The organism is Roseateles sp. P5_D6, assembly GCF_054049415.1.
The window spans coordinates 1-55,579 of the sequence record NZ_JBFUMK010000021.1 but is presented as its reverse complement, the minus strand read 5'-3'; the positions used below and the strand labels follow the sequence as shown (position 1 = coordinate 55,579).

54 protein-coding genes (1 of these 54 cut by a window edge) are annotated in these 55,579 nt (G+C 66.7%); 39 read left to right on the top strand and 15 right to left on the bottom strand.

The window, feature by feature from the left end; translation table 11 throughout:
• Positions 1–693, top strand: the 3' portion of a protein-coding gene (locus ACXJKM_RS23705) for an MraY family glycosyltransferase (protein WP_056204295.1). The gene continues 438 nt to the left of window position 1, outside the view; only the last 693 of its 1,131 coding nucleotides appear in the window; the start codon falls outside the window, past its left edge; the stop codon is at positions 691–693.
• A 39-nt stretch (positions 694–732) separates the two neighbouring features.
• Positions 733–2,208 carry a DEAD/DEAH box helicase gene (locus ACXJKM_RS23700; RefSeq protein WP_457355656.1) on the top strand — a complete coding sequence of 492 codons (1,476 nt, stop codon included), beginning with the start codon at positions 733–735 and terminating at the stop codon, positions 2,206–2,208.
• On the opposite strand, the gene ACXJKM_RS23695 is transcribed toward ACXJKM_RS23700, so the two are convergent.
• Both ACXJKM_RS23695 and ACXJKM_RS23690 read right to left on the bottom strand, forming a co-directional pair.
• Positions 2,205–2,966, bottom strand: a complete 762-nt coding sequence (locus ACXJKM_RS23695; RefSeq protein WP_457355654.1) for an SAM-dependent methyltransferase — start codon at positions 2,964–2,966, stop codon at positions 2,205–2,207. The genes ACXJKM_RS23700 and ACXJKM_RS23695 overlap by 4 nt on opposite strands.
• Positions 2,963–3,538: a Maf family protein gene (locus ACXJKM_RS23690; RefSeq protein ID WP_056204287.1), complete on the bottom strand. Its 576-nt coding sequence runs from the start codon at positions 3,536–3,538 to the stop codon at positions 2,963–2,965. Before ACXJKM_RS23690 ends, ACXJKM_RS23695 begins: the two co-directional genes overlap by 4 nt.
• Before the next feature lie 32 nt (positions 3,539–3,570).
• Between ACXJKM_RS23690 and ACXJKM_RS23685 the strand changes: the two genes are divergently transcribed.
• From ACXJKM_RS23685 to acpS, 22 genes are all read left to right on the top strand, one after another.
• Positions 3,571–4,125 (top strand): YceD family protein, encoded by a 555-nt coding sequence (locus ACXJKM_RS23685; protein ID WP_056204284.1) that lies wholly within the window; start codon positions 3,571–3,573, stop codon positions 4,123–4,125.
• 182 nt (positions 4,126–4,307) lie between these two features.
• A complete protein-coding gene (gene rpmF, locus ACXJKM_RS23680; RefSeq protein WP_056204281.1) occupies positions 4,308–4,493 on the top strand; it encodes a 50S ribosomal protein L32 in 186 nt (61 codons plus the stop codon).
• A gap of 111 nt (positions 4,494–4,604) precedes the next feature.
• On the top strand, positions 4,605–5,702 hold the full coding sequence (plsX, locus tag ACXJKM_RS23675; RefSeq protein WP_457326064.1) for a phosphate acyltransferase PlsX: 1,098 nt from the start codon (positions 4,605–4,607) through the stop codon (positions 5,700–5,702).
• Positions 5,699–6,697 carry a beta-ketoacyl-ACP synthase III gene (locus ACXJKM_RS23670; RefSeq protein ID WP_457355652.1) on the top strand — a complete coding sequence of 333 codons (999 nt, stop codon included), beginning with the start codon at positions 5,699–5,701 and terminating at the stop codon, positions 6,695–6,697. The genes plsX and ACXJKM_RS23670 overlap by 4 nt, the downstream gene beginning before the upstream one ends.
• 57 nt (positions 6,698–6,754) lie before the next feature.
• Positions 6,755–7,702 (top strand): ACP S-malonyltransferase, encoded by a 948-nt coding sequence (gene fabD / locus ACXJKM_RS23665; protein ID WP_056204272.1) that lies wholly within the window; start codon positions 6,755–6,757, stop codon positions 7,700–7,702.
• Position 7,703: 1 nt separating this feature from the next.
• Entirely contained in the window at positions 7,704–8,447 is a 744-nt protein-coding gene (gene fabG / locus ACXJKM_RS23660; RefSeq protein ID WP_056204269.1) for a 3-oxoacyl-ACP reductase FabG, read from the top strand.
• Between the two features lie 87 nt (positions 8,448–8,534).
• Positions 8,535–8,774 carry an acyl carrier protein gene (acpP, locus tag ACXJKM_RS23655; RefSeq protein ID WP_056204266.1) on the top strand — a complete coding sequence of 80 codons (240 nt, stop codon included), beginning with the start codon at positions 8,535–8,537 and terminating at the stop codon, positions 8,772–8,774.
• A gap of 36 nt (positions 8,775–8,810) precedes the next feature.
• Complete coding sequence (gene fabF / locus ACXJKM_RS23650) at positions 8,811–10,055, top strand: beta-ketoacyl-ACP synthase II (RefSeq protein WP_056204262.1); 1,245 nt, start codon at positions 8,811–8,813, stop codon at positions 10,053–10,055.
• Between the two features lie 15 nt (positions 10,056–10,070).
• Entirely contained in the window at positions 10,071–10,484 is a 414-nt protein-coding gene (locus tag ACXJKM_RS23645; RefSeq protein WP_056204259.1) for a hypothetical protein, read from the top strand.
• Entirely contained in the window at positions 10,481–11,074 is a 594-nt protein-coding gene (locus tag ACXJKM_RS23640; RefSeq protein ID WP_457355649.1) for a sigma-70 family RNA polymerase sigma factor, read from the top strand. The genes ACXJKM_RS23645 and ACXJKM_RS23640 overlap by 4 nt, the downstream gene beginning before the upstream one ends.
• The gene (locus ACXJKM_RS23635; RefSeq protein WP_056204253.1) at positions 11,068–11,616 is read left to right on the top strand and encodes an RseA family anti-sigma factor; all 549 of its coding nucleotides are present in this window, start codon (positions 11,068–11,070) and stop codon (positions 11,614–11,616) included. Before ACXJKM_RS23640 ends, ACXJKM_RS23635 begins: the two co-directional genes overlap by 7 nt.
• Before the next feature lie 55 nt (positions 11,617–11,671).
• Entirely contained in the window at positions 11,672–13,141 is a 1,470-nt protein-coding gene (locus ACXJKM_RS23630; protein WP_457355647.1) for a DegQ family serine endoprotease, read from the top strand.
• Positions 13,142–13,657: 516 nt separating this feature from the next.
• Entirely contained in the window at positions 13,658–15,466 is a 1,809-nt protein-coding gene (gene lepA, locus ACXJKM_RS23625; protein WP_056204249.1) for a translation elongation factor 4, read from the top strand.
• A 21-nt stretch (positions 15,467–15,487) separates the two neighbouring features.
• A complete protein-coding gene (gene lepB / locus ACXJKM_RS23620; protein ID WP_082533020.1) occupies positions 15,488–16,471 on the top strand; it encodes a signal peptidase I in 984 nt (327 codons plus the stop codon).
• Between the two features lie 7 nt (positions 16,472–16,478).
• Complete coding sequence (locus tag ACXJKM_RS23615) at positions 16,479–16,862, top strand: DUF4845 domain-containing protein (RefSeq protein ID WP_457355644.1); 384 nt, start codon at positions 16,479–16,481, stop codon at positions 16,860–16,862.
• 16 nt (positions 16,863–16,878) lie between these two features.
• The gene (gene rnc / locus ACXJKM_RS23610) at positions 16,879–17,571 is read left to right on the top strand and encodes a ribonuclease III (protein WP_056204240.1); all 693 of its coding nucleotides are present in this window, start codon (positions 16,879–16,881) and stop codon (positions 17,569–17,571) included.
• Positions 17,568–18,494, top strand: a complete 927-nt coding sequence (gene era, locus ACXJKM_RS23605) for a GTPase Era (protein ID WP_457355642.1) — start codon at positions 17,568–17,570, stop codon at positions 18,492–18,494. Before rnc ends, era begins: the two co-directional genes overlap by 4 nt.
• 102 nt (positions 18,495–18,596) lie before the next feature.
• On the top strand, positions 18,597–19,367 hold the full coding sequence (recO, locus tag ACXJKM_RS23600) for a DNA repair protein RecO (RefSeq protein WP_457355640.1): 771 nt from the start codon (positions 18,597–18,599) through the stop codon (positions 19,365–19,367).
• A 121-nt stretch (positions 19,368–19,488) separates the two neighbouring features.
• Entirely contained in the window at positions 19,489–20,934 is a 1,446-nt protein-coding gene (locus ACXJKM_RS23595) for a hypothetical protein (RefSeq protein ID WP_457355638.1), read from the top strand.
• Complete coding sequence (locus ACXJKM_RS23590; RefSeq protein WP_457355636.1) at positions 20,921–21,400, top strand: hypothetical protein; 480 nt, start codon at positions 20,921–20,923, stop codon at positions 21,398–21,400. The genes ACXJKM_RS23595 and ACXJKM_RS23590 overlap by 14 nt, the downstream gene beginning before the upstream one ends.
• A 36-nt stretch (positions 21,401–21,436) precedes the next feature.
• A complete protein-coding gene (locus ACXJKM_RS23585) occupies positions 21,437–22,204 on the top strand; it encodes a pyridoxine 5'-phosphate synthase (protein ID WP_457355634.1) in 768 nt (255 codons plus the stop codon).
• On the top strand, positions 22,201–22,599 hold the full coding sequence (gene acpS, locus ACXJKM_RS23580) for a holo-ACP synthase (protein WP_457355632.1): 399 nt from the start codon (positions 22,201–22,203) through the stop codon (positions 22,597–22,599). Before ACXJKM_RS23585 ends, acpS begins: the two co-directional genes overlap by 4 nt.
• A 22-nt stretch (positions 22,600–22,621) precedes the next feature.
• Here the strand turns inward: acpS and ACXJKM_RS23575 are convergent, their stop codons facing one another.
• The 4 genes from ACXJKM_RS23575 to ACXJKM_RS23560 all read right to left on the bottom strand — a co-directional run bounded on the left by ACXJKM_RS23575 (position 22,622) and on the right by ACXJKM_RS23560 (position 30,095).
• Complete coding sequence (locus ACXJKM_RS23575) at positions 22,622–23,638, bottom strand: hypothetical protein (protein WP_457355630.1); 1,017 nt, start codon at positions 23,636–23,638, stop codon at positions 22,622–22,624.
• A 123-nt stretch (positions 23,639–23,761) separates the two neighbouring features.
• The gene (locus tag ACXJKM_RS23570) at positions 23,762–25,465 is read right to left on the bottom strand and encodes a hypothetical protein (protein ID WP_457355628.1); all 1,704 of its coding nucleotides are present in this window, start codon (positions 25,463–25,465) and stop codon (positions 23,762–23,764) included.
• A 59-nt stretch (positions 25,466–25,524) separates the two neighbouring features.
• A complete protein-coding gene (locus ACXJKM_RS23565) occupies positions 25,525–27,081 on the bottom strand; it encodes a POT-type proton-dependent oligopeptide transporter (protein ID WP_457355626.1) in 1,557 nt (518 codons plus the stop codon).
• An 89-nt stretch (positions 27,082–27,170) separates the two neighbouring features.
• Positions 27,171–30,095 carry an Rne/Rng family ribonuclease gene (locus ACXJKM_RS23560; protein ID WP_457355624.1) on the bottom strand — a complete coding sequence of 975 codons (2,925 nt, stop codon included), beginning with the start codon at positions 30,093–30,095 and terminating at the stop codon, positions 27,171–27,173.
• 652 nt (positions 30,096–30,747) lie between these two features.
• On the opposite strand from ACXJKM_RS23560, the gene ACXJKM_RS23555 reads away from it, so the two are divergent.
• From ACXJKM_RS23555 to sppA, 5 genes are read left to right on the top strand one after another with little or no spacing between them, the layout of a single operon-like run.
• Positions 30,748–31,713, top strand: a complete 966-nt coding sequence (locus tag ACXJKM_RS23555; protein WP_457355622.1) for an RluA family pseudouridine synthase — start codon at positions 30,748–30,750, stop codon at positions 31,711–31,713.
• On the top strand, positions 31,710–33,023 hold the full coding sequence (locus ACXJKM_RS23550) for a hypothetical protein (RefSeq protein WP_457355620.1): 1,314 nt from the start codon (positions 31,710–31,712) through the stop codon (positions 33,021–33,023). The genes ACXJKM_RS23555 and ACXJKM_RS23550 overlap by 4 nt, the downstream gene beginning before the upstream one ends.
• A 37-nt stretch (positions 33,024–33,060) precedes the next feature.
• Positions 33,061–33,726 carry an HAD family hydrolase gene (locus tag ACXJKM_RS23545; protein ID WP_457355618.1) on the top strand — a complete coding sequence of 222 codons (666 nt, stop codon included), beginning with the start codon at positions 33,061–33,063 and terminating at the stop codon, positions 33,724–33,726.
• Positions 33,719–34,105, top strand: a complete 387-nt coding sequence (locus ACXJKM_RS23540) for a Rieske (2Fe-2S) protein (RefSeq protein ID WP_457323412.1) — start codon at positions 33,719–33,721, stop codon at positions 34,103–34,105. Before ACXJKM_RS23545 ends, ACXJKM_RS23540 begins: the two co-directional genes overlap by 8 nt.
• A gap of 1 nt (position 34,106) precedes the next feature.
• The gene (gene sppA, locus ACXJKM_RS23535; protein ID WP_457355616.1) at positions 34,107–35,099 is read left to right on the top strand and encodes a signal peptide peptidase SppA; all 993 of its coding nucleotides are present in this window, start codon (positions 34,107–34,109) and stop codon (positions 35,097–35,099) included.
• A gap of 61 nt (positions 35,100–35,160) precedes the next feature.
• Here the strand turns inward: sppA and ACXJKM_RS23530 are convergent, their stop codons facing one another.
• A complete protein-coding gene (locus tag ACXJKM_RS23530) occupies positions 35,161–35,445 on the bottom strand; it encodes a hypothetical protein (protein WP_082533018.1) in 285 nt (94 codons plus the stop codon).
• Positions 35,446–35,567: 122 nt separating this feature from the next.
• Here ACXJKM_RS23530 and ACXJKM_RS23525 point away from each other — a divergent pair, with 122 nt between their 5' ends.
• The 6 genes from ACXJKM_RS23525 (at position 35,568) to ACXJKM_RS23500 (ending at position 41,164) form a co-directional block, all read left to right on the top strand.
• Positions 35,568–37,181, top strand: a complete 1,614-nt coding sequence (locus ACXJKM_RS23525) for a gamma-glutamyltransferase family protein (RefSeq protein WP_457355614.1) — start codon at positions 35,568–35,570, stop codon at positions 37,179–37,181.
• Positions 37,159–37,551 (top strand): PPC domain-containing DNA-binding protein, encoded by a 393-nt coding sequence (locus ACXJKM_RS23520; protein WP_457355612.1) that lies wholly within the window; start codon positions 37,159–37,161, stop codon positions 37,549–37,551. The genes ACXJKM_RS23525 and ACXJKM_RS23520 overlap by 23 nt, the downstream gene beginning before the upstream one ends.
• A 143-nt stretch (positions 37,552–37,694) precedes the next feature.
• Positions 37,695–38,963, top strand: a complete 1,269-nt coding sequence (locus ACXJKM_RS23515; protein WP_457355610.1) for an MFS transporter — start codon at positions 37,695–37,697, stop codon at positions 38,961–38,963.
• 69 nt (positions 38,964–39,032) lie between these two features.
• Positions 39,033–39,608 (top strand): GNAT family N-acetyltransferase, encoded by a 576-nt coding sequence (locus ACXJKM_RS23510; protein ID WP_457355608.1) that lies wholly within the window; start codon positions 39,033–39,035, stop codon positions 39,606–39,608.
• Between the two features lie 352 nt (positions 39,609–39,960).
• A complete protein-coding gene (locus ACXJKM_RS23505; protein WP_457355606.1) occupies positions 39,961–40,506 on the top strand; it encodes a PEP-CTERM sorting domain-containing protein in 546 nt (181 codons plus the stop codon).
• Positions 40,507–40,720: 214 nt separating this feature from the next.
• Positions 40,721–41,164, top strand: a complete 444-nt coding sequence (locus tag ACXJKM_RS23500) for a hypothetical protein (protein WP_457355605.1) — start codon at positions 40,721–40,723, stop codon at positions 41,162–41,164.
• A 75-nt stretch (positions 41,165–41,239) separates the two neighbouring features.
• Here the strand turns inward: ACXJKM_RS23500 and ACXJKM_RS23495 are convergent, their stop codons facing one another.
• The 7 genes from ACXJKM_RS23495 to ugpB all read right to left on the bottom strand — a co-directional run bounded on the left by ACXJKM_RS23495 (position 41,240) and on the right by ugpB (position 47,952).
• On the bottom strand, positions 41,240–42,019 hold the full coding sequence (locus tag ACXJKM_RS23495; protein ID WP_457355604.1) for a PEP-CTERM sorting domain-containing protein: 780 nt from the start codon (positions 42,017–42,019) through the stop codon (positions 41,240–41,242).
• A gap of 187 nt (positions 42,020–42,206) precedes the next feature.
• Positions 42,207–43,043: a hypothetical protein gene (locus ACXJKM_RS23490; protein WP_457355602.1), complete on the bottom strand. Its 837-nt coding sequence runs from the start codon at positions 43,041–43,043 to the stop codon at positions 42,207–42,209.
• Positions 43,040–43,774 carry a glycerophosphodiester phosphodiesterase gene (gene ugpQ, locus ACXJKM_RS23485; RefSeq protein ID WP_457355600.1) on the bottom strand — a complete coding sequence of 245 codons (735 nt, stop codon included), beginning with the start codon at positions 43,772–43,774 and terminating at the stop codon, positions 43,040–43,042. The genes ACXJKM_RS23490 and ugpQ overlap by 4 nt, the downstream gene beginning before the upstream one ends.
• A complete protein-coding gene (locus ACXJKM_RS23480) occupies positions 43,771–44,826 on the bottom strand; it encodes a sn-glycerol-3-phosphate import ATP-binding protein UgpC (RefSeq protein ID WP_457355598.1) in 1,056 nt (351 codons plus the stop codon). The genes ugpQ and ACXJKM_RS23480 overlap by 4 nt, the downstream gene beginning before the upstream one ends.
• Positions 44,827–45,675 carry a sn-glycerol-3-phosphate ABC transporter permease UgpE gene (gene ugpE, locus ACXJKM_RS23475; protein ID WP_457355596.1) on the bottom strand — a complete coding sequence of 283 codons (849 nt, stop codon included), beginning with the start codon at positions 45,673–45,675 and terminating at the stop codon, positions 44,827–44,829.
• Positions 45,675–46,562 (bottom strand): sn-glycerol-3-phosphate ABC transporter permease UgpA, encoded by an 888-nt coding sequence (ugpA, locus tag ACXJKM_RS23470; RefSeq protein ID WP_457355594.1) that lies wholly within the window; start codon positions 46,560–46,562, stop codon positions 45,675–45,677. Before ugpA ends, ugpE begins: the two co-directional genes overlap by 1 nt.
• Positions 46,563–46,647: 85 nt before the next feature.
• Complete coding sequence (gene ugpB, locus ACXJKM_RS23465; RefSeq protein ID WP_457355592.1) at positions 46,648–47,952, bottom strand: sn-glycerol-3-phosphate ABC transporter substrate-binding protein UgpB; 1,305 nt, start codon at positions 47,950–47,952, stop codon at positions 46,648–46,650.
• Positions 47,953–48,187: 235 nt separating this feature from the next.
• On the opposite strand from ugpB, the gene ACXJKM_RS23460 reads away from it, so the two are divergent.
• Positions 48,188–52,051, top strand: a complete 3,864-nt coding sequence (locus tag ACXJKM_RS23460; RefSeq protein ID WP_457355590.1) for a DUF3683 domain-containing protein — start codon at positions 48,188–48,190, stop codon at positions 52,049–52,051.
• Complete coding sequence (locus tag ACXJKM_RS23455; RefSeq protein ID WP_457355588.1) at positions 52,048–52,497, top strand: HIT family protein; 450 nt, start codon at positions 52,048–52,050, stop codon at positions 52,495–52,497. The genes ACXJKM_RS23460 and ACXJKM_RS23455 overlap by 4 nt, the downstream gene beginning before the upstream one ends.
• On the opposite strand, the gene ACXJKM_RS23450 is transcribed toward ACXJKM_RS23455, so the two are convergent.
• Entirely contained in the window at positions 52,470–52,967 is a 498-nt protein-coding gene (locus ACXJKM_RS23450) for a hypothetical protein (protein ID WP_457355586.1), read from the bottom strand. The two genes, ACXJKM_RS23455 and ACXJKM_RS23450, sit on opposite strands and share 28 nt — an antisense overlap.
• A 437-nt stretch (positions 52,968–53,404) precedes the next feature.
• Between ACXJKM_RS23450 and ACXJKM_RS23445 the strand changes: the two genes are divergently transcribed.
• Together ACXJKM_RS23445 and ACXJKM_RS23440 are read left to right on the top strand one after the other, a co-directional pair.
• A complete protein-coding gene (locus ACXJKM_RS23445; RefSeq protein WP_457355584.1) occupies positions 53,405–55,222 on the top strand; it encodes a S8 family peptidase in 1,818 nt (605 codons plus the stop codon).
• 211 nt (positions 55,223–55,433) lie between these two features.
• On the top strand, positions 55,434–55,579 hold a 146-nt coding region (locus ACXJKM_RS23440; RefSeq protein ID WP_457355739.1), incomplete at its 3' end, for a helix-turn-helix domain-containing protein.

Below are 55,579 nucleotides of genomic sequence, written 5' to 3'. Positions count from 1 at the left end.
CTGGTTGTCAGTGGCGTGGCCCATTCGATCAACATCATCGACGGCATGAACGGTCTGGCGTCCATGTGCTCGGCCATCATGCTGGCGGGCCTGGCCTATGTCGCCCTGCAGGCCGGCGACCAGTTCGTCGCGGCAATGGCCATCGCGGTCATAGGCGCCGTGCTGGGCTTCTTCATGTGGAACTACCCGTTCGGCCTGATCTTCCTGGGCGACGGCGGGGCTTATTTCCTCGGTTTCATACTGTCGGAGCTGGCCATTCTGCTGCTGGTGCGCAACCCCGAGGTCTCGCCGATGTTCCCGCTGCTGTTGTGCGCCTATCCAGTCTGGGAGACGGTGTTCTCCATGTACCGGCGCAAGGTGGTGCGTGGCAGGCCGGTCGGCATGCCCGATGGCATCCACCTGCACAGCCTCATCTACCGCCGCCTGATGCGCTGGGCCATCGGCAGCCGGGACGCCGCCGTGCTGACGCGCCGCAATGCCCTGACCGCGCCCTATCTCTGGGTGCTGTGCAGCCTGTCCGTCGTGCCAGCGACGATCTGGTGGGACGACACCGTCATGCTGCAGGTCATCCTCGGGCTGTTCGTTGTCTTCTACGTGCTGCTGTATTGGCGCATCGTTCGCTTCCGCACGCCCCGCTGGATGGTGCTGAATACGCGAGCCGAATTACGGCCGCCGGTGACCCGGCCGGAGTAGGGCTGGCAGGCCTTTTCCCCTATCCGGGATAATCACCGGATGCAAGAAACCCCTGAGTCCGCAGTCGCGGTGCCCGCCGAGGCGCCCGCGCCTGCCCGTTTCGACACCCTGCCGCTGGACCCCAAGCTGCTGCGCGCGGTGGCTGATTCCGGTTATCTGACGATGACGCCCATCCAGGCCAAGGCGATTCCCATCGTCCTGGAAGGCCGCGACGTCATGGGCGCCGCCCAGACCGGCACGGGCAAGACGGCGGCATTCTCCATCCCCTTGCTGCAGCGCATGCTCAAGCACGAGAACCCCAGCGTCTCGCCGGCCCGTCACCCGGTGCGCGCCCTGGTGCTGGCGCCCACGCGCGAGCTCGCCGACCAGGTGGCCGAGAACGTCAAGAAATACGCCAAGCACACCCACCTGCGCTCGGTCGTCGTCTTCGGCGGCATCGACATGAAGCCGCAGACGGCCGCACTCAAGGCCGGCGTCGAGGTGCTGATCGCCACGCCAGGCCGGCTGTTGGACCACATCGAAGCGAAGAACTGCGTGCTCAACCAGGTCGAGTACGTCGTGCTCGACGAAGCCGACCGCATGCTGGACATCGGCTTCCTGCCCGACCTGCAGCGCATCCTCAGCTACCTGCCCAAGGCGCGCCAGACGCTGCTGTTCTCGGCCACCTTCTCGCCCGAGATCAAGCGCCTGGCCCAGAGCTATCTGCAGGACCCCATCCTGGTCGAGACGGCCCGCCCCAATCAGGCGGCCTCGACCGTCGAGCAGCGCTTCATCAGCGTCACCGATGACGACAAGCGTGCCGCAGTGAAGCAGATCCTGAAGGAGCGCTCCATCCGCCAGGCCATCGTCTTCGGCAACTCCAAGCTGGGTGTGGCCCGTCTGGCGCGCTCCTTCGAGCGCGACGGCCTGCGCACGGCCGCCCTGCATGGCGACAAATCGCAGGATGAGCGCCTGAAGTCGCTCGACGCCTTCAAGCGCGGCGAAGTGGACCTGCTCGTCGCCACGGACGTGGCTGCGCGCGGCCTGGACATTGCCGACCTGCCGGCGGTCTTCAATTTCGACGTGCCCTTCAATGCCGAGGACTACGTCCACCGCATCGGCCGCACGGGCCGCGCGGGGGCTTCGGGCCTGGCAGTCACGCTGGTCACCAAGTCTGACGCGCGCCTGGTGGCCGACATCGAGAAGCTGCTCAAGCGCAAGATCGACCTCGATCCCTTCGAGCTGCAGGACAGCCGCCCGCCGCGTTTCGAGCGCCCGCGCGAGGAGCGAGAAGCTTCTTTCGAGGCCCGTCCCGCCGTGCGGCCCACCTATCGCCCGCCTTCCCCGCCCAAGGATCCCTTCTTCGACAAGCCCTACGAGGCCAGCGCTGCCGGTGAGGCACCAGCCTGGGAAAAAACCAAGGCTGCAGCGGCGCCGGCTGGCGCAGGCAAGGGCCTGTCCAGCTACATCAAGCCCAAGAAGCAAGTGGCCGCGTTGTTTGGCGCCAAGCCTGCGCCGGCGCCGGTCGAGTCCTAAGCCAGGATTGAAAACACGGCCGGGATGCGGTCGGGCAGCTTGGTGCCGTTGGACCGCCAGTCCGCCACCGTGGCGGTCTGCGTCCAGCCGCCTGGCAGCGTCAGGCCGACGCTGATCGACAGCCGCGTGCCGGGCTTCAGCGCCGCCAGCAGCGCCTGGCGCAGCGCCTCGTTGCGGTAGGGCGTCTCGATCAGCAACTGGGTCTGCTGGGCCTTGGCCGACCAGGCCTCCAGTTCGCGGATGCGCGCCGTACGAGGTGCGGCGTCCACCGGCAGATAGCCGACAAACGCGAAGCTCTGGCCGTTGAGCCCGCTGGCGGCCAGGGCGAGCAGCAGCGAGCTCGGCCCGGAAAGCGCCACCACCTCGATGCCGGCCTCATGGGCCAGCGCGACCAGGCGGGCGCCCGGATCGGCCACGGCCGGCAGGCCGGCTTCCGAGATCAATCCGAGGTCGTACCCGGCCTGCACCGGGTCCAGCAGCGCCAGCCACGCGGCCACGTCATCGCCGCCGCCCCTGCCACCCTTGGGTGGGCGTGGCAATTCGACGATCTGCATGGCCTGCAGCGGCTGGACGAGCGGCGCAATGGTATCGACGCGCTTGAGCAGCGCTCGCGTGGTCTTGGCGCTCTCGGCAGCCCAGTGCGTCAGCCGCGCGGCCTGCTCAATGACCCGCTGGGGCAGCACCTCGCGCAGGTCCAGGGAATCGTCCACGCCGAAATCCAGCGTATTGGGCATCAGGATCAGGCGGCCCTTGTTCATGCGAGAGGCTCCAGGCCGGCGCGCCGCAGCAGGGCGCAGGTGCGGATCAGCGGCAGACCGATCAGCGCGGTCGGGTCGTCGGACTCGACGGCCTCCAGCAGCGCAATGCCCAGGCTCTCCACCTTGGCGCTGCCGGCGCAGTCATAGGGTTGGTCGGCGCGCAGATAGGCTTCGATGGCTGAGTCGCTGAGCTCACGCAAGCGCACACGAACTTCGGCGCGCTCAATGGCCGCCAGACCCGGTGCGACGACGGCGACGGCGGTCTGGAACACGACCTCGCGCCCGCTCATACGGCGCAGTTGCGCAGTGGCGGCCTCGTGGGAGCCGGGTTTGCCGATGGCCTCCCCGGCCAGGTCGGCAACCTGGTCGGAGCCGATGACGATGGCACCAGGAAACCGCGCCGCGACCACGCGTGCCTTGGTCAAGGCCAGCCGCTCGGCCAGGGCCGCCGGGGCCTCGCCGGGCAGGGCGGTTTCATCGACGTTGGGCGCAACCGCTTCGAACGGCAGGCGCAGCCGGGCCAGCAATTCCTGTCGGTAGCGGGAGGTCGAGGCAAGGATCAACTGGGGCATCGGGACATTCTCCCCCGCCTAAACTCTCGACCATGAAATCGCGCGCCTTTGTTCCCGAGAAGCTCGATGTCGCGGCTCTCGCTCATGATGACGCCAGCCTGTCTGGCGAATGGCCGGCGACGTTGCTGGAGCGGCTGGCCGACTCGGCCGCTCCCGAAGCGCCGGCCAGTGACTGGCCAGCGCTGCAGTGGAGCCTGCACGGCGAGATCCGCCAGCCCAAGGGCAGCAAGGCCCAGACTTGGCTGCACCTGACCGCCTCCGGTCAGGTCGCGCTGACCTGCCAGCGCTGCCTGCAGCCGGTCCACGAAGACATTGATATCGACCGCTGGATCCGCTTCGTCGACACTGAGGTCGAGGCGGCCGCGCTCGACGCGGACAGTGACGATGATGTGCTGGCCCTGCCGCGCCACCTCGACGCGCGCGAATTGATCGAAGACGAACTGCTGCTGGCCCTGCCGCTGGTGCCGCGCCACGAGATCTGCCCCGAGCCCCTGGCCCATGTGGACGAAGTGATTGAGCCAGGAGAGGAGGAGCGTCCCAACCCTTTCGCCAAGCTCGCAACCCTGAAGCGGGGCGGCAGCGCCTGAAGCCATGGCTTCAGGCGCTTGGCTCTCGCTGTCGACAGTGGCAGCTTGGCGGGTTTCTCATCCGGTGCTACACTCGTGGGCTTTTCTGCGGTCTGGAGTTCGAGCTTTGATCTCACTCCCCGGGGTTGTGACCACAAGGCCCCACAGTCCGCCCCCAAATCCCGCAGAGTCTGGAGAATTTCATGGCTGTTCAGCAAAACAAGAAGTCGCCTTCCAAGCGCGGTATGCACCGTTCGCACAATGCCCTGGTCACCCCGGGTACCGGCATCGAGCCGACGACCGGCGAAGTGCATCTGCGTCACCACATCAGCCCCACCGGTTTCTACCGTGGTCGCAAGGTGCTGAAGAGCAAGGCCGACGCGGCCTGATGGTGCCCGGTGCCGCCAGGCGCGGCGCCAAACTATCGATGAATCTGCCGACCCGGCCTGCGTACCGCGCAGCGCCGGGTTTGGTCTTTGTGGCTCACGAAAACCACTGACATGACCGCAGTACCCCCGCCTGAACCGATCCGCCTGGCTGTTGACTGCATGGGCGGCGATCACGGCCCCTCGGTCACGCTGCCGGCCTGCCGCGCCTTTCTGGACAAGCATCCGGGCGCCGAGCTCATCCTTGTGGGCAAGCCCGAGGAACTGACGGCCGCTGCGGCCTGGCCGCGTTGCCGTGTCGTCGCGGCCAGCGAAGTCGTCACGATGGACGACCCCATCGAGGTCGCGCTGCGCCGCAAGCGCGACTCGTCCATGCGCGTCGCCATCCAGCAGCTCAAGGCCGACCGCGATGGCAACCCGGCTGTGGCCCATGCCTGCGTGTCCGCCGGCAACACCGGCGCGCTGATGGCCGTGGCCCGCTACCTGCTGAAGACGCTGGACGGCATCGACCGCCCGGCCATCGCCACCGTCATGCCCAACCAGCGCGGTCGCTTCACGACCGTGCTGGACCTGGGCGCCAACGTCGACTGCACGGCCGAACACCTGCTGCAGTTCGCCGTCATGGGCAGCGCGCTGGTGTCGGCCGTGGAGGGCAACGAGGAACCCAGCGTCGGCCTGCTCAACATCGGCGAGGAAGCCATCAAGGGCAGCGAGACCATCAAACATGCCGGCGAACTGCTGCGTGCCGCTGGTACGGCCGGCCAGTTGAATTTTTTCGGCAATGTCGAGGGCAACGACATCTACAAAGGCACGACAGACATCGTCGTCTGCGACGGCTTTGTCGGCAATGTCATGCTGAAGACGTCGGAAGGCCTGGCGACCATGATGGGCGGCTTCATCAAGGAAGAGTTCAATCGCAATTGGCTGACCAAGTTGGCCGGCTTGATCGCCATGCCGGTGCTGAATGCCTTCAAGCACCGTGTCGACCACCGCCGTTTCAACGGCGCGGCCCTGCTGGGCCTGCGCGGCCTGGTGTTCAAGAGCCATGGCTCTGCCGACGCCTTTGCCTTCGAGCAGGCCTTGGCCCGCGCTTATGATGCCGCCCGCAACCGGCTGCTTGACCGGGTCCACGACCGCATCGTCGCCACGCTTCAGGCCAAGGCGAATGATGCTGGAGACAACGCGGCGAACTCCGTCGCGCAGGCTGCATGAGCCCCATCGCCACCTCTACCTCCCGCTATTCCCGCATTCTCGGCACCGGCAGTTTCCTGCCCGCCGACCGCGTGACCAACCAGGCGCTGGCCGATCGCCTCGCGGCCGACGGCGTCGAGACCTCGGACGATTGGATCGTCGAGCGCACGGGCATCCGCGCGCGCCATTTCGCGGCGCCTGACCAGACTGCCAGCGACCTCGCCTTGCCGGCCGCGCAGGCGGCGCTTGAAGCCGCCGGCATCGCTGCCGAAGAGATCGACCTCATCATCGTCGCGACGTCCACGCCTGACATGGTCTTCCCGTCCACGGCCTGCCTGCTGCAGAAAAAGCTGGGCGTGCATGGCTGCGCGGCCTTCGATGTGCAGGCTGTCTGCTCGGGTTTCGTCTATGCGCTGAGCGTGGCCGACTCGATGATCAAGAGCGGCGCTGCCAACAAGGCTCTGATCGTCGGCGCCGAAGTGTTTTCGCGCATCCTCGATTTCAAGGACCGCACGACCTGCGTGCTGTTCGGCGACGGCGCGGGCGCCGTCGTGCTGGGTGCGAGCTCCGAGCCCGGCATCCTTGCGACAGAGTTGCACGCCGATTCGCGCCATGTCGACGTGCTATGCACGCCCGGCACAGTCGCCGGTGGCCAGGTGTTGGGCAGCCCCTTCCTCAAGATGGACGGCCAGGCCGTTTTCAAGCTCGCTGTCGGCGTGCTGGAGAAGGTGGCCCGCTCGGTGCTCGAGAAGGCCGGCCTGACCGAGGCCGACCTCGACTGGCTGATCCCGCACCAGGCCAATATCCGCATCATGCAGGGCACGGCCAAGAAGCTGAAGCTGGACCTGAACAAGCTCATCGCCACCGTCGACGAGCACGGCAATACGTCGGCCGCTTCCGTGCCGCTGGCGCTGGACGTCGCGGTGCGCAATGGTCGCATCCAGCGTGGCGACACCCTCATGCTGGAAGGGGTCGGCGGCGGTTTCACCTGGGGCGCCGCCCTGCTGAAGTACTAGCCGTCCAGATGCTGCCGCATCGGCACCTCTGACTGCTACTGATTTGGAATTGTTCTCATGACCGCACCTTTCGCCGTTGTCTTTCCCGGCCAGGGCTCGCAGGCCGTCGGCATGCTCGACGCCTGGGGCGACCACCTGGAAGTCCGCCGCACACTGGAAGAGGCCTCGTCCGCCCTCGGCGAGGACATCGGTGCGCTCATCCATGCCGGTCCCAAAGAGCAGCTGGACCTGACCACCAACACCCAACCCGTCATGCTGACGGCCGGCATCGCTTGCTGGCGCGCTTTCGTCGCCGAGACGGGTGCGGTGCCCGTCGCTGCGGCTGGTCATTCGCTGGGTGAGTACACGGCGCTGGTGGCTGCCGGCGCGCTGAGCCTGGCCGATGCGCTGCCGCTGGTGCGCTTTCGTGCCCAGGCGATGCAGGAGGCGGTGCCTGTCGGCGCCGGCGCGATGTACGCCATCCTGGGGCTGGACGGCGAGGCTGTCCGCGCGGGCTGCGCCCAGGCCGCAGCCGAGACTGGCGAGGCGGTCGAGGCGGTCAACTTCAATGATCCCAAGCAGACGGTCATCGCCGGCAGCAAAGTGGGCGCCGACAAGGCCGCCGAGATCCTGAAGGCCGCCGGTGCCAAGCGCGCGCTGCCGCTGTCGGTGTCCGCGCCGTTTCACTCCAGCCTGATGAAGCCGGCCGCCGAGCGGCTGAAGGAAAAGCTGGCGACCGTGCAGTTCCATGCCGCCGCCTTCCCGGTCATCAACAACATCGACGTGGCCATCACCGACAACGACGCGACACTGCGCGACGCCCTCTACCGCCAGGCCTTTGGCCCGGTGCGCTGGGTCGAGGTCGTGCAGGCGCTGAAGGCCCGCGGTGTCGGCCACATCATCGAGGCCGGCCCCGGCAAGGTGCTGACCGGCATGGCCAAGCGCATCGACGCCGAGCTGCAGGCCGCCTGCGTCTTCGACCCCGCTTCGCTGGCCGAAGCCCGTGCGCTGCTGGGAGGCGGCTGAAATGACTGAATCCGCACCCAAGGGCGTCGCCCTCGTCACCGGCGCCAGCCGCGGCATCGGCCGCGCGATCGCGCTGGCCCTGGCCAACGAAGGCTGGCGCGTCATCGGCACAGCCACCTCTGAATCGGGCGCCGCCGGCATCACCGAGGCCCTTGGCCCCCAAGGCGGTCGTGGCATTGTGCTGAACGTGACCGACGCGGCCGCCAGCCAGGCCGCCGTGGACGACATCGTCGCCAAGGAAGGCGGCCTGCATGTGCTGGTCAACAACGCCGGCATCACGCGCGACGGCCTGTCCATGCGCATGAAGGACGACGATTGGGACGCCGTCGTCGACACCAATCTGAAGGCGGTCTTCCGCCTTGCCCGCGCGGCCACCAAGCCGATGATGAAGCAGCGGTCGGGCCGCATCATCAACATCACTTCCGTCGTCGGCGCCTCCGGCAATGCAGGCCAGGCCAACTACGCCGCCGCAAAGGCAGGTGTGGCCGGCCTGACGCGCTCGCTGGCCCGTGAACTGGGCAGCCGCAACATCACGGTCAACTGCATCGCACCCGGCTTCATCGCCACCGACATGACCGAGGTCTTGCCCGAAGCCCAGAAAGCCGCACTGCTGTCGCAGATCCCGCTGGGCCGCCTGGGCGCCCCCGAGGAAATTGCCGCCGCGGTCGTCTTCCTGGCGTCACCGGGCGGTGCTTACATCACTGGTTCCGAGCTGCACGTCAACGGCGGCATGTACATGGCCTGATTTGGCCCGGGCGCCCTGATCTAGGGGCGTCCATCTAGAGCCCGTAGAATGCTGGGCTGTTTTCAGCAAATCCCTCCTGGAGGATTCATGAGCGATATCGAAGCACGAGTCAAGAAAATCATCGCCGAGCAACTTGGCGTGGCGGAAGCCGACGTTACGAACGAGAAGGCTTTCGTTGCCGACCTGGGCGCCGATTCTCTGGACACCGTGGAACTGGTGATGGCCCTCGAAGACGAGTTCGGCATCGAGATCCCGGACGAAGAAGCCGAGAAGATCACCACCGTGCAGCTGGCGATCGACTACGCCGTCAAGCACCAGAAGGCCTGAAGGCTTTCTTTCTCTCGCAACTCTGATCCGCACTGCATGAGCCGTCGCCGCGTCGTCGTCACCGGTCTTGGCCTGATCAGTCCCGTCGGCAATACCGTTGCCGAAGGCTGGGCCAATATCCTCGCCGGTCGTTCCGGCATCGCCACCGTCACCCGTTTTGACGCCAGCAATCTGGCGTGCCACTTCGCGGGTGAGGTCAAGGGCTTCAAGATCGAGGACTACATCCCCGCGAAAGAAGCCCGGCACATGGATATCTTTATCCATTACGGGCTGGCGGCGTCCATGCAGGCGGTGCGCGACGCCGGTCTTCCGACCGGCGATCAATTGACCGAAGAGCAGGCCGAGCGCATCGGCGTGCTCGTCGGGTCCGGCATTGGCGGCCTGCCGCTGATCGAGGACACCAAGACCGAGCTGATGAACCGCGGCCCTCGCCGTATCTCGCCGTTCTTCATCCCGGCTTCGATCATCAACATGATCTCGGGCCATGTCTCCATCCAGTTCGGTTTCCAGGGACCGAATTTGGCGATCGTGACGGCCTGCACCACGGGCCTGCATGCGATCGGCGAAGCTGGCCGCCTCATCGAGTACGGCGATGCCGACGTGATGGTCGCGGGCGGTGCCGAAGGCGCGGTGTCACCGCTGGGCATCGGCGGTTTTGCCGCTGCCCGCGCGCTTTCCACCCGCAACGACGACCCCGCGACCGCTTCCCGCCCGTGGGACAAGGACCGCGACGGCTTCGTGCTGGGCGAGGGCGCCGGCGTGCTGGTGCTCGAGGAGTACGAACACGCCAAGAAGCGCGGCGCCAAGATCTACTGCGAGCTGTCCGGTTTCGGCATGGGTGCGGACGCGTACCACATGACCGCTCCCAACGTTGATGGCCCCAAGCGCTCCATGCGCGCGGCGCTGCGCAATGCGGGCATGAACCCCGACCAGGTCCAGTACATGAACGCTCACGGCACCTCCACGCCGCTCGGCGACGTGAACGAGACCAACGCGATCAAGCTGGCTTTTGGCGACCACGCCAAGCAGATGGTCATCAGCTCGACCAAGTCCATGACCGGCCACCTGCTGGGCGGCGCGGGCGGCATCGAGTCGGTGTTCACCGCGCTGGCCATCCGCGACCAGGTCGCGCCGCCGACGATCAACATCTTCAACCAGGACCCCGAGTGCGACCTGGACTACTGCGCCAACGAGGCGCGGCCCATGAGGATCGACGTCGCAGCGAAGAACAACTTCGGTTTCGGCGGCACCAACGGCACGTTGATCTTCAAGCGCGTCTGATCGCGCTCGCCGGCGATGCGCCGCACGCCGCCGGTCGTCGTGCATCTGCAGCCCCAACCGGCGGTGCAGGCCTTCGTGTCGTGCATCGCGGCCTTGGCCTCGGGTGGCCTGGCTGCCTGGGCACTCAGTTACCGGGCTCTGGCCTGGCCCATTCTGCTGGCCGTGCCTCTGGTCGCCTGGTGGGCCTGGCGCATGGCCGCCGTGCTGCCGCGACGGCTGCGCTGGGACGGCGAAGCCTGGTGGCTGGACGAGCCCGGTCGCGATGACGGGCCCCGAGTGCAACTGGCCGTGCTGATCGATCTGGATGCCTGGCTGTTGCTGCGCGCCAGCCCCGGCCCACGCTGGCTGCCTTTGTCGCGTACCCAGCAGCCCACGCAATGGACGGCACTGCGCGCGACGCTGTTCTCCGCACCGCGAGCGCCGCAATGAGTGACGCCGATGCCGATGCCCTGCTGGTGCGGGAAGCCCAGGGCGGCAGCCGCGCGGCCTTCGACATGCTCGTGTTGAAGTACCAGCGTCGCGTCGAGCGGCTGCTTTCGCGCAGCGTGCGCTCGCCCGAAGACGTGGCCGACCTCTGCCAGGAGACTTTCCTGGCCGTGTATCGCGCGTTGCCGGCCTTTCGCGGTGAGAGCGCGTTCTACACCTGGGTCTACCGCATCGCGATCAACGCGGCCAAACGCCACAACGCCCATCGCGCCCGCCAGCGGCCCGTCGAATCCCTGGACGACGGCGAGGGAACTTTCGGCACCGACGCGACTCCAAGCGACGATGCGACCCCCGAGGCCCTGCTCGCCGGTCGCCAGCTGGCACGGGAACTGGACGACGCGGTCGCAGCCCTGGCCGAGGATCAGCGCCGGGCGCTGTTGCTGCGAGAGGTGGATGGCTTGAGCTACGACGAGATCGGCGACCTGATGAACTGCCCGCCGGGCACCGTGCGCTCGCGCATCTTCCGCGCCCGCGAGGCCGTCGCGGCGCGGCTGCGGCCGCTGCTGGGCGGCGGCGGAGGGCGGCGATGGTGAGCGCTGCCGACAACTCACTGAACGAAGCGCTGTCCGCCGTCATGGACGGCCGCGCCACGCCGGTCGATTGGGCGCGCGTGAACGCGGCCTGGGCGAGCGACCCGGGCCTGCGCGAGCGCTGGGCGCTCTGGCATGCGGCCGGTGATGGCCTTCGCGCCACCGAACTGCCGGAACTGCACCGGCAACCTCAAGCGCTGCTCGCAGCCCTGCATGCGCAATTACCGGCCGAGGTGGTCGACCACCCGCGCCGACGCGACTGGTTAGCGCCCGTCGCGGTGGCCGCCAGCTTCGTGGCCCTGGCCCTGGGCGTTGGCCTGCTGCGGCCTGCGCCTGCGCCGGACGCCCAGGTCGCCGCTGCACCGAACACAACACCGCGCGCGCAGGGACTTGGCGGCCTTAGCTTTGCGCAGACCGCTGCAGGCCGTACCCTGCCTGCCGTTGGCGCGGCGCGGGAGGCCGGATTGCCAGGAGAGGCGCCGGCAGAGATCATTGATTGGGGCTTGGCCCTGCCGGAATCCGCCGCCTCGCAGTCCCGTCCTTGAAGTGACGCTTCGATGCCCCATCTGCCTTGTCCTGCTGAATCCCTGGAACTCCCTTATGCACGCTGAGACCCGCCTTCACCCCGCGCGCGCGCGCTTTCTGTTTTCCGGCACGGCGCTGGCGCTTGCGCTGACGCTGGGGCAGGCACCCGCCGTGGCGCAGTCGCGCGAGCTGCCGGACTTCGCCGAGATCGTGGAGCGCGTCGGTCCAGCGGTCGTCAACATCCGTACCTCCGAAAAGGTCAAGATGGCCGAAGGCCAGGCGGAGATGAACGAGCAGATGCAGGAGTTCTTCCGCCGCTTCGGCATCCCGGTGCCCAACCAGCGCCGCGGCGCGCCGCGCGGTGGCGGCACGCCCGACGACGACGGCCCCATGCGCCGTGGTGTCGGCTCCGGCTTCGTCCTCAGCGCCGATGGCTACGTGCTGACCAATGCCCATGTCGTGCAGGGCGCTGACGAAGTCATCGTCACGCTGACGGACAAGCGCGAACTCAAGGCCAAGCTCATCGGTGCCGACCAGCGCTCCGACGTGGCGGTCGTGAAGGTGGAGGCGACCGGCCTGCCGGTAGTGAAGGTCGGCGACAGCAACAAGTCACGCGTCGGCGAATGGGTCATGGCCATCGGCTCGCCTTTCGGCCTGGAGAACACTGTGACGGCCGGCATCATCAGCGCCAAGCAGCGCGACACCGGCGATCTGCTGCCGCTGATCCAGACCGACGTGGCCATCAACCCCGGCAACTCCGGCGGACCGCTCGTCAACATGCGCGGCGAGGTCATTGGCATCAATTCGCAGATCTACAGCCAGAACGGCGGCTACATGGGCATCTCGTTTGCGATCCCCATCGCCGACGCGATCCGCGTGGCCGATGAGCTGCGCGCTGGCGGGCGTGTCGTGCGCGGCTACCTGGGCGTGCTGCCGGACGACATCACCAAGGAAATCGCCGAGGCCATCGGTCTGGGCAAGCCGCAGGGCGCCGTGATCCGCTCCGTCATCGCCGGCAGCCCGGCCGAGAAGGCGGGAGTGGAAGGCGGCGACGTCGTCACCAAGGTCGACGGCAAGACCGTCGACAAGGCGGCCGACTTGCGCCGCCTCGTGGCCAATGTGAAGCCCGGCGCCAAGACGACGCTGACCGTCTTCCGCCGCGGTGCGACCAAGGATGTCGTCGTCACCATTGGCGAAGACGAGCGCAGCAAGAAGCCGGGTAGCGGCAGCGAAGGCGGCAACGAGCCGGCGCCGGCGGCGACGGCACCCAGCGCGGCCCTTGGCCTGAAGGTGTCGGAACTGACCGATGCGCAGCGCAAGGAAATGAAGCTCAAGTCCGGTGTCAAGGTCGACAGTGCCACGGGTGCAGCCGCTCGCGCCGGGCTGCGCGAGGGGGACCTCATCCTGTCGGTGGACAACGTCGAGGTGTCCTCGGTGAAGGTCTTCCAAGCCCAGATCGCCAAGGCGGACAAGAACAAGGCGATGAATCTGGTCGTGCGCCGGGAGGACGTCACCAGTTTCGTGCTGCTCAAACCGGCCAAGTGAGGCGGCAAAACCTGGGCTGTCTGCTCGGGCTTTCCGCGATGCGGTATGTCCGCTGAGCGCCCCGACCCGGGTTGTCCACTGAATATGGAAGTTGGCGCTGGCTAACTCTTAGATAAAGGCGGGGATTGTTCGCGCCCGCCGCTAAAATGGCGGCTCGATGCGCCCTGGAAAGGGTGTCTGGCGGTGGAATCGACGCCCACCGGCAACACCTCGATTTGATCCACAGGCGATCCACAGGAACTTGTGGATAACCTGTGGTTAAAATTCCTTGTTGGCAGCCTGCAACGACCGGAAAACCAATACTGGTGCGGCTTCCCGGCAGGGCCTTTTGGCTACAATGAAGGCCCAACAAGCAGTTGCCATACCTTTTGTTGGAAGGCACGTCGCCTCTTCGACGTGCCTTTTTTTTACCTGCGACACGGCGCTCCCGCGCCTTCACATCGCTGCGCGATATGAGTCTTCGGTGCAACGGCTTTGCCGTTGTGTCTCCAGCACTCCAGAGCCGCAGCCGACTCCATGAATCACATCCGCAACTTCTCCATCATTGCCCACATCGACCACGGCAAGAGCACGTTGGCCGACCGCATCATTCAGCGCTGCGGCGGCTTGAGCGATCGCGAGATGGAAGCGCAGGTGCTGGACTCGATGGATCTCGAGCGTGAGCGCGGCATCACGATCAAGGCGCAAACCGCGGCACTCCAGTACAAGGCCAAGGACGGCCAGATCTACAACCTCAATCTGATCGACACGCCGGGGCATGTGGACTTCTCTTATGAAGTCAGCCGTTCGCTGTCGGCCTGCGAAGGCGCGCTGCTCGTCGTCGATGCCTCGCAAGGTGTCGAGGCGCAGACGGTGGCCAACTGCTACACGGCGCTGGACCTGGGCGTCCAGGTCGTGCCGGTGCTGAACAAGATGGACCTGGCATCCGCCGACCCAGAGAACGCCAAGGCGGAGATCGAGGACGTCATCGGCATTGACGCCGATGACGCGATTCCTTGCTCGGCCAAGACCGGCATGGGCATCGACGAGATCATCGAGGCCGTCATTGCCCGCATGCCGGCGCCGCGCGGCAACCCGGACGGCCCGCCGCGCGCGATGATCATCGACGCCTGGTTCGACAACTACGTTGGCGTCGTCATGCTGGTGCGCGTGGTGGATGGTGAGCTCAAGAAGGGCGAGCGCATCCGCATGATGAACACCAACACGGTGTACCCGATCGAGCACATGGGGGTGTTCACGCCCAAGAGCGAGAACCGCGATGGCTTGAAGGCCGGCGAGGTGGGCTTCATCATCTGCGGCATCAAGGAGCTGGCGGCGGCCAAGGTCGGCGACACCGTCACGCTGGAAAAGAAGCTGCCCAACAATGCCGGCCCGGCCACCGAGGCTTTGCCCGGCTTCAAGGAAATCCAGCCTCAGGTCTTCGCGGGCCTGTATCCGACCGAGGCCAGTGAGTACGACCAGCTGCGCGATGCGCTGGAAAAACTCAGCCTCAACGACTCGTCGCTGCGCTACGAGCCCGAGGTCAGCCAGGCGCTGGGCTTTGGCTTTCGCTGCGGATTCCTGGGCCTGCTGCACATGGAGATCGTGCAGGAGCGGCTGGAGCGCGAGTTCGACCAGGATCTCGTCACCACCGCGCCCAGCGTCATCTACGAAGTCGAGATGAACGACGGCGAGGTCATCCAGGTCGAGAACCCGTCCAAGATGCCCGAGATCGGCCGCATGAAGGAGATCCGTGAGCCCATCGTCACGGTGCACCTCTACATGCCGCAGGATTACGTCGGCGTCGTCATGACGCTGGCCAATCAGAAGCGCGGCGTGCAGCTCAACATGGCCTATCACGGCAAGCAGGTCATGCTGACCTACGAGATCCCGCTGGCCGAGATCGTGCTGGACTTCTTCGACAAGCTCAAGAGCGCCTCGCGCGGCTACGCCTCCATGGACTACGAGTTCAAGGAATACCGCGCGGCCGACGTCGTCAAGGTCGACATCATGATCAACGGCGAGAAGGTCGACCCGCTGTCCATGATCGTGCATCGCAGCCAGAGCCAGTACCGCGGCCGCGGCGTGGCCGCCAAGATGCGCGAGCAGATCCCGCGCCAGATGTACGACGTGGCCATCCAGGCCGCCATCGGCGCCAACATCATCGCCCGCGAGAACATCAAGGCGCTGCGCAAGAACGTGCTGGCAAAATGCTACGGTGGTGACATCACCCGCAAGCGCAAGCTGCTGGAAAAGCAAAAGGCCGGCAAGAAGCGCATGAAGCAGATCGGCTCCGTGGAAGTGCCGCAAGAAGCCTTCCTCGCCATCCTGCAAGTCGACGATTAACTCCCCATGCCCCTTCAATCGATGAGCGTTCTCACCGGCGTTTTGTATGCGGCCCTGGTGGCCTACTTGGGCGGCTGGTACGCCGGCCGATGGAACGGCAACTTCGCGCTGCTGCTCTTTGTCCTGACGGCGGTGACGCTGTTCTACTGGCTGGCCGAGCGCTTTCATTTCGCACCGGCACGCCGCGCTGCAGCCGACGCGCTGGTGTCCAACGACGCCAAGCGCCGCGAGAACCTGGCCGCCCAGGGCATCGCCCGCGTGGACGGCGACGTGGAGCCCGCCCGCCAGCAGATCCTGCAGCAGCCCTGGTGGCTGGACTGGACCGCCGGCCTGTTCCCGGTCATCCTCGTCGTCTTCCTGCTGCGCAGCTTCCTGTTCGAGCCGTTCAAGATCCCATCGGGCTCGATGGTGCCGACGCTGCTGGTCGGTGACCTCATCCTGGTCAACAAGTTCCACTACGGCATCCGCCTGCCGGTGATCAACAAGAAGATCATCCCGAACAACGACGTCAAGCGTGGCGATGTGATGGTCTTCCGCTACCCCGAAGACCCGAGCACCGACTTCATCAAGCGTGTGGCCGGCATCCCGGGCGACGAGATCAGCTACGTCAACCAGAAGCTCTATATCAACGGCCAGGCCGCGCCGGTGCAGCCCCAGGGCAATTTCTATGACGACAGTGGTTCGCCGCGCGTCTACCGACCCCGCTTCCTGGAGAAGCTCGGCGACAAGGAGCACGAGATCCTCGTGCAGCCGCAGGCCCAGACCTTCTTCCGTGCCGACCGTGCCGACGGCCCCTTCCCTTTCCAAGAGAATTGCCGCTACACCATCGAGGGCGTAACCTGCAAGGTGCCCGCCGGACACTACTTCATGTTGGGCGACAACCGCGACAACTCGCGTGATTCGCGCTTCTGGGGATTCGTGCCGGATGAAAACATCGTCGGCAAGGCCTTCTTGGTGTGGATGAATTTCGGTAACCTCAAGCGCATCGGTACCTTCTTCAATTGACACGCAGATGAGCAGCAGCCGCCTTTCGTCGCCGACCTCCTCTCGCCGCCAGCGTGGCGTCACGCTGTTCGGCCTGCTGTTCTGGGGCATCGTTCTCGCCGCCACGGCCGTCGTCGGCATGAAGGTCTTCCCGACGGTGCTGGAGTACTACACCGTGCAGCGCGTGGTCGACCGTATCTCGGCCGGCAACCCCTCCACCGTGCCTCAGGTGCGCCAGGAGTTCGACAAAGCCATCGCCGTCGAATACTCGATCCAGAGCCTCAAGAGCAGCGACCTCGTCGTGACCAAGGACGGCAATGACCGTGTCGTCATCGAGTTCGCCTGGGACAAGGAGATTGACCTCTTCGGGCCGGTCTACCTGCTGATCAAGTACCACGGCAAGTCGCGTTGACCTTGCTTCCGCTTCGATGAGCGCCGTGCTTGAGGCCCTGCAACAGCGCCTGGGCCATCGTTTCCAGCGACCCGAATTACTGGCACGCGCCCTGACCCATCGCAGCTACGGCGCCGATCACAACGAGCGCCTGGAGTTTCTCGGCGACGCCGTGCTCAGCCTGGCCGTATCCAGCCTGCTGTACGAGCGCTATGCCGGCTCCGACGAAGGCGACCTGACCCGCGTGCGCGCCCATCTCGTGCGCGAGGAAAGCCTGCACAAGTTGGCGCTGGCCATGGGCTTGCCGGCGGTGCTGAAGATGTCCGACGGCGAAGCCCGTGGCGGCGGCGCGCAGCGCCCGTCCATCCTGGCCGACGCTGTCGAGGCCGTGCTGGGCGCGGCCTACATCGACGCTGGCTACGACGCTGCTTTGGCCATCGTGCGCCGCCTGCTCGGCGAGACCATCACGACCGCCACCAGCGCCGGCGACTTCGCCAAGGACGCCAAGACCGCGTTGCAGGAATGGCTGCAGGCCCGCCGCATCGCCGTACCCAGCTACCGTATCGTCGCGACGCGCGGCCAGGCCCATGCCCAGACCTTTGAGGTCGAATGTGCGGTGCCGGCCCTGGACGTGGCCGAACTCGGCGAAGGCCGCTCCCGCCGCACCGCCGAGCAGGAGGCTGCCAGCCGCCTGCTGGATAGACTCACCGCCGAACGAGGCAAATCATGACCACCGACGCTGTACCCCCTGCCGCTGCCACCGCTGACGGTCCTCCCCAGCGTTGTGGCCTCATCGCCATCGTCGGTCGCCCCAATGTCGGCAAATCCACGTTGCTGAACGCCCTGGTCGGACAGAAGGTCAGTATCACGTCCGACAAGGCCCAGACGACGCGCCACCGCATCACCGGCGTGCGCACTGTCGAGGAGGCGCAGTTCGTCTTCGTTGACACGCCCGGCTTTCAGACCAAGCACAACGCCGCGCTCAACCGCACGCTCAACCGCACCGTACACGGCGTGCTGGCCGACGTTGACCTCGTGCTCTTCGTCGTCGAGGCCGGCCGCTTTGGCCTGGACGACGCCAAGGTACTGGGCCTGCTGCCTGAAGACAAGCCGGTCGTGCTGATCGCCAACAAACTGGATGCCGTGCACCGCCGCGCGGAGCTGGCCCCCTGGCTCAAGGGCATGCAGGAGCGCCGCAACTTCAGCGAGTTCGTGCCGCTGTCGGCCAAGAAGGAATCCGACGTCACCCGCCTCTTCAAGATCCTCAAGCCTTATCTGCCCGAGCAGGGCTGGTTCTACGAAGAGGATGCGCTGACCGACCGCAGCGAGAAGTTCCTCGCCAGCGAAATCATTCGCGAGAAGCTCTTCCGCCTGACCGGCGACGAGCTGCCCTACACCTCCACCGTCATCATCGACAAGTGGGAAGAAGAGGGCGAGCTGCGCCGCATCAGCGCCAGCATCGTCGTCGAGCGCGACGCCCACAAGGGCATGATCATCGGCCAGGGCGGCGAGCGCCTGAAGCGCATCGGCTCGGAGTCGCGCCAGGAACTGGAGCATCTGATGGATGGCCGGGTCTTCCTCGAGCTGTGGGTCAAGGTGCGCTCGGGCTGGGCGGATACCGAAGAGCATTTGCGCAGCTACGGCTACGAGTGATCGTCAAAGACAACACGGCCACAGAGGCACGGAGACACAGAGGAAAACCTTGAATTTCCCTGTGCCTCTGTGCCTCTGTGACCTTGTTCATCGGCCGAGCCGATGCGGCTGACGCGCCCACCTGCGGTCCAGCAGGCCTACGTGCTGCACCAGCACGACTGGAGCGAGTCCAGCCTCATCCTCGACCTGTTCACGCGCGAGTCCGGCCGGCTCGCCGTCGCGGCCAAGGGCGCCAAACGGCCCTACTCGCAGCTGCGCGCCGTACTGCTGCCGTTGCAGCGCATCTCTGTCAGTCTCTCCAAGCCCGCCAAGGCGGAGGGTGGTGAGGTGCAGACCCTGCGCAGCGCGGAGTGGGGCGGCGGTGCGACCCTGCCGGCGGGTGCGGCGCTGTTCTCGGGCTACTACCTGAATGAGCTGCTGATGAAGCTGCTGGCCCGCCACGACCCGCATCCCCGGCTCTTCGATGCTTACGCCGACACGCTGGCCCATCTGGCCGAGGGCGACGCGGCGCTGCGTGCCTTCGAGATCAGGCTGCTGGCCGAGCTGGGCCTGCTGCCCGACCTCAGCGTCGTCACGACCACGCAGACTGCCATCGACCCCGCGCGCCGCTACCAGCTCTCGCCCGAGTCCGGCCTCATCCCGCCCACCAGCGACGCCAGCCTGCCCGGCACGCTGCTCATCCAGCTCCAGGCCGCGCTGCTGCACGGCAGCCCCGCCGCGCTGCGTCAGGCCTGCGCGGCGGAGCTGCAAGGCCTGAAGACCACGCTGCGCGGCTTGCTCCACTACCATCTCGGCCACCAGCCTTTGCGCACCCGCGCGCTGATGGTGGACGTGCAGCAATTGCTGGACGGGGCTAGGGTCAGCCGCAGCTAGGGTTGCGCCGCGGCTAGGGCCAGACGCAGCTTTCGGCGCGGCCAGGTACTGCCAAGAATGCGCGGCATGAGCTGGTGCTGCATGACTGCCCGGCGCCTTGCAATCCGACCGAGAGCCCACCATGCCGCCCAACACCGTCGACAGCGCCGTCAAGGACATCCGCCACCACATGGAGACGGGCTGGTTCAACCCCGTCACCAACGGCGACATCAAGAGCGTCAAGTCCATCCTGTCCAACCTCGACGCGGCGGACAGCCGGGCGGTCATGGCGAAGCTCGGCGCGGACGAGTTGCGCCAGATCGCCGACGAGATGAACGACGACTCGTGGTTCGGCAATGGCGGGCTGAGCCAGGGCGAGCGGCGCGACTTCTTCAACGAGATGGCCCGCGACCTCAGCGGCGCTGATCTGGCCAAGCTGTCACAGGCGTTCGACCGCACCACCGGCCGCCAGACCTCGCGCGACCGCCTGCTGTCCGACGACAACATCACCGACCTGGCCGCCGCCGTCGGTCAGCATGGCAGCAACCAGACCAAGCTCGACTTCGTCAAACAGCTGGCCGGCGCCTCGACAGACCAAACCGCCATCGACACGATGAACGAGTCGCGCCTGCACGATCCGCAGGCTCGCGCGATCGCCGAGGTGATCGGCAGCATGGATTCCGCCACCGCCCAGCAGGCCCTGCAGGGCCTGCTGCCCGAGCAGCGCCAGGCGGTGCTGAAGGCGGCCACCAACGAGACCCTCCTCGTCGCGGGTGGCATGGGTGGCGGCGTCGGCGCGGTGCGCACCGATACCAAGCCGCTGGAGCAGTTGCTCAAGGTCGCCAGCGGCATCGGTGATGCCGACACCAAGGCCCGCGTCTTCGCCGACGCCGCTTCGGTGATGACCGATCTGGCGGGCCGCGGCCGGCCCGACGCCGCCGAGAACGTGCGGCGCAGCATGGGCCAGCTGATCCTGAGCGACACCAATGGCGTCATGCGCGAACTGGCCGCCAACCGCGAAACGGCCAACGGCTCGGCGCTGGCGGCCTATGCCAAGGCTTCGCTGAACGCCAAGGACTTCAACACCCTGGGCGAGATCCAGGCGCAGATCTCGCTGGGCAACGGCAAGAACGAGAACCCGGCCGCGCGCTTCGAGGCCCAGACTGCTGCTCCCGGTGGCGGCCAGCGCTTCGTCAACGCGGAGACGGCCGGCTACTACGCCGGCGCCGTGAGCGCAGCGGTCAAGGACATCACCAAGGACGCCAAGGAGCAGGGCGACCTGATCAATGCGACGCTGAAGAGCGTGCTGACGGTTGTCGACAAGACCGCGGGCCGTGCCAATCCGGCCGTGGGCATTGCCGCCTCGGTGCTGAAGGAATGGACCCAGTTCGGCGTCAAGGCCGCCATGGACGCCAAGATCAGCGACCAGGTCAGTGCCGACGACAAGCTATTCTGGGCGCTGGTGCCCAGCGTCGCCACGCGCACCCTGCCCAACGGCCGTCCCGATCTGGAGCAGGCCGCCAGCAGCGGCGCCGGTGCGGCCTTCAACGGCACCTGGATCGTCACCCGCGAACATGCCAAGCCATGAGTCCCAACTTCCCACCGACCCGGCCCGCCGCGCCTGGCTGCTCGCCGGCCTGGGCTTGCTGATGATGAGCACCGCCGCCACCGCAACGCCGGTCGTGGCGCTGCCCACTCCGCCGGCCGGCGCCGTGGCGGTGGACTGGGATCATTTCGGTGAGCCTTCGCTGTCCGCCGCTCGCCGTGCCAACGTGGTTGTCAGCAAGGCGATGCAGGCGCGGGTCGTGGACACCCAGCTCTACCGGCTGCCCGGCGATACCGCCTGGGAGGTCGTGCTGGGCCATTACCAGCAGGCTGCCACGCCGGCCTGGAAGCTCGCCGCCAGTGCCGGCCGCGTGGAGACCGGCAACCCGGCCTGGCAGCAGCGCTTCACGGCCGCCGGCGACGCCAAGGGCGGTTTTGCGGTTGTCTGGCTTCCGGCTGGCGGCGACGTGCGCGACGGTTTGCTGATGGTGTTGAGCACTTCCCCCTGACGCGCCAGGGTTGTGCCGCTCCACTACGATGGGCGCATGAACCCCCTTGCCCACGCTGGCGCGCGCTGCGCCCTGTCGGTCAACGTCAACAAGGTCGCGCTGCTACGCAACACCCGCCACCTGGGCATTCCCAGCGTGCTGCGTGCTTCAGAGCAATGCCTGCTGGCAGGCGCCCAGGGCATCACGGTCCACCCCCGCCCCGATGCGCGGCACATCCGTGCCGGCGACGTCGACGACCTCGCCGCCTTCCTGAAGGATTGGCCCCAGGCCGAGTTCAACATCGAAGGCAACCCGACGCAGAACCTGATGGACTTCGTGCGCAAGCACCGGCCTCATCAGGTCACCTTCGTGCCCGACTCCGAAGAGCAGTTCACGTCCGACCATGGCTGGATGCTGCCGCAGGATGCCGGCCGACTGAAGCCGCTGATCCGTGAAGCGCAAAGCCTGGGTGTGCGCGTCAGCCTCTTCATGGACCCGAATCCGGCCGCGATGGCGGCCGTGGCCGAGCTGGGCGCGGATCGCATCGAGCTCTATACCGAGACCTTTGCCAGCGCCTTCGGTACCGAACGTCAGGACGCCGTGCTGGCCGGTTTCACGGCCACGGCCGAGGCGGCGCTCAAGGTGGGCTTGGGGCTGAATGCTGGCCACGACCTGAATCGCGACAACCTCAGCCTGTTCCTGCGCCATGTCCCGGGCGTACAGGAGGTGTCCATCGGCCATGCCTTGATAGCCGATGCATTGGAGCTGGGCTACGCCGATACGGTGCGTAGCTATCAACAGGTCATTGCCACGGCGTACCAGTGATTTACGGCATCGGCACCGACGTCTGCGACATCCGCCGCATCCGAGCCACGCTCGCGCGGCGCGGTGAGCGCTTTGCCGAGAAGGTGCTGGGCCCGCACGAACTGACCGTCTTCAGGGAGCGCCGCGCCAAGGTCGACGCGCGCGGCGAGGCCTATCTGGCGACGCGCTTCGCCGCCAAGGAGGCCTTCTCCAAGGCCATCGGCATGGGAATGCGCATGCCCATGACCTGGCGGGCCATGGAGGTTGTCAAGGCGCGCAGTGGCAAGCCCGAGATCGCACTGCATGGGGCGCTGGCCGATTGGTTCGCCGCCCGAGGCTTGAGCGCCCATGTGACGGTCAGCGACGAGCAGGACTATGCCGTCGCCTTTGTCGTCGTGGAGAAGGCGGCGCCTTAGAGTCGAGTCCTGGCGCCCCCGCTCAGGGCGCCTTCTTGACCGCTGGCTTGGCGGCAGCGGGCTTGGCGAGGGACTCGCCCTTGGACTGCACGACCATGTCCATGTCCATGAACATCCGGCCGTTGTCGGGCCCGTTCATCGTCATTTTCATGTCCATGGCGAGCTGGCTGGCCAGCGGCAGGCGGTCGGCCAGGCGCAGCGAGCTCGTGCCTTTGCCACCACCCGTGATCTGCATGTGCAGCATCGGCGGTGCAGCGTCCGCGGCCGCGCCGCTGGCCGCGGATGCAGCAGCCGCGGGCCTTGGCAGCGGGGTGTCGATGTTCATGTTGAGATCCATGCTCAGGTCGAAATGCGCCACACCTTTGTCCACGCGGGCCAGCGTGTAGCGCACCAGGCCTTGCATGCCGCCGGCGCCGCCTGGCAGCGGCATGGGCAGGGCCATGTTCAGCGGCACCTCGACGCTGTCGCCGACCTTCAACGGGCGCTGGCTCAGGGCCTTGAGCAGTTGCAGGGACTCGCTGATCGCGGCCTTGCCCTGATTGCTCATGGCCTCGCTCAGCTCGGGTGAGCCGCCCTCGACCTTCTGCACCTCGAAGCCGAAGTCCTTGGGGTTGAAGCGCGCTGCAATGCGCATGTCGGTCTTGCCTAGACTGGGCAGCGGTGTGGGCTTGCCACCGATTTCCACGCTGCCGCCCTTGGCGCCGACCGCCAAGCTCAGCGGCAGCCAGCCCGCGGTGTCCGCAGCGCCGACCTGCATGGTCTGCTCCATGTGCATGCTCATCTTCATCGGCCCCATCAGCGCCATGCCCTCGGCGGCTTGGGCCGCCTTGGCGCGCTGCTCGTCCGTCGCGTCGGGGCCGGCCTCGACGCGCATCTTCATGACGGCTTGCAGGTCGATCCGCTGTCGTTGATGCTGGCCGGCACGCGGCGTGGTGTCGAAGCTGACGGCGGCGGGCGCGCTCGGTGCCGCCTGGGCGGCGAGGTTGAGGCCGAGCAGGGCGCCAAGCAAAGGCAGGCGCAGCGGGGAGGCGATGGTCACGAAAGCAACTCCATGAAAAGCGGTGCCGAATTGGCAACCGAGCGGTATCGTAGAAAGGGCGAAGGGACGACCGGCATCAGCTGGCCTGGGTAATTTCACCCAAGCGAACTTATGCGGTCCTGATCAGCGCGATGGCTGGAAGAGCAGCCGCTCCGCCAGGTCCCGGCGGGCCGGAGGCTGGCCCTGCAGGCGGTCCAGCATGGCGATGGCGGGGTCGCAGCTGGCAGCGACGCTGGGTTTGGCCGCCTCGGGCGCGTCGACCCACAGGCGCGACAGCATGCCCATGGCCGTCGGCCCCACGGTGCGCTCAAGGACCTCGATCTCAAGGGCGCTGACCGGCTTGGGCTGCCGGTGTGGCAGCGTGCCATTGGCCACGTCCTGCAGCCATTGGGCTTCGCGCACCTGTAAGGCCTGCGGGAGCTGCGGGCGCACGCCCAGGCGCCCGTCGAGCAGGTCGCGGCAGGCCCCGGCACTGACGCCCGCGGGTGGTGCGCGCAGGGCCTTCAGCTGGTCGGACACCAGTTGCACATAGCGGTGGCGCAACACGGCGTCGGTGCCGCCGAGCAGATCCGGCATCTGGCGGGCCAGGGGCGACAGCACGGTGGCTTGCACCTCCTCCTCGCTGGCGCCGGCCTGGTGGGCGGCCAGCATGCGCTTGGCGATGTCGTCCACGGTGCCTGGGGTGCGCTTGTCCAGCGCCTCCCACACGGGGTGCATGTGCAATGCGTCGTCGAAATCGGCCAGCGTGGCATTGGCGGCCGGCAGTGGCACCGCCAGTGTGGGTGGCGCTGGCGCGATCAAGGCGTAGGAGACCAGCTCGTCGCGCGGCACGAACCACATGCTGCGCGACGGCGTACGCAGCGTCTTGTCGATCATGGGCTGTGGCAGGCCCAGCTCGGTGTAGGTCTTGGCCAATTGCTGGTTGGCCAGTTCCTCGAAGACCGGGTTGTAGGTGCCGGTGGATGCGCGATGAAAGCCCAGCTCGCCCGTGGCCGTCATATGGCGGGGCTGCCCGGCCAGGAAGACCAGGGTGCAGGCGCTGGCGCAGGTGCCCACCGCGCGGCTGGCCTGTCCGCGTGCCTTCAGGGCAGCGGCCATGCGCTCGGCTTCGCGCACGCGGCCGCCCGGTGATGCCAGCTCCACGCGCTTGAGGTCCCGTGCTGCCTCGCTGTTCAGCAGTTGGCGCAGTCGCTCGCCGTCGCCCATGCCGATGACACCATCCAGCCGCAGGCTGCGGCCATCGGCGGAGAAGCTGAACTTGGCCTGCCCCAGCGGGTCGACGCCGCGGGCCATGGACCAGTACTCGCCCACGCTGGGCAGGAAGCCGAACACCACCGAGGCCAACAACTGCAGGGTGCTCAATGCCAGCGTGATGCGCGCCAGCCACCCCCAGAGTGCCGAGCCGCTTTCGCGCAGATAGTTGGCCGCGGCACGCCAGGCGCCGACGATGCACCACAGGTTCAGCGCCAGCAGCAGCGGCATGGTCACCAGCAGCGAGATGGCGCTGACCTGTAGCGAGTCGCCCTTGACGCTGATCCAGGTCATCAGGCCCGTCAGCAGGAAAGCCAGTGGCGTGGCGACGAGGAAGTTGTTGACCCAGTAGCTACGCACCAGGCTCATCTCGCCATGCCAGTGGCGGGCGAAGTAGCCGCGCTTGGATTCGCGGATCACGCGGGTGCGCGGCGACCGGGCGCCCGCCGGACGCGGGCGGTTCGAGGACTGCTGCCAGGCCGCAGCTTCGGGCGCCGGCTCAGGCGCGGCGCGTGGTGCATGGTGATCGACCAGCGTGGGATCGACGTAGGGGCGGCGATTTTGAGCGTCTGTCATGTGCCGCGCAGCTTACTGAGCCAGGCGCTGAAACCAAGGTGGCTATTCACCGCCGCACTTCAGCTGCGGTAATTGTTCAGCATCGGATAGCGCCTTGCCACGAGCGCAAACAGGGTCGCGGCCACGAGCGCGAAGCCGGCGAAGAAGAACATCAGGCAGGCGGTCTCGCTGTAGCCGGTCGACTTGATCGCCTGCAGTGCCGCCGGGCTCTTGATGCTGACGTTGGACAGCAGCACCCACAGGTTGCCGATGGTCACCGACAGGCTCCAGAAGCTCATGATCGTGCCCTTCATGGACAGCGGTGCCTGGCTGTAGGCGAACTCCAGCCCGGTGGCCGAGACCAGCACCTCGCCCAGCGTCAGCAGCGCATAGGGCAGCATCTGCCAGACGATGCTGACCGTCGTGCCTTCGTCCAGCCACAGCTGCAACACGCCGGCGACGATCCAGGCCGCACCCGCCAGCGCGATGCCTGCGCCCATGCGGCGCAGTGCCGTCACCTGCAGGCCCATGCGTTGCAGCGTGGGATAGAGCACCAGGTTGTTGAAGGGGATCAGGATCATCACCAGCGCCGGGTTCAGCGCCTGCATCATGGACGACTGGAACCAGGCGGGCTTGGCCATCTGATCGGCCTGCAGCACCCAGGTCGAGGCCTTCTGGTCGAACAGCGACCAGAACGGCGTGACCAGCGCGAACAGCACCAGCACGCGCAGCACGCTACGCACACCGTCGACAGCCTCGTCCGGATGCACGCCGCGCGCGCGCTCCAGCTGCATCGCCGCGCCCACGCCGCCAAAGCCCATCACCAGCACGAGGGCCAGGCAGACCGCCGGCACGAGGCCCAGGCCATCGATGCGGCTCAGCGAGTAGGCCGCACCAACGAGACCAAGCGATGCCACGGCGGCGCCAGCGCCGCCGGCCTTCAAGGCCGTCCAAACCACCTTCAAAAAGCTGTGCGGATTGGCGCCGCGCGCCGGCTGGTGCACATACTTCTTGCGGCCGCTCCACAGGATGACGGTGGCGGCCAGCATCAGCAGACCCGGCAGCGCGAAGGCGACGCTGGCGCCATAGTTCTTCAGGATGAGGGGCATCAGCAGCGACGCGAAGAAGCTGCCGAAGTTGATGATCCAGTAGAAGGCGTCATAGACCTTCTGCGCCAGCGTCCGGTTGCTCTTGTCAAACTGGTCGCCAACGAATGAACTCACCAAGGGCTTGATGCCGCCCGAGCCGAGCGAGATCAGGAACAGGCCGAAGTAGAAGCCCCGGATGTTGTCGTCGAACAGGGCCAGGCAGGCATGCCCCGCGCAGTACACGGCGCTGAACCAGAAGATGGTCGGGTACTTGCCGAAGAAGCGGTCGGCCAGCCAACCGCCCAGCAGCGGGAAGAAGTAGACGCCGATGACGAAAGTGTGGAACACCTCCTTGGCCTCGGCCTTGCGCAGGTCCTCGGGAATGGCCAGCAGCAGGCTGGTCATCATGAAGACCGTCAGGATGTTGCGCATGCCATAGAAGCTGAAGCGCTCGCATCCCTCATTGCCGATGATGTAGGGGATCTGCGGCGGCATCTTGGCCGCGGGGCTTGCCGCGGTGGCGGCGTCTGCGGTGACAGTGGTCGTCATGGGGGCCTCGGAGTTGGGGCTCTGAAAAAGAGAAACGCCGCCCGGCTTGTGGCCGAGCGGCGTTGGAGGGTGGGATCAGCCGACCCGAATCATGCCTCGAAAGGCAGCTTCACCTGGCTGAGATCCTTGCGGGTTTCCACGAGCACCAGCGGGCCCTCGTCGACAACGGCGACCGCTGCCGGCTCGCGGCCCAGCGGGGCCGGTGCGGGCTCGGCCGCGATGGCGGCCTGCACAGCGGCGATCTTGTCGGCGTCGGAGTTGACCCATTGCAGGCCGGCACCTTCGGCGATGGATTGAAGCTCGCCCATCGGCAGCTTGAAGGCTTGGACAACCGGCGCCGGGGCCGGCGCAGGTGCAGCGACCGGAGCCGGCGCGGCGGCCACGGCTGCGGGCGCCTGGACCGGTGCGGCGGCATTGGCCATCGCGTCTTCGATCAGCGAACTCTGCATCGGCGCGGCGGCCGAAGCGGCCTCCTCGCCAGCAGTGGCTTCCTGGCCTTCGACGGCACCTTCCTCACGGCGGCCTCGGTTGCGATTGCGACCGCCGCGACGGCGGCTTTCGCGGCCATGGCCCTCGGCGTCATCACCTTCGACGGGCGGCGTGGTTTCGGCGCCTGCGTCAGCAACAACTTCAGCCGGTGCTTCGACGCCGGCTTCTGCCGTGCCTTCGGTGCCCGTCTGATCGTCGCGCTCGCGGCCACCACGGCGACGGCGGCGGCCACGGCCCTGGCGCTCTTCACCGGCCGGCGTGTCGCCAGTCGGAGGCAGGGCGGCTTCGGCCTGGCTGTCGACAAAGGCCGGCGGCGCGTCGTGGACGGCGGCCAAGTCTTCGCTCAACGGCGCGGCAACCGGCAAGGCGGCCACGGTCTCGACCGGCGGGCGCTCCTGGCGCTCGCCACGAGGGCGGCGCTCACCACGCTCCGGGCGGTCACCACCGCGTTCGGTGCGCTCACCACGTTCAGCACGCTCACCACGTTCGGTGCGCTCGCCGCGCTCCGGGCGTTGCTGCTGTTCAGGCTTGTCAGCGCCTTCGGCGCGCGGCTTGCGGTCACCGCGTTCGGCACGCTCACCGCGGGCTTCCTGCGGCTTGCCATCGCGGCGGCCACCTTGGCCACGCGGCTCGTTGCGCTCACCGCGTTCGCTACGCTCGCCGCGCTCACCACGGCGGCCACCGTCGCGGCGGCCGTCACGGCCACCTTCGCGCTTGGGCTTGTCCGTTGCGGCGGGCGCCGCTGCGGGCGCCTGGACAGCAGGTGCCGGGGCCGGCGCGGCATCGCCACCGCCGAAGAAGCTGAACAGGCGGCTGAAGAAGCCCTTGGCCTGCGGTGCTGGCGGCGGGGGCGCAACGACGGGCGCCGGTGCGGGCGCGGCCGCGACGGGCTCGGGCTTCGGTGCGGCGACCGGCGCGGGCTGCTCGGGCAGGATGCCCTTGATGACCGGCTCCTGCTTGTTCTTCTTCTCGACGTCGCCGCGACGCGTGATGCCGACCTCGTCGGTCGGCTCCTCGATCATCGTGTAGCTGGCCTGCAGGTTCTCCAGGCGCGGGTCGTCGTGGCGCAGGCGCTCGAGCTTGTAGTTCGGCGTCTCGAGGTGCTTGTTGGGCACCAGCAGCACGGTGACGCGCTGCTTGAGCTCGATCTTGGTGATCTCGGTGCGCTTCTCGTTCAGCAGGAAGGAGGTCACTTCCACCGGCACCTGCACGTGCACGGCGGCGGTGTTGTCCTTCATGGCCTCTTCCTGGACCATGCGCAGGATCTGCAGTGCCGAGGACTCGGTGTCGCGGATGTGGCCCGTGCCGTTGCAGCGCGGGCAGGTGATGTGGTTGCCTTCGCTGAGCGCCGGGCGCAGGCGCTGGCGGCTCATTTCGAGCAGGCCGAACTTGCTGATGGAGGCGAACTGCACGCGGGCGCGGTCCTGGCGCAGTGCGTCGCGCAGGCGCTGTTCCACGTCACGGCGGTTCTTGCTCTCCTCCATGTCGATGAAGTCGACAACGATCAGGCCACCGAGGTCGCGCAGGCGCATCTGGCGGGCGATTTCGTCGGCCGCTTCGAGGTTGGTGCGGGTGGCCGTCTCTTCGATGTCGGTGCCGCGGGTCGAGCGGGCCGAGTTGACGTCGACCGACACGAGGGCTTCGGTGTGGTCGATGACGATGGCGCCGCCGGACGGCAGGTTCACCGTGCGGCTGAAGGCCGTCTCGATCTGGTGCTCGATCTGGAAGCGGCTGAACAGCGGTGCGTCGTCGCGGTAGCGCTTCACGCGATGGCCCTGGTCGGGCATCACGTGGTTCATGAACTGGCTGGCCTGCTCGTACAGGTCGTCCGTGTCGATCAGAATCTCGCCGATGTCCGACGTGAAGTAGTCGCGGATCGCGCGGATGACCAGGCTGGATTCCTGGTAGATCAGGTAGGCGCCCTTGCCGCCCTTGGCCGCGTCATCGATCGCGGTCCAGAGCTTGAGCATGTAGTTCAAGTCCCACTGCAGCTCGGGCGCCGTGCGGCCGATACCCGCGGTGCGTGCGATCAGGGACATGCCCTTGGGGTACTCGAGCTGGTCGAGGTTTTCCTTCAGCTCCTCGCGGTCCTCGCCCTCGATGCGGCGCGAAACGCCACCGCCGCGCGGGTTGTTGGGCATCAGCACCAGATAGCGGCCGGCCAGGCTGACGAAGGTGGTCAGCGCCGCGCCCTTGTTGCCGCGCTCTTCCTTCTCGACCTGGACCAGCAGCTCCTGGCCTTCCTTGATCGCGTCCTTGATGGTCGCGTTCTTGACGTCGGTGCCCTCGCGGAAGAACTGGCGCGAGATTTCCTTGAACGGCAGGAAGCCGTGGCGGTCCTCGCCGTAGTCGACGAAGCAGGCTTCGAGCGAGGGCTCGACCCGCGTCACGACGGCCTTGTAGATATTGCCCTTGCGCTGCTCACGGCCTTCGATTTCGGTCTCGAAGTCCAGCAGCTTCTGGCCATCAACGATCGCGAGGCGCCGCTCTTCCGGCTGCGTCGCATTGATCAGCATGCGTTTCATGTCATCACTCCTCTCGCGCCGGGCGGCTTGTCAGCCGCCGCGAAACGCGCACGTTCATCGCGCCGCCAAGCCAAAGCGCTGGCGGCTAAAGATGCACGGGCAATGACTCGAGAACCGAGGAAGGAATCGCCCTGGACCGAAAGCGCGGCCGACCGTGGGGGTCAGCGCGCAGTTGGCGTTGGCGCGTGCGCCGCAGCAGCGGTCATGCGAGCCGAGCCGCCGGCTCCCGCGCGCACCCGCCCGGCAACAAGCCGGGGCAGGGCGGCCACACCGGGATCTAGCCGGGGCCGCAGAGGTGCGTGTGGGGGGAGGGGCATGCTCATCTGCATGGGCTGCTGGACGCTGGTGACAGCTCGCGCGGCCCGAAGGCCAGGTGCTCTGTCGCCATGGAAACCTTGTTGTCTGCGGGCGCCGGGTTCCTTGAAACAATCAAGGGCAGCGGGGCTCGCGGGTTCTTGTGTCATCGCTCTGCCGCGTCGGGCAGCGGGCCGTTCACTCACTCGGGGAGGAAACCTGCCGGCCGTCTTTCGCGTTGCATCGCCTGTGGCCGCCAGGGCTGTGCCCCGTCGGCCACACGTTACCGCCGCTAAAATCAAACAAATCAAATACTTACGGCAGCAACGTGGTGAAAAGGATTATAGGGGTAGGCCAAGTGTCGCCCGACACCACGCAAACCCCTGCCACGGCACCAGCCGTGCGCCGGGTCACGGTGGACGAAGGCTCCGCCGGGCAGCGCTTGGACAACTTCCTGCTGCGCGAACTCAAGGGTGTGCCCAAGACCCACGTCTACCGGGTCATCCGGGCCGGCGAAGTGAGGGTCAACAAAGGCCGGGCCCAGGCCGACACCCGGCTGGAAATTGGTGACGAGGTGCGCATCCCGCCGGTACGCCTGCCCGAGCGCCCGGCTCAGCCCGAGGCGCCGGCGCGTGAGTTTCCGGTGGTGTTCGAGGATGAGCACCTGCTTGTCATCGACAAGCCGGCCGGCGTGGCGGTGCATGGCGGCTCGGGCGTCAGCTACGGCGTCATCGAGGCGCTGCGCCGCTCGCGGCCGACGGCCAAGTTCCTGGAGCTGGTGCACCGGCTCGACAAGGAAACCTCCGGCCTCTTGATGATCGCCAAGAAGCGCAGCGCGCTGGTGGCACTGCAGGATCAGCTGCGCGAGCGCGAGACGGGCAAGACCTACGCCGCCCTGGTCTGGGGCGAGTGGCCGGCCAAGCTCAAGGTCATCGACGTGCCGCTTGTGAAGTTCGTCGGCGGCGACGGCGAGCGCTGGGTGAGGCCGGGCAAGGCGGATGAGGAAGGCGCCAAGCGGTCGATCAGCCTGGTGAAGGTCGTTCAGCGCACGCCGCATTTCAGCCTGCTGGACGTGACCATCAAGACCGGCCGCACCCACCAGATCCGCGTCCACCTGCAGCAGGCCGGTCACGCCATCGTCGGCGACCCCAAGTACGGCGACTTCGAGCGCAACCGCGAGCTGGCGCGTGGGCGTGCCAAGTTCGACCGCATGTTCTTGCATGCGCGAAAGCTGCAGTTCCAGCATCCGGCGACGGGGGAGACGGTGACCTGCGAGGCGCCATTGCCTGCCGATTGCCGAAGCCTGGTGGACAGTGCCGCATGAAGTTGTGGCGGGCGCTTGAGCGGTTGGGCCGGGCGGCCTTCATCGTCGCGGCCTCTCTGGGCGGCTCGTGGGTGGCCGCCATGACGATCATGCCGCCTGCGCCCATTCCCCTGCAATTCGAAGCGCGCACCGATCGACTGACACGCGACGGCCTTGTCGCCCTGAACGAGTTGGCGGTGCGTGCCGCGCAGTGCCCGGCGAACGAGCTGGCCCTGCACTTGTCGCCGGCCAAGAGAGCGCAGACGGCGCTGGCCAAGCGCCGCGTGGCAACAGTTCAGAAGCGGATGGAGCAGTTGGGGCTGAAGCTGGCGGTCGAGATGAAGCCGTTGCGCAATGGGCAGGCCCGCCCCCGGCACCGCGACACGCTGTTGGCGGATGTGGGCACCGCCGACGACGTTTGGTGCGACCTGCGAGCGGGATCGCAGGCATTCGCCTGGGCCGAGGCAATGGGGCAATACGTCGAGGGCGCCGAGCCGAGGATGCCGGCCTTCTGGCAGCGCTTGTCCAAGCAGGGCAGGTCGGGCCTCGCAATGCCTCTGGCGGTCGCGGCTGTTTGCGCAGGGCCCGGTTGTACGCGGCATCCGGAGCTCTACCATTGGTTGGCCGAGCAGTCCCTGCGGGATGCGTCGATGCAAACTCGGCGTTGGTGGTTGCTTCAGCTCTGGGCGCGTGCCGAGGACGCCGCGGTGGAGCGATTTCGGCAGCGCTGGGGCCTTGCGCCTTTGACGCTCCAAGAGCGAGCCGGCCATGCGCACGAATTGGCTGCTGGCGGCCTGCCGTGGGCGGTGATCGAGCAGCGATTGCGCGAACCCGGGGTGATGTCCTACTTCGGTGAGCAGCCAATGATCCTAGGCGGGCCTGGGCCGCATTGGCTGTTGGGCGTGGCGACCCAGCAAGGCCAGCTCGATGCTTTTGACCGGCTCATCGAAGCCGCCGGGCCGGCCAAGGGCTGCTTCGTCATGGCAGCCTTCTGGGAAGCAGGCGGGGATCAGGAGCAATTCGAGGCGTGGAGGCCGCATTTCGCAAGCTGGGCGCGCGGCGCCACCATGCCATATCAGCCGAAGGGTTCTCCCGTCAGCTGCAATCCCGTCGCCGCAGTGCTGAGAGAAGCCTTCTGCACTGGCAATGCGGCCGATGTGGCAGCGCGCTACGAAGCCATCTGGGACATCCTGCTTGAGGCCGGCGTGACACTCGAATCGCCCGCAGTCCGGCTGTTCACCGAACCGGCCGCCGAAGGCGCCCGTCAGCCTTGCCGGCTGGAGCCGATCCCCGGTTATGCATCTCGCTTGCGCCAAGTCGAGCGCCCCTGAGTCTCAAGGCGAAAGCCCGAACATCGACAATCCCTTCATGATTTCCCGCCCCCAACGCTTCGACCTGATCGCCTTCGACTGGGATGGCACGCTGTTCGACTCCACCGCGCTGATCGCCCGCTGCATCCAGCGCGCCGCCGTCGACATCGGCCTGCCTGAGCCCGGGTTCGAAAACTGCCGCTATGTCATCGGCCTGGGCCTGCGCGATGCGCTGGAGCATGCCGTGCCCGGCCTGGCCGCCGAGCGCTACCCCGAACTGGGCCTGCGCTATCGCCACCACTATCTCGCCTCGGAGCACGAGCTGTCGCTGTTCGAGGGCACGCTCGAGATGCTGGAGGCCTTGAAGGCGAGGCATCACTGGCTGGCCGTGGCGACCGGCAAGAACCGCGCGGGCCTGGACCGCGTGCTGGCGTCCAGCGAACTGGGTCATCTGTTCGACGGCACGCGCACAGCCGACCAGACGCGTTCCAAGCCGCACCCGCAGATGCTGCTGGAGCTGATGAAGGAGTTCGGCACGGAGCCCGAGCGCACGCTGATGATCGGCGACACAACGCACGACCTGCAATTGGCCGTCAATGCCGGCGTGCCCTGCGTCGCGGTCAGTTTTGGCGCGCATGACCACGAGACCTTTTCCGAGTTCAAGCCGCTCTTCGTTGCGCACTCGACACGCGAGCTGCATGACTGGTTGATCGTGCATGCCTGAGCCCGAAGTCGCGCCGCTGCAGCGCCTGTGCGCTTCGGCCGAACTCGTGGAGCGCGGCAAGGCCGTCAGCTTCGACGTCATCCAGTGGCGCGAGCCGGTGCGGGCCTTCGCGCTGCGTTTCGACGGCAAGGCGGTCGCCTACCTGAACCGCTGCGCCCATGTGCCCACCGAGATGGACTGGCAGGAAGGCGAGTTCCTGGACAGCGACAAGCGCTTCATCATGTGCAGTATCCATGGCGCCGTCTACGAACCATCGACCGGCCAATGCGTCATGGGCCCCTGTAACCGCGGCCGCTTGACGAAGATCGACCTGACCGAGCGCGATGGCGAGGTCTACTGGCACCCGACCCGGGACACCAAGCCCGCTTTTGAAGATTGATATGAGCAGCACCTCTGACGACTCCCTGCCTCCCCCGATGCCCGAGCCCGTCGGCGTGCCGGTACAGCTCACGCCGCAAAACGAGACGCTGCTGGCCCAGCTGGCCCGCGACTTCCTGCGTGAGCGCCGGCTGGAGCGGCGCTGGCGCACGGTGTTCCGGCTGTTCTGGTTGCTGCTCGCGGCCCTGCTGGTCTACAGCTTGTGGCTGCAGGGCAAGCACGTGACGCCGTCGACGACGCCGCACACCGCCCTGGTCGAGGTGCGTGGCGAGATCGCCGCCGACACCGAGGCCAGCGCCGAGCAGTTGCTGGCCGCGCTGAAAGACGCCTTCAAGGACGACGCGGCCCAGGCCGTCGTGCTGCGCATCAACTCGCCCGGTGGCAGCCCGGTGCAGGCCGGCATCGTCTACGACGAGATCAAGCGGCTGAAGAAGCAGTACGACAAGCCGGTCTATGCCGTCGTCGAGGAGATGTGTGCATCCGGCGCGTACTACATCGCCGCAGCGGCCGACGAGATCTATGTCGACAAGGCCTCGGTCGTCGGCTCCATCGGCGTGCTGATGGATGGCTTTGGCTTCACCGGGCTGATGGACAAGGTCGGCGTCGAGCGCCGCTTGCTGACCGCCGGCGAGAACAAGGGCATGCTGGACCCGTTCACTCCGGAGAACCCCAAGCAGCGCGCCTACGCGCAAGCCATGCTGGACCAGATCCATCAGCAGTTCATCGCCGTCGTGCGCGAAGGCCGCGGCAAGCGGCTCAAGGAGACGCAGGAGACCTTCTCGGGCCTGTTCTGGAACGGCGAGCAGGCCGTCAAGCTGGGCCTGGCCGACCACTTCGGCAACCTCGACTATGTGGCCCGCGAGGTCGTCAAGGCCGAGGACGTCATCGACTACACGCCGCGCGAGAACGTCGCTGAGCGCCTGGCCAAGCGTTTTGGCGCGGCCATGGGCGCCGGTGCGGTGAAGGCACTGAAAGAGATGGCGCCGATCCGCTGATCGGGCAACAAAAAGGCCGCAGCCATTGCGGGCTGCGGCCTTGCGCGGAGCGCTGATGCGCTTACTGCGTCTTGGTTTCGGTCTTGGCAGGCATGTCGCCGGTCTTGGCGGCAGCGTGCTTCTTCGCATGGTGCTTGGGCGCGTGCTTGGCAGCGCTGGCTGCATCGGCCGGCGTGGCGGCGACTGCAGGCGTGGCGGCGGTGGCCGGTGCGGCCTTGGTAGCCGGTGTTGCCGCCGTGGCGGGTGTCGCAGCGGTGGCCGGCGTGGCAGCCGGAGTCTGGGCCAGGGCCACGCCCGAAGCGAGCGTGATGAGGGCAGTGGCGATCGTGGTCTTCAGCGTGTTCATCTTGAGGGCTCCAAGGTGGTTCGGGGATTTCGGTTCGGCTTGCGCAAGCTTGGGGTGACAACGACGCCTCGCCCGGCATCGTTGACCACGTTGCAAAGCCTTACACCGGCAGAATCGGGCGCATGAACACCGCATCCCACTTCGACTGGAGCGCTGGCTATTCAAGCCGGCGCAGCCCGCTGTTCGCGCGCAACATCGTCTCGACCTCGCATCCACTGGCGGCCCAGGCCGGGTTGCGCATGCTGCAGGCGGGCGGCAACGCGGTCGATGCGGCGATCGCGACGGCGGCCTGCATGACGCTGGTCGAACCCTGCAGCAACGGCCTCGGCTCGGATGCGTTCTGCATCCTGTGGGACGGCAAGCGGCTGCATGGCCTGAACGCATCCGGCCCAGCGCCGGCAGCGTGGACGCCGGAGTTCTTTGGGGGGCAGGTCATGCCCAGGAGAGGCTGGGGCTCGGTGACCGTGCCTGGCGCCGTGGGCGGCTGGATCGCACTGAGCGAGCGCTTCGGCAAGCTGCCGTTCGCCGATCTGATGCAACCCGCCATCGAGATCGCCGAGCGCGGCTATGCGGTGCCGCCGATCGTGCAGGGCAAGTGGGCGATGGCGGCGGCGTTGAGCGAGCTCACATCGCAGCCCGGCTTTGCTCGGGCTTTTCTGCCGCAAGGGCGAGCGCCCGAGGTGGGCGAGCTGTTTCGCTTTCAGGAAGCGGCGCGCAGCCTGAAGCTGATTGCGGAGTCCAAGGGCGAGGCGTTCTACCGCGGCGAGATTGCGAAGGCGCTCGTTCGATTTGCGGGCGAGACCGGCGGCGCGCTGACCGAGGCCGACCTGGCGGGCTATCAGCCTGAGTGGGTTACACCACTGGCGAAGGACTTTGCGGGCCATACGTTGCACGAGATCCCGCCCAACGGCCAGGGCATCGCCGCACAGATGGCGCTGGGCCTGCTGGCGCATTGCAATGTGACGGCGCACGAGGTCGACAGCCCCGAGGCCCAGCATCTGATGATCGAAGCGATGAAGCTGGCCTTTGCCGACGTCTACCGCTACGTGGCCGAGCCCGGCGCGATGACGGTCAGCGCGGCCCAGTTGCTCGATCCCGGCTACCTTGCTTCGCGCGCCAAGCTCATCGACCCGCAGCGCGCCCAGGCCTTCGGTGCCGGCAACCCCATCAAGGGCGGCACCATCTATCTGACCGCGGCCGATGAATCGGGAATGATGGTCAGCTTCATCCAGAGCAACTACATGGGCTTCGGCTCTGGCCTGGTGCTGCCGGGCTATGGCATCAGCCTGCAGAACCGTGGCCATTGCTTCACGCTGGAGGCCGGCCACCCCAACCAGGTCGCACCGGGCAAGCGGCCCTTCCACACCATCATCCCGGCCTTCCTGACGAAGGACGGCGCGCCCGTGATGAGCTTCGGCGTCATGGGCGGCAACATGCAGCCGCAGGGGCATCTGCAGACGCTGGTGCGCATGCTCTGCTACGGCCAGAACCCGCAGGCTGCCTGCGATGCGCCGCGCTGGCGCTTCAACGAAGGTTTGTCGATCAACGTCGAGCTGCACATGCCGGCGGCGACCATCGAGGCGCTGCGCGCGCGCGGCCATGAGATCGGCGACATCCACGACAGCTACCAGGACTTCGGCGCCGGCCAGTTCATCTGGCGGCTGGGTGATCCGGGTGTCGAGGGCTATGTGGCGGCCAGCGATCCGCGGCGCGATGGCGCGGCCGTGGGCTACTGAAGTGGAGGTCTTGCGCCTGAACCCCGGGGACGACCTGCGCGGCGCGCTGGAAGGCCGCACCGGCTTTGTCGTCGCCGGCATCGGCAGCCTCGTTCATGCGCAATTGCGCTTCGCTGGCGAACCGGAGCCGACCACCATCGCCGGGCCGCTCGAAATCCTGACGCTCAGCGGCAGCCTGACGCCCGATGGCGCGCATCTGCATGCCAGCGTGTCCGATGCGGCGGGTCGCGTGTTCGGCGGCCATGTGTGTGCCGGCTGCGAGGTGGGCACGACGGCCGAGTTGCTGATTGAGTCGCTGCCCACCGGCTCGCTGTCGCGCGAATTCGATTCGGCCACGGGCTACACCGAGCTTGTCGTCCGCAAGCCATGACTGCCGGCACGCGACACCGCGCGGCCGCGCTGCTAGCATGCAGCGCATGACCAAGTTGCTCGACCTCGACTGACGCCCCTGCGCGTCGTTTCATCCCGGCGGGGCTGACCCGCCCGTCGAGTCCTGTCGGAGCCTCCAGCGTCATGTTCTCCAAGTTTTTCACCCTCGCGCCCGGCGACCTGCTGCGCGATGCGATCTACCGGCGGCTGTGGTCGTCCATCCTCATATCCTCCCTTGGCGGCCAGGTCACCATGCTGGCCCTGCCACTGACGGCCGCCGTGCTGCTCAACGCCAGCCCCACGCAGATGGGCCTGCTGCAGGCGATGGAGATCCTGCCCTTCGTGCTGTTCTCGCTGCCCTCGGGCGTGCTGCTGGATCGCATGCGCAAGCTGCCGGTCTATGTGGCGGGTGAGACCCTGCTCGCCTTCGCGGTGGCCACGGTGCCGCTGGCCGCGTGGATGGGTTGGCTGGGCATGGGCTGGCTGTATGTCGTTGGTTTCGTATTGGGCACCGTGCACACGACGGCTGGCAGCGCCGCGCAGATCGTGCTGACCCAGGTGGTGCCACGCGAGCGGCTTGTCGAGGCGCATGCCAAGAACGCCTTGGCCGGTTCTGGCGCCGAGGTCGTCGGGCCGGGCCTGGCCGGCGTGCTGATCAAGCTGCTGGGCGCTCCGCTGGCCTTGGCCGTGGATGCCGTGGCCCTGCTCGCGTCGGCAGTCATCCTGCGTGGCATCCGCGTGCAGGAGCAGCTGTCGGCCACGCGCGGCGCTTTCTGGCCCTCGTTGAAGGAAGGCCTGGCTTTCGTGCGCTCGCACAAGCTGCTCATCAGCCTGGCCACCGCCACCGGTGGCTGGCAGCTCTTCCACAACGCCGCCCTGGTCGTGCAGATCCTGTTTGCAACGCGCGAGCTGCAGCTCGCGCCGCAGACGGTCGGCCTGTCCTACGTCGCGCTGGGCGCCGGTACCGTGCTGGCCAGCATCTTCGGCCACCGTATCAGCCGCCGCATCGGCCCGGGGCCATGCCTGGTGCTGGGTTATGCGGCCTGCGGTGTCGGCTGGCTGCAGCTGGCGCTGGCGCCGGCGGGTCATCTGGGCGTGGTCAGCTTTGGCGTGATGCTGTTCGCCTTCGGCTTCGGTGCCGTGCTGATCTTCATCAACTTCCTGTCGCTGCGCCAGGCCGTCACGCCGGCGCCCATGCTGGGCCGCATGACGAGCACGATGCGCTGGCTCATCCTGCTGCCTGCCGGGCCGGGCGCACTGATCGGTGGCTGGCTGGGCGAGCACATGGGCCTGCGCTCGGCGCTGGCCTTCTCGGGCGTAGGCGCGTGCCTGCTGGCGGCCCTGGCCTGGCGTCACCCAGTCATCCGCGGCGTGCGCGAACTGCCCAAGCCGGTTGAAGTGGTGACAGCATGAGCCCCGTTCGGCCGCCCGAAGGGGCTCAGCTCCCGCCCGGCGGGACAGCGCGCAGCGCGAAGGGTGCCCATGAGTCTTGATCCGCTGTTGATCGACATCCCCGAGCGCCTGGACGGCGAGCGCACCGTGCTGCTGATGCCGCGTGCCGGCGTCGGCGCGGAGCTGGCCGTCGTCATCACGCAGGCGATCTCGCATCTGCGCCCCTGGATGCCGTGGGCCCAGGAGGCGCCGACAGCGGAGAGCTCGGAGATGGTGGTGCGCCGCATGCAGGCCGACTTCATCGCCCGACGCGACCTGTGCTTCCACATCTACGCCCGCCGCGCCGATGGAAGCCCGGGTCGGCTGCTGGGCGGCACCGGCCTGCACCGCATGGACTGGACGGTGCGGCGCTTCGAGATCGGCTACTGGATCCGCCCCGAGGCGGCGGGCCAGGGCCATGTCAGCGAGGCCGTGCGATTGCTGACAGGCCTGGCCTTCGATGTGCTGTCCGCGCGCCGTGTCGAGATCCGCTGCGATCCGCGCAACGTCAGGAGCCGCGCGGTTGCCGAACGTTGCGGCTTCGAGCTGGAAGGCATCCTGCGCAATGAGGCGCTTGGTGTCGACGGGCATCCCCGCGACACATGCGTCTACGCGCGCGTGTCCTGAACTTGCCAGACCTTCCCTAGCAGCGTCGACCTCCAGAGCACGACCTTGGGGGGCGCGGCGGTCTGAGCGGCGCGCAAGATGCCGATGGCGCGGGGGACAAGGTCAGGCAGAGGCATTCGTCGCCGCCGAAGCAGCCGACTCGTGTCACCGTGCCGGCATAGGGATTGGACACGACGGGGTGCGGGCGCATGCTGCACAGGCGCTCTCATCCGCCTCACCCGAAGGTTCCACCATGTCAATCATTTGTGCTGTGCGCCCTCTTGCCCGGCCACGTCTGGCCACCCTGGCTTTGGTGGCTGCCGCCTTGACGTGCAGCCCGTCTGCCCGCGCGGTCGCTGACTTCGATGAGGTCATGCTCTACATGACCTCTGGCAGCTTTGTTCCCGGAGGCACGGCCACCACCACTTTCTTCTTCGGCTCGAAGCCAGCGGTCGATTTGAGCGCGGTCACCTTCCAACTCAGCTGGGACAACGCCTTGGCGACGCCCGTGGCGAGCGGGCCAGGGTCGGTGGCAGCGTGGGCCGCATTGCTGGATGCCAAGGGCGACGTCACTCTTGACTTCGGCGTGCCCCAGGTCATCACGCTGCAGTGGACGGCGGATCCGGGGGGCGGCTCTGCGAGCTGGATCAACACCGATTACAGCCATCCAGTGACGGCGACGTTCGGCTTTGAGACCAGCGCTTCGCTGTCAACGCCGTTCGCGGTGCGTTTCGAGCTGACGGACATCAAGAATTTCGCGGGAGAGACCATGAGCACCGGGTCGGGATTCTTCAACGGCGCGACGCTGTCGCCTGTGCCGGAGCCCAGCGGTTGGCTGGCCTTCACCGGCGGGTTCGTAGGTCTTTGGTCGCTGCGCCGCCGGTGGTGCGAGACGACCGCCCGCGGACTCCCTCTATGACTGAAACAGCAGCCGCCCTCCCGGTTTACAGACCAAGTGGTGGGCAACACTACTTGCCTGCTTTTTCCGAATCCAATGCAACGTTGTGGAATGGCGGTGTCAAAACCCTTCTCGGCACTTTGGGTGGCGGTGAAACTTTCGCTTTGGGCATTAATAATTCCGGCCAAATAGTGGGCGCGGGGATATCACGAAAAATGCGGCGAGGCATGCCATCTTGTGGCACGGCACTATCGCTGCGGATTTACGTACGCTGGGCGGTACTGACAGCTTTGCTCGAGCGATAAACGATCGAGGCCAAGTGGTGGGTGACAGCGATATCGCTGGCGATGCTGGCTCACACGCCGCCCTGTGGGACGGCGCCACCGTCACCGATCTCGGTGCCTTCAACGCCGCTGACATCAACAACGCAGGTGATGTTGTAGGGCGTAGCGCAGACCGTCGCGCTGTCCTGTGGAGTAAGGACACTCTGATCGACCTGAACAACTTGCTAGACGCATCCACAGTGGATGCGGGTTGGCGTTTAGAAGCCGGGGTCATTCAATTCACTTTGGCTGCCTTTGCTCTAGTTTGCGCGTGGCATGGTTCAAGGCGACGGTATGGGGCAGCGGGAACAACGAACTTCGTCTCTCGCAGCCGGGAAAAGGTGGCTGTCTGCTAGTTCGGCGGCGAGGGCATCATTGTTGTTGATTTACTGGTCACACGACCGACGTGCCGTTGCGCTCAATGATGGCGGTCAGCCTCTGCGCCGTTTCAGAATCATGCCCACCAACGCAAGTCCGGCCATCAACAGGGAAATGCTTGCCGGTTCTGGGACCGGATTCAGCACCTGGGTCGAGCTGATATAGGCGGAAACACTCACATTTCTGCTTTCGTTCGAGTCGTTCGAAACGGTCACCGACAACGTCTTCTCGCCGGTGAATGAGAATCCATTATTGCCACTTATCAATTTCTGAAATGAATCATCGTCATATTGGCCAACCGTTGACGCGCTGAGGAGACTATTGACCATCGCCGTATTGACAAGGCTCGGGTCGACCGGAATGGTGGAAGACGCCGCGAGCTTGGCGTCTGCAACGATGGTCAGCTGAGTTTTGGCTGAGAGCATGAAGCTGGGATACCACCCCGTGTACGCGTAGGTGCCGGTACCCGAATGCGGTGGCGCCATCGAATCCAGCGATGAATTGACGAAAGTCGTCAGGCGAAGGCTGTTCAGGCTCGTGTTCACCAGCTCGATCTCACCTGTCTGATCCCCGCGAGTCAGCGAGCGAGAGAAGCCTGTAAGGGGCACTGCGGTTTGCACGGACAGTTGATCCGTTATTCCCTCGGGTGTGGTTGTCCAGATCGTTGCGTCTGATGTACTCGTCTTTAACGTGAGGGAAGGTGAAATTCCGTCACCCAGATCGAGGTCGATCAGCTCGAAGTGAAAGCCGCTCAACGAGGCGGTGGCTTGAATATCGGCTTGACACGACAGGCTCGCTGCCAAAAAGCCGCACACGGCAAGCATCCTTTTCATACAGGTCTCCTTTGAGCCTTTTCTGAAACTTGGAAGACGTTCTCGCATTTCGCCCGTAAAGCCCATCCCTAGTCATGCTGCTTAAGGCGTTAGGGACTGGCGGGCTCACCGCACGGAAGGACGCGACGGACGAGTTGCTGTGGGCATCCGCGCAACGTGGCCTTTTACTCGCGCATCGCGCAGTTGATCAGCGCATCGCCGCTGCCGGCGGCGAAACGCTGACCTCGCCGAGGCTGACGCGGGTGTCGATGCGGGCATCGGGCAGATCCCAGGGGGCGGCGAGCACCGGGTTCGGGCCGCAGCTGGTTCGGCAGGTCCAGGACGAACCGGCGCCGCTGCTCAAGCCGATGACATGGACGGCCGTGCGGGTCGCGAGCACGTCGCCCAGGGACGGCGAGCCGATGATGTCCTGGTGAATCTTGGACCCGATGACGGTGTGGAAGCTGCCGGCCAGCACGACGGCGCTGTGCGCGGGATGCCGGGCGAGGGCCGCGGTGACGGTGTCGGCCATGCCGCGGTCCTCCCGGGCCTGCACGAGCTTGGGATCGCTGGCGGGCGCGGAGGCAGCGGCATCGGAACTCCAGGGCTGCACCATGGCGATCAGCTCGACAGGTTGCCCCGCCTGGCGCCAGCGCCGCACCTGCTCCAGCAGCTTGAGCATCGCCACGCTGCTGCGTCCGTCCTGCGCGGGCGCTGCCCAGTCCTCCTCGCGGAGCAGTGCGCGGACGTCATCGGCGCGGCCGGCCGATGCCAGGTAGCGGGCCAGCGCCGGCTGTTCAAGGCTGACTCGTTCCACCGCCACGATGACGGGGCGATCGAGTGCCAGCAGGCCGCAGACCAGCCGGGCCACGAAGGCCGGCGATTGCTCGTTGCCATGGGTCTCGCCGACCAGGATGACCCCTTCGGTGATGCGGTCGAGCTGCAGCTGCGGATCGGTTTCGCAGTTGGGTGCGGCGGCGCGGGCCACTGCTGCGAGCAGCCCGAGGGTCGCGGCGCAAAGGGTCTTGAGCAGGGGCGAGTTCATTGAGGTCCGAGTTCGCGAACGGCGTCCGTGATGATTCCGTCAATGCCGTCGGCAATGAGCCGCTCGGCTATCGCCGCGTCGTTGACCGTGTAGACCAGCGCCCGCCAGCCCCTGGCATGCAGGCGGTCGATCAGCGCGCGGTCCATCAGTCGGTAGTTCGTGATGACGGCGACGACGCCCAGCGCCTCGGCGGCCTCGGGCCAGCCGTCCCACAGCTTGTCCAGCAGCAACGCGCGTGGCAAGGCGGGCTCGACGTCGCGGGCTGCAGCGATGGCTTCAGGCTTGAAGCTACTCAACAGCGGTGGCAGTGCGCCGGCCCACAGCCGAGCGGCCTCGCGGGCGACGGCCGCGCCGGTACGGGCCTCCTCGCCGGGGCAGGGCTTGATCTCGACATTCAGCGCGCAGCCGTTGGCCTGGCAGAAGGCGGCGATCTGGGCGAAGCGCGGCAGCGGTTCGGCGGCAAACGGGGGGCTGTGCCAGCTGCCGGCGTCGAGCCCGGCCAGCTGTGCCCAGTCTGCTGAAGCCGGCGAGCCCTGGCCGCTGGTCGTGCGGTCCAGCGTGTCGTCGTGCAGCAAAAAGGCCTGGCCGTCCTGGCTGAGCTTGACGTCGCACTCAAACGCACGAAAGCCAAAGCCTGCGCCCATGCGGAAGGCCGCCAGCGTGTTCTCCGGCGCCAGCTTGCCGGCGCCTCGATGGGCCAGCCACAGCGGATAGGGCCAATGCGTCTTCACAGCCTTTGTCCCGTCTTGGCGTCGAAGCGGTGCAGGTGCACGGGGCTGAAGGCCAGGTGCAGCCAGTCGCCCGGCTGCGGTGGGGGCAGGGTGGCGTCCAGGCGCAGCGTGAAGGGCGTGCCGGCGCCCAGCTTGCCATAGACCAGGCGCTCGGCGCCCAGCATCTCGATCATCTCCACGCGCAGGGGCCAGCCCCGGTCGGCCAGCTGCGCATGCTCGGGGCGCAGGCCCAGCGTGAGTTCGCCTTCCACGCCCGGCGGCACGTCGAGCTCGGCGCCGTCGATGTAGAACTGCCCGCCGTGCTGTCGGCCCGGCAGCAGGTTCATGGCCGGCGAGCCGATGAAGCTGGCGACGAAGGTCGAGGCCGGCTGGCCGTAGACCTCCTCGGGCGTGCCCATCTGCTCGATGCGGCCGCCGTTCATGACGATGATGCGCTGCGCCAGCGTCATGGCCTCGACCTGGTCGTGGGTGACGAACAGCGAGGTGACGCCCAGCTCGCGGTGCAGTTTCTGAATCTCCAGCCGTGTCTGCACGCGCAGCTTGGCGTCGAGGTTGGACAGCGGCTCGTCGAACAAGAAGACCTGCGGGTCGCGCACGATGGCGCGGCCCATGGCCACGCGCTGGCGCTGGCCGCCGGACAGTTCGCGCGGCTTGCGTTCCAGCAGATGGCTCAGCTCCAGGATCTTGGCGGCACGCTGCACGCGCTCGTCGATCTCGGCTTTGGGCATCTTGCGCAGCTTGAGGCCGTAGGCCATGTTCTGGCCGACGCTCATGTGCGGGTAGAGGGCGTAGTTCTGGAACACCATGGCGATGTCACGGTCCGCCGGCTCGACGTTGTTGACGACCCGAGAGCCGATGGCGATCTCGCCCTCGCTGACCTCCTCCAACCCCGCCACCATGCGCAGCAGCGTGGACTTGCCGCAGCCCGAGGGGCCGACGATGACGACGAACTCGCCGTCGTGGACCTCGGCGTCCACGCCGTGGATGACCTGCACCGCCTTGGCGCCGTGGCCATAGCGTTTGAAGAGTTTGCGGATGGAGATGGCAGCCATTTATTTCTCTGTATCTACCAAACCTTTAACGAACCAGCGCTGCATCAGGATCACGACCAGCGCGGGCGGGATCATGGCGAGCAGGGCCGTGGCCATGACGAGGTTCCAGTCGTTGGCCGCCTCGCCGCCGCTGATCATGCGTTTGATGCCGATGACCACGGGGTACATGGACTCGTCGGTGGTCACCAGCAGCGGCCAGAGGTACTGGTTCCAGCCGTAGATGAACTGGATGACGAAGAGGGCGGCGATGCTGGTGGTGGACAGCGGCAGCAGCACGTCCTTGAAGAAGCGCAGCGGCGAGGCGCCGTCGATGCGCGAGGCTTCCACCAACTCGTCGGGCACCGTCAGGAAAAACTGGCGGAACAAAAAGGTGGCCGTGGCCGACGCAATCAGCGGCACGGTCAGGCCGGCATAGCTGTTGAGCATGTGCAGGTCGGCCACCACCTGGTAGGTGGGCCCGATGCGCACTTCCACCGGCAGCATCAGCGTCACGAAGATGGCCCAGAAGAACAGCTGGCGCAGCGGGAAGCGGAAGTAGACGATGGCAAAGGCCGACAGCAGCGAGATGGCGATCTTGCCGACGGCAATCACCATGGCCGTCACGAAGCTCACCCACATCATGCGGGCCACCGGCGCGCTGGAGCCCGAACCGGTGCCGCCGCCCAGGGCCGTGGCCATGTTGTCGATCAGATGCCCGCCCGGCACCAGCGGCATGGGCGCATGCAAGATGGCCTCAGACGTCTGCGAAGCGGCGATGAAGGTCACGTAGAGCGGAAAGGCCACCACCGCCACGCCCAGCAGCAGGATGGCGTGGGCCAGCCAGTCCAGCCAGGGTTTTCTTTCGACCATCAGTAGTTCACTTTCTTCTCGACGAAGCGGAACTGCAGGATGGTCAGGCTGACGACGATGACCATCAGCACGACGCTCTGCACCGCCGAGCCGCCCAAGTCCAGGGCCTTGAAGCCGTCGTGATAGACCTTGTAGACCAGGATGGCCGTCTCCTTGCCGGGGCCGCCTTGCGTGGCGGCGTCGACGATGCCGAAGGTGTCGAAGAAGGCGTAGACGATGTTGATCACCAACAGGAAGAAGCTGGTGGGCGACAACAGCGGGAAGGTCACGTCCCAGAAGCGCCGCCAGGGGCTGGCGCCGTCGATGGCCGCCGCCTCGATGAGCGAGCGCGGGATGGACTGCAAGCCGGCCAGGAAGAACAGGAAGTTGTAGGAGATCTGCTTCCACACCGCGGCCATGACGATCAGCGTCATGGCGTGGTCGGGGTTGAGCAGGTGGTTCCAGTCGTAGCCCAGGGCCCGCAGCCCATAGGCCACGATGCCGATGGACGGCGCGAACATGAAGAGCCACAGCACGCCGGCGATGGCCGGCGCCACGGCATAGGGCCAGATCAGCAGGGTCTTGCAGATGCCGGCGCCGCGCACCACGCGGTTGGCCATGACGGCCAGCAGCAGAGAAATCGACAGGCCCAGCACCGCCACCAGCAAGGAGAAAACCGCCGTGGTCTTGAACGAGTCGAGATAGCTCGCGTCGGCCCACAGCGCCTTGAAGTTGTCCAGGCCAACCCATTCGGTTGACAGGCCGAAGGCGTCCTGCTGCTGCAGAGATTGCAGCAGCGCCTGGGCCGCCGGCCAGAAGAAGAACACGCCGATGACCGCCGCCTGCGGCGCCAGCAGCAGCCACGGCAGCCAGCGGGAGCGGAAGACGACGCGTTTTTCTTGCGCCATGTCAGTGCCCGCTCGGCCGTCCGGAGGGCACTGGCGCCCCCTCGGGGGGCAGCGAGCATGGCGAGCGTGGGGGCCTCATCTCAGTTCAGAGCTTGGCCGTTCTAGCGAATTTTTCGAGCTGCTCGTTGCCGCGCTGAATGGCGGCATCGATACCTTCCTTCGCGGTCTTCTTGCCGGCCCAGATCAGCTCGAATTCCTCATCGACGATGGTGCGGATCTGCGGGTGGTTGCCCAGGCGCACGCCACGCGACTTGTCGGTGGTCTTACGGATCATCTGGTTGACGGCCACGTCGCTGCCCGGGTTGGCCTTGTAGAAGCCGCTGGCCTCGGTAGCAACAAAGGCCGCCTTGGTGGCCGGCAGGTAGCCGGTGCGCTTGTGGCTTTCGGAGGCGACATCGGCCCGCGCCAGGTACTCGAAGAACTTGGCCACGCCCTTGTACTCGGCCGGCTTCTTGCCTGCCATCACCCAGAGGCTGGCGCCGCCGATGACGGTGTTCTGCGGTGCGCCGGGCACGTCCGGGTAGTAGGGCAGGGCGGTGATGCCGAAGGCGAACTTGGCGTTCTTCTTGATGTCGCCGTAGATGCTGGACGAGGCCGTGGTCATGGCGCACTCGCCCGACACGAAGGTGGCGTCGGACGTATTGCCGCGGCCTTTGTAGACGAAGAGCCCTTGCTTGGACATGTTGGCCAGGTTCTCGATGTGGCGCAGGTGCAGCGGCGTGTTGAAGGCCAGGCGTGCGTCCAGGCCGCCGAAGCCGTTGTTCTTGGTGGCGAACTCGACGTTGTGCCAGGCCGAGAAGCTCTCCAGCTGCGTCCAGCTCATCCACGATGTGGTGAGGGGGCACTTGCTGCCGTTGGCCTTGAGCTTGGCGGCCGCCGAAGCCACCTCGGGCCAGCTCGTGGGCGGCTTGTCGACGCCGGCGGCCTTCAGCGCATCCTTGTTGTAGAAGAAAACGGTCGTCGAGCTGTTGAAGGGGAAGCTCAGCATCTGGCCGTTGGGAGCCGTGTAATAGCTGGCCACTGCGGGCACATAGGCGCTGGGGTCGAAAGGGATGCCCGCTTCCTTCATGAGATCGGCTGCAGGCTTGATGGCGGCCTTGCTGGCCATCATGGTGGCCGTGCCGACCTCGAAGACCTGCAGGATGTGGGGTGCATTGCCGGCCCGGAAGGCGGCGATGGCCGCGGGCATGGACTCGTCGTAGGTGCCCTTGAAGGTGGGGATGACCTTGTAGTCCTTCTGGCTGGCGTTGAAGTCTTTGGCCAGGTCGTTGACCCATTCACCGCGCGCGCCGCCCATGGCGTGCCACCACTGGATCTCGGTCTGGGCCTGGGCCGGGCTGGCCAGGCCCAGGGCAGCGCCCAGCGCCATGACATAGGCGAACGACTTCATTGCAGTGTCTCCATGCGGTGTTTTGCGGGCCAGCATAGCGCCGCTTGATGAGCGACGAATGGCGGGCAAACACGGTGGCGCCCTGGGGGCAACCCCCCTCGGTTAGGATTCCAACCCTTGCCGCGAGGGGCCGTGGCCACAAGCCGGGTAGTCCTTGCCCGCCCTGCTGCCGACCCGAGCCGCTGCCCGCCCGAACCAGCCTGCGAAGGCTACTTTTCCGGTCACGCCGGTTGCCATGAACGCTCCGCATCCCCTGATGCCCACCGCTGAAGCGGCTGAGAGCGCAGCCCCCCGGTTGCGCGAGATTCCCTACAACTACACGTCGTTCTCCGACCGCGAGATCGTCATCCGCCTGCTGGGCTCCCGGGCCTGGGAGCTGCTGGACCAGTTGCGGTTAGAGCGTCGCACGGGCCGCTCCGCGCGCATGTTGTACGAGGTGCTGGGCGACATCTGGGTGGTGCAGCGCAACCCGTATCTGCAGGACGACCTGCTGGACAACCCTCGCCGCCGTGGCCAGCTGATCGAGGCCCTGCACCATCGCCTGGGCGAGGTGGAGAAGCGCCGTGACGCCGCTGCCGATGCGCAACGCGACGCGTCGGTCGGTGAGCTGCTGAAGGCGGCGCGCGGTGCGGTGGCCGAGTTCGCATTGATGTTCGAGCGCGTGGCTGAACTGCGCAAGCGCTCGGCCAAGAAGCTCGCCAAGCACACCGCCAAGGACAACATCAAGTTCGACGGCCTGTCGCGCGTGTCCCACGTGACGGACGCGACCGACTGGCGCGTCGAGTACCCCTTCGTCGTGCTGACGCCCGACACCGAGGCCGAGATGGCCGGTCTCGTGGGCGCCTGCTTCGAGCTGGGCCTGACCGTCATTCCGCGGGGCGGCGGCACGGGCTACACGGGCGGCGCGATTCCACTGGTGTGGAACAGCGCCGTCATCAACACCGAGAAGCTCGAGGCGCTGCGCGGCGTCGAGATGCTGCGCCTGCCGGGCCTCGACCGCGAGGTGCCGACCATCTTCAGCGAGGCCGGCGTCGTCACGCAGCGCGTGGCCGACATGGCCGAGGCCAGTGGCTTCGTCTTCGCCGTGGACCCGACCTCCGCCGAGGCGAGCTGCATCGGCGGCAACGTGGCCATGAACGCTGGCGGCAAGAAGGCCGTGCTGTGGGGCACGGCCCTGGACAACCTGGCCAGCTGGAAGATGGTGACGCCCGAGGCCAAGTGGCTGGAGGTGATCCGCCTCAACCATAACCTCGGCAAGATCCACGACGTGGAAGTGGCGAGCTTCGAACTGCGCTATTTCGACGCCTCCGGCACCAAGCTCGAAAAGACCGAGAGACTGGACATCCCGGGCCGCGTCTTCCGCAAGGAGGGCCTGGGCAAGGATGTGACGGACAAGTTCCTCGCCGGCCTGCCGGGCATCCAGAAGGAAGGCTGTGACGGCCTGATCACCAGCGCGCGCTGGATCGTGCACAAGATGCCGGCCCATGTGCGCACGGTCTGCCTGGAGTTCTTCGGCAACCCCAAGGACTGCGTGCCCAGCATCGTCGACATCAAGGACTACATGTTCTCGATCGCCGACACGGGCGTGCTGCTCGCGGGCCTGGAGCATCTGGACGACCGCTACCTGAAGGCCGTGGGCTACGCCACCAAGAGCAAGCGCGGCGGCCTGCCCAAGATGGTGCTGGTGGGCGACATCGTCGGCGACGACGCTGATGCGGTGGCGCGCGCCACTTCAGAAGTCGTGCGCCTGGCCAACGGCCGCTCGGGCGAAGGCTTTGTCGCCGTCAGCGCCGATGCGCGCAAGAAGTTCTGGCTGGACCGCAAGCGCACCGCGGCCATCAGCAAGCACACGAATGCGTTCAAGGTGAACGAGGACGTGGTGATCCCGCTGCACCGCATGGGCGAGTACACGCTGGGCATCGAGCGCATCAACATCGAGCTCAGCTTGCACAACAAGCTGGCGCTGGTGACGGCGCTGCAGGCCTTGTTCCTGACCGGCAAGCTGCCGCTGGGCAAGAGCGACGACGCGGGCGACATCCCCAGCGCTGAGCTGCTGGAAGACCGCGTGCAGCAGGCGCTCGCGCTGCTGCGTGAGGTGGGCGAGCTGTGGCAGCAGTGGCTGAACGGCCTGGATGGACCGAATGGCGGCTTCTTCGAAGGACTGCAGACGCACGAGCTGCGGGCTTCGTGGAAGACGCAGATCCTCAAGCCCCTGCAGGCCCTCTTCAACGGCGCGGCCTTCGAACCGCTGATCGCCGAACTCAAGCGCATCCACAAGGAAGTGCTGCGCGGCCGCGTCTGGGTGGCCCTGCATATGCATGCCGGCGATGGCAATGTGCACACCAACATCCCCGTCAACAGCGACAACTACGAGATGCTGCAGACGGCCCATGCAGCCGTGGCGCGCATCATGACGTTGGCACGCTCGCTGGATGGCGTCATCTCGGGCGAGCATGGCATCGGCATCACCAAGCTCGAGTTCCTGACCGACGAGGAGCTGGCCAACTTCACGGCGTACAAGAAGCGCGTCGACCCCGAAGGCCGCTTCAACAAGGGCAAGCTGCTGCGCGATGCCGCTTACCCGGCCGACCTGCGCAATGCCTACACGCCGTCCTTCGGCCTGATGGGCCACGAGTCGCTGATCATGCAGCAGAGCGACATTGGCGAGATTGCCAACTCGGTCAAGGACTGCCTGCGCTGCGGCAAGTGCAAGCCCGTCTGCGCCACCCATGTGCCGCGCGCCAACCTGCTCTACAGCCCGCGCAACAAGATCCTCGCCACCTCGCTGCTGGTCGAGGCCTTCCTGTACGAGGAGCAGACGCGCCGCGGCGTGTCGATCAAGCACTGGCAGGAGTTCGAGGACGTGGCCGACCATTGCACGGTCTGCCACAAGTGCCTGTCGCCCTGCCCGGTCAAGATCGACTTCGGCGACGTGACGATGAACATGCGCAACCTGTTGCGCAAGATGGGCCAGAAAACCTGGCGCCCCGGCAACGCGGCCGCCATGTTCATGCTGAACGCGACCAACCCCGAGACCATCAAGCTGGCGCGCACGGCGATGGTGGGCATCGGCTTCAAGGCGCAGCGCTTTGCGGTCGACCTGTTCAAGCTCGCGGGGCGCAAGCAGACCAGCGCGCCGCCGGCCACGCTGGGCGCCGCGCCGATCAAGGAACAGGTCATCCACTTCATCAACAAGAAGTTGCCGGGTGGCCTGCCCAAGAAGACGGCGCGCGCTCTCTTGGACATCGAGGACAAGGACTACGTGCCCATCATCCGCCCGCCGTCGCTGGCGAGCGAGACCGAGGCCGTGTTCTATTTCCCCGGCTGTGGCTCGGAGCGCCTGTTCAGCCAGGTCGGCCTGGCCACGCAGGCCATGCTCTGGCATGCCGGCGTGCAGACGGTGCTGCCGCCCGGCTATCTGTGCTGCGGCTACCCGCAGCGCGGCTCGGGCCAGTTCGACAAGGCCGAGAAGATGATCACCGACAACCGGGTGCTCTTCCACCGTGTCGCCAACACGCTGAACTACCTCGACATCAAGACCGTGGTGGTGTCATGCGGCACCTGCTACGACCAGTTGCAGGGCTACAAGTTCGAGGACATCTTCCCGGGCTGCCGCATCATCGACATCCACGAGTACCTGCTGGAGAAGGGCATCACCCTCGGCTCCAAGAACAGCTACCTGTACCACGACCCCTGCCATTCACCGATGAAGCTGCAGGAGCCGATGAAGACGGTGAAGGCGCTGGTGGGCGAGAACGTCGTCAAGAACGAGCGCTGCTGTGGCGAGAGCGGCACCCTGGGCGTGACGCGGCCCGACATCTCGACCCAGGTGCGCTTCCGCAAGGAAGAGGAGCTGCGCAAGGCCGAGACCCAGCTGCGTGACGCGGGCAAGGTCGGCGCCAACGACAACCTGAAGATCCTGACCTCCTGCCCGAGTTGCCTGCAGGGTTTGAGCCGCTACGGCGATGACCTGCAGAACGGACTGCTCGAAGCCGACTACATCGTCGTCGAGATGGCCAACCAGATCCTCGGCCCCAACTGGATGCCGGAGTACGTGGCCAAGGCCAACAACGGTGGCATTGAACGGGTGCTGGTGTGAGCTGCGTTCTGTGTGACAGCGACGGCGGGCTCGTCATCGCGCGCACGCCCAAGTTCCGCGTCGTGCGCGTCGCGGAACCGGATGGGGGCGAGGAGGCGCGGCGTTTTCCGGCCTTCTATCGCCTCATCTGGAATGCCCATGTCGCCGAGTTCAGCGACCTCTCGGTCACGGATAGACACGCCTGCATGGACGCTGTCACCGAGATCGAGCGGGTCTTAAGGTCTTTGCTCGCGCCGACCAAGGTCAACATCGCCAGCCTGGGCAATGTCGTGCCGCATCTGCACTGGCATGTCATCGCGCGTTTCGACTGGGACAGTCACTTTCCGGCACCCATCTGGGCGATGCCCCAGCGCGAACCGGGCGGCCCAGCGGTAGAGCGCCTACCGCTGCCGCTTGCGCGCGTCGACGCCGCCGTGCTTCACTCGTTGACCATCGCGATCCGATAGCCACGCCCGGCGCCGGCGACCTGCTGGTTGTTGCGGTCGTCGGGATCGATGAAGTCGACGCGGAAACGATAGATCTGCGTGCCGGCCGTCTTCTGCGGGCCGCACTCCAGCATGTTGGCTGCATTGCGCACGGTGCGCTCGATGCGGTTGGAGATGCCGTTGGTCCTGACGGCAGTCACTTCGCCGCCGTCGATGACGACCTGTACCTTCACCTGGCCGGTGCGGCGCTCGTTCTCCCAGGTCGTCTGCAGTGCGTCCTGCAGTTGCAGGTCGAGGTTGGCGCAGGCGTTGTGAATGTCGTAGCGCACGGGCGCCTCGACGACGCGCCCGCTGACTTCAACGCGTTCCAGGTCGCCTGGCGCAGCCATTGCAGGGCCCGCGGTCAGAGTCAGTGTGACGGCGCAGGCGACGCCGGCGAACAGGCTGTTGAGCAAAGGTGTGCGCTGGGCAATCGAGTAGCGGGTGGACATGACAAGCTCCTGTGGGTTCTTGGTGGGGGGGCGGGCGCCGCAAAACGCGTCGACCTGTGTTCAGGCTAGGCGCGTGAATGAGCGGCCCCAAGCCGCAAGCGATGAGTTGCCAGTGCCATGCGACGACCCGCTGAAAACCGCGACCGAATTGCAGCCGGCTTGTTTCGCTCGCTCGAGCGTGCGCATGCCATTGGTCACGGGCGCTGTCATCCGTGATTGCCCGCTAGGGTTACTTCCGTCACTGCGGCTGGTGACAAGGCTGCCTTCGCGCCACGGACACACTGCGGCCCGCTTCGGATGCGCCATGTCGGCCAGGACGGTTTTGTTGTTGGGTTGAGTCCTGCCGGCGAGCTGAACACAGTGGTGCTCCTCGTGGAGATCCCGCGGGCCGAGCCGGTGCGCCGTCCGCCACGGTGACTTTTCCGGAACCACCACAAATGAGTTTTGCTTTTGCCAACAAGAGAACCCTGCTCGCACTGGCCTGTGGCCTGCTGACGGCGGGTGCCAGCCAGGCTGGCGTATCCAACACCCAGGTCGACGTGGGCGTTGCCAGCCTGGTGCGTGCGAGCAGTACCGACCGCCTCATCGTCAGCTACCGCGACGCCTCCCAGGTTGATGCCCAGGACGCCACCGTACTGCGCGCCGTCGGCATCGCTACCAACGCACTGGAAGCTCGCCTGAATGTCGTGAACTCGGCACTGGCCCTGCGCGGCGCCAAGGCCCGCGTGCTGCGCCAGATGGGCACTGGCGCCCACATCTACAAGCTCGACAAGGCGCTCTCGCACGGCGAGATGCAGAGCCTGGCCAACCAGCTCAAGGCGGCCGACCCCAACATCGCCTACGCGGAACCCGACCGCAAGATGTACCCGATGTTCACGCCCAACGACACGAGCTACAGCTCGCAGTGGGACCTGTACGAGACGACCGGCGGCATCCGCGCCCCGGCGGCCTGGGACCTGTCCACCGGCTCGGGCGTCGTCGTGGCCGTCATCGACACCGGCTACCGCCCGCATGCCGACCTGTCGGGCCAGATCGTCGCCGGCTACGACATGATCAACGACACGGCCGTCTCCAACGACGGCAGCGGCCGTGACAGCGACCCGAGCGACCCGGGCGACTGGACCGCCGCGGGCGAGTGCGGCACCGGCGAGCCGGCCAGCAACTCCAGCTGGCACGGCACGCATGTGGCCGGCACCATCGCGGCCAAGACCAACAACTCCACCGGCGTGGCGGGCATCGCCTTCAACGCCAAGGTGCAGCCCGTGCGCGTGCTGGGCAAGTGCGGCGGCTACACCTCCGACATCGCCGACGGCATGGTCTGGGCCTCGGGCGGCAGCGTCTCGGGCCTGCCCACCAACGCCACGCCGGCCAAGGTCATCAACATGTCCCTCGGTGGCGGCGGTGCCTGCGACACCACGTCGCAGAATGCCATCAACAGCGCCCGTTCGCGCGGCACGAGCGTCATCGTCGCAGCCGGCAACGAGAACCAGAACGCCAGCAACTCCAACCCGGCGAACTGCTCCGGCGTGGTTGCCGTGGCAGCCACGGATCGCAATGGTGCTCGCGCCTACTACTCGAACTACGGCTCCATCGTGACGCTGGCGGCGCCCGGTGGTGATGTGCGCTCCAGCAGCAGCAACGGCATCCTCAGCACGCTGAACGCCGGCACCAAGGCGCCGGGCGCCGACAGCTATGCCTACTACCAGGGCACGTCGATGGCCACGCCGCATGTGGCCGGTGTCGTCGCGCTGATGATGAGCGCCAAGCCGACCGCCACGCCCGACCAGATCAAGGCCGCGCTGATCAGCAGCGCGCGAGCCTTCCCGGGCAGCTGCTCGCAATGCGGCGCCGGCATCCTGGATGCGGCGGCTGCGGTGGCGGCCATCACGGGCACGGGCGGCCTGCCGACGGTCAACGAGACCGAGTCCAACGGCTCGATCTCGGCGGCCAACACCGTCTCGGCACCGGCCAACGTGGCCGGCACCATCGGCTCGACCAGCGACACCGACTACTTCAAGGTGACGCTGCCGGCCGGCAAGACGCTGGCCGCGACGCTGACCATGGGCAGCAGCAGTAACGACTTCGACCTCTACGTCAAGAACAGCTCCGGCACGACGGTGGCCAGCAGCGAGAAGGCGGCGGGGCAGGTCGACAGCGCGAGCTACGCCAATGGCGGCTCGGGCTCGGTGACGCTGTATGTGCAGGTGCTGCGCTACAGCGGCACGGGCTCGTACACGCTGAAGCTGCAGTGGTAAGCGGTTTGGTTGGTTGAATGGGAACGGGGCTTCGGCCCCGTTTTTCTTTGTGGCATTTGCGGTTGTTCTCTTTGTTCGGTGCATTGCCGGGAGTCCGTCCCGGCGGCCGGGTAACTTTCTTCTGCGGCGCTGTATAGACCGGGGACATAGGTAACGGGTGTGCCAGGACATGGGTAACGCTTTCGGGGTTTAGAAGCCCCGGAAGAAGCCCATGGTCTGGACGGAGAAGAGCACCGTGTCCCTGCGTGAAGAATTCGTGCACCTGGCCTGCCAGGACGGCGCCAACGTGCGCGCGTTGTGTCGCCAGTTCGGCATCAGCCCCAAGACCGGCTACAAGTGGCTCGGCCGCTTTGAACT

What these genes read in the sequence shown, in the direction of transcription:
- ACXJKM_RS23700 (WP_457355656.1), top strand. Translation starts at nt 733, where the DNA reads ATGCAAGAAACCCCTGAGTCCGCAGTCGCGGTGCCCGCCGAGGCGCCC.
- ACXJKM_RS23695 (WP_457355654.1), bottom strand. Translation starts at nt 2,966, where the DNA reads ATGAACAAGGGCCGCCTGATCCTGATGCCCAATACGCTGGATTTCGGC.
- ACXJKM_RS23690 (WP_056204287.1), bottom strand. Translation starts at nt 3,538, where the DNA reads ATGCCCCAGTTGATCCTTGCCTCGACCTCCCGCTACCGACAGGAATTG.
- ACXJKM_RS23685 (WP_056204284.1), top strand. Translation starts at nt 3,571, where the DNA reads ATGAAATCGCGCGCCTTTGTTCCCGAGAAGCTCGATGTCGCGGCTCTC.
- rpmF (WP_056204281.1), top strand. Translation starts at nt 4,308, where the DNA reads ATGGCTGTTCAGCAAAACAAGAAGTCGCCTTCCAAGCGCGGTATGCAC.
- plsX (WP_457326064.1), top strand. Translation starts at nt 4,605, where the DNA reads ATGACCGCAGTACCCCCGCCTGAACCGATCCGCCTGGCTGTTGACTGC.
- ACXJKM_RS23670 (WP_457355652.1), top strand. Translation starts at nt 5,699, where the DNA reads ATGAGCCCCATCGCCACCTCTACCTCCCGCTATTCCCGCATTCTCGGC.
- fabD (WP_056204272.1), top strand. Translation starts at nt 6,755, where the DNA reads ATGACCGCACCTTTCGCCGTTGTCTTTCCCGGCCAGGGCTCGCAGGCC.
- fabG (WP_056204269.1), top strand. Translation starts at nt 7,704, where the DNA reads ATGACTGAATCCGCACCCAAGGGCGTCGCCCTCGTCACCGGCGCCAGC.
- acpP (WP_056204266.1), top strand. Translation starts at nt 8,535, where the DNA reads ATGAGCGATATCGAAGCACGAGTCAAGAAAATCATCGCCGAGCAACTT.
- fabF (WP_056204262.1), top strand. Translation starts at nt 8,811, where the DNA reads ATGAGCCGTCGCCGCGTCGTCGTCACCGGTCTTGGCCTGATCAGTCCC.
- ACXJKM_RS23645 (WP_056204259.1), top strand. Translation starts at nt 10,071, where the DNA reads ATGCGCCGCACGCCGCCGGTCGTCGTGCATCTGCAGCCCCAACCGGCG.
- ACXJKM_RS23640 (WP_457355649.1), top strand. Translation starts at nt 10,481, where the DNA reads ATGAGTGACGCCGATGCCGATGCCCTGCTGGTGCGGGAAGCCCAGGGC.
- ACXJKM_RS23635 (WP_056204253.1), top strand. Translation starts at nt 11,068, where the DNA reads ATGGTGAGCGCTGCCGACAACTCACTGAACGAAGCGCTGTCCGCCGTC.
- ACXJKM_RS23630 (WP_457355647.1), top strand. Translation starts at nt 11,672, where the DNA reads ATGCACGCTGAGACCCGCCTTCACCCCGCGCGCGCGCGCTTTCTGTTT.
- lepA (WP_056204249.1), top strand. Translation starts at nt 13,658, where the DNA reads ATGAATCACATCCGCAACTTCTCCATCATTGCCCACATCGACCACGGC.
- lepB (WP_082533020.1), top strand. Translation starts at nt 15,488, where the DNA reads ATGAGCGTTCTCACCGGCGTTTTGTATGCGGCCCTGGTGGCCTACTTG.
- ACXJKM_RS23615 (WP_457355644.1), top strand. Translation starts at nt 16,479, where the DNA reads ATGAGCAGCAGCCGCCTTTCGTCGCCGACCTCCTCTCGCCGCCAGCGT.
- rnc (WP_056204240.1), top strand. Translation starts at nt 16,879, where the DNA reads ATGAGCGCCGTGCTTGAGGCCCTGCAACAGCGCCTGGGCCATCGTTTC.
- era (WP_457355642.1), top strand. Translation starts at nt 17,568, where the DNA reads ATGACCACCGACGCTGTACCCCCTGCCGCTGCCACCGCTGACGGTCCT.
- recO (WP_457355640.1), top strand. Translation starts at nt 18,597, where the DNA reads ATGCGGCTGACGCGCCCACCTGCGGTCCAGCAGGCCTACGTGCTGCAC.
- ACXJKM_RS23595 (WP_457355638.1), top strand. Translation starts at nt 19,489, where the DNA reads ATGCCGCCCAACACCGTCGACAGCGCCGTCAAGGACATCCGCCACCAC.
- ACXJKM_RS23590 (WP_457355636.1), top strand. Translation starts at nt 20,921, where the DNA reads ATGCCAAGCCATGAGTCCCAACTTCCCACCGACCCGGCCCGCCGCGCC.
- ACXJKM_RS23585 (WP_457355634.1), top strand. Translation starts at nt 21,437, where the DNA reads ATGAACCCCCTTGCCCACGCTGGCGCGCGCTGCGCCCTGTCGGTCAAC.
- ACXJKM_RS23570 (WP_457355628.1), bottom strand. Translation starts at nt 25,465, where the DNA reads ATGACAGACGCTCAAAATCGCCGCCCCTACGTCGATCCCACGCTGGTC.
- ACXJKM_RS23565 (WP_457355626.1), bottom strand. Translation starts at nt 27,081, where the DNA reads ATGACGACCACTGTCACCGCAGACGCCGCCACCGCGGCAAGCCCCGCG.
- ACXJKM_RS23560 (WP_457355624.1), bottom strand. Translation starts at nt 30,095, where the DNA reads ATGAAACGCATGCTGATCAATGCGACGCAGCCGGAAGAGCGGCGCCTC.
- ACXJKM_RS23550 (WP_457355620.1), top strand. Translation starts at nt 31,710, where the DNA reads ATGAAGTTGTGGCGGGCGCTTGAGCGGTTGGGCCGGGCGGCCTTCATC.
- ACXJKM_RS23545 (WP_457355618.1), top strand. Translation starts at nt 33,061, where the DNA reads ATGATTTCCCGCCCCCAACGCTTCGACCTGATCGCCTTCGACTGGGAT.
- ACXJKM_RS23540 (WP_457323412.1), top strand. Translation starts at nt 33,719, where the DNA reads ATGCCTGAGCCCGAAGTCGCGCCGCTGCAGCGCCTGTGCGCTTCGGCC.
- sppA (WP_457355616.1), top strand. Translation starts at nt 34,107, where the DNA reads ATGAGCAGCACCTCTGACGACTCCCTGCCTCCCCCGATGCCCGAGCCC.
- ACXJKM_RS23530 (WP_082533018.1), bottom strand. Translation starts at nt 35,445, where the DNA reads ATGAACACGCTGAAGACCACGATCGCCACTGCCCTCATCACGCTCGCT.
- ACXJKM_RS23525 (WP_457355614.1), top strand. Translation starts at nt 35,568, where the DNA reads ATGAACACCGCATCCCACTTCGACTGGAGCGCTGGCTATTCAAGCCGG.
- ACXJKM_RS23520 (WP_457355612.1), top strand. Translation starts at nt 37,159, where the DNA reads ATGGCGCGGCCGTGGGCTACTGAAGTGGAGGTCTTGCGCCTGAACCCC.
- ACXJKM_RS23515 (WP_457355610.1), top strand. Translation starts at nt 37,695, where the DNA reads ATGTTCTCCAAGTTTTTCACCCTCGCGCCCGGCGACCTGCTGCGCGAT.
- ACXJKM_RS23510 (WP_457355608.1), top strand. Translation starts at nt 39,033, where the DNA reads ATGAGTCTTGATCCGCTGTTGATCGACATCCCCGAGCGCCTGGACGGC.
- ACXJKM_RS23505 (WP_457355606.1), top strand. Translation starts at nt 39,961, where the DNA reads ATGCTCTACATGACCTCTGGCAGCTTTGTTCCCGGAGGCACGGCCACC.
- ACXJKM_RS23495 (WP_457355604.1), bottom strand. Translation starts at nt 42,019, where the DNA reads ATGAAAAGGATGCTTGCCGTGTGCGGCTTTTTGGCAGCGAGCCTGTCG.
- ACXJKM_RS23490 (WP_457355602.1), bottom strand. Translation starts at nt 43,043, where the DNA reads ATGAACTCGCCCCTGCTCAAGACCCTTTGCGCCGCGACCCTCGGGCTG.
- ACXJKM_RS23480 (WP_457355598.1), bottom strand. Translation starts at nt 44,826, where the DNA reads ATGGCTGCCATCTCCATCCGCAAACTCTTCAAACGCTATGGCCACGGC.
- ugpE (WP_457355596.1), bottom strand. Translation starts at nt 45,675, where the DNA reads ATGGTCGAAAGAAAACCCTGGCTGGACTGGCTGGCCCACGCCATCCTG.
- ugpA (WP_457355594.1), bottom strand. Translation starts at nt 46,562, where the DNA reads ATGGCGCAAGAAAAACGCGTCGTCTTCCGCTCCCGCTGGCTGCCGTGG.
- ugpB (WP_457355592.1), bottom strand. Translation starts at nt 47,952, where the DNA reads ATGAAGTCGTTCGCCTATGTCATGGCGCTGGGCGCTGCCCTGGGCCTG.
- ACXJKM_RS23460 (WP_457355590.1), top strand. Translation starts at nt 48,188, where the DNA reads ATGAACGCTCCGCATCCCCTGATGCCCACCGCTGAAGCGGCTGAGAGC.
- ACXJKM_RS23450 (WP_457355586.1), bottom strand. Translation starts at nt 52,967, where the DNA reads ATGTCCACCCGCTACTCGATTGCCCAGCGCACACCTTTGCTCAACAGC.
- ACXJKM_RS23445 (WP_457355584.1), top strand. Translation starts at nt 53,405, where the DNA reads ATGAGTTTTGCTTTTGCCAACAAGAGAACCCTGCTCGCACTGGCCTGT.